The 57,671-nt window shown below is 41.4% G+C and carries 50 protein-coding genes (2 of these 50 only partly in view); 7 read left to right on the forward strand and 43 right to left on the reverse strand.

Translation table 11 applies throughout. The features are described 5' to 3' along the window. The 5 genes from DQW11_RS16415 to DQW11_RS16435 all read right to left on the reverse strand — a co-directional run. Nucleotides 1-378: the 5' portion of a DUF4402 domain-containing protein gene (locus DQW11_RS16415; RefSeq protein ID WP_113925184.1), read on the reverse strand. 150 nt of this gene lie to the left of the window's left edge; 378 of the gene's 528 nt are visible here — the first part of the coding sequence; it begins with the start codon at nt 376-378; its stop codon lies off the left edge, out of view. 178 nt (nt 379-556) lie between these two features. Further along, nucleotides 557-994 (reverse strand): hypothetical protein, encoded by a 438-nt coding sequence (locus DQW11_RS16420; protein WP_113925185.1) that lies wholly within the window; start codon nt 992-994, stop codon nt 557-559. Then, entirely contained in the window at nt 987-1,640 is a 654-nt protein-coding gene (locus tag DQW11_RS16425) for a hypothetical protein (RefSeq protein ID WP_157966133.1), read from the reverse strand. The genes DQW11_RS16420 and DQW11_RS16425 overlap by 8 nt, the downstream gene beginning before the upstream one ends. Next, nucleotides 1,621-2,133 (reverse strand): hypothetical protein, encoded by a 513-nt coding sequence (locus DQW11_RS16430; RefSeq protein ID WP_232826774.1) that lies wholly within the window; start codon nt 2,131-2,133, stop codon nt 1,621-1,623. The genes DQW11_RS16425 and DQW11_RS16430 overlap by 20 nt, the downstream gene beginning before the upstream one ends. A gap of 1 nt (nt 2,134) precedes the next feature. Beyond that, entirely contained in the window at nt 2,135-5,875 is a 3,741-nt protein-coding gene (locus DQW11_RS16435; RefSeq protein ID WP_113925187.1) for a T9SS type A sorting domain-containing protein, read from the reverse strand. A gap of 514 nt (nt 5,876-6,389) precedes the next feature. Here DQW11_RS16435 and DQW11_RS16440 point away from each other — a divergent pair. After that, the gene (locus tag DQW11_RS16440) at nt 6,390-6,614 is read left to right on the forward strand and encodes a hypothetical protein (protein WP_113925188.1); all 225 of its coding nucleotides are present in this window, start codon (nt 6,390-6,392) and stop codon (nt 6,612-6,614) included. 140 nt (nt 6,615-6,754) lie between these two features. Here the strand turns inward: DQW11_RS16440 and DQW11_RS16445 are convergent, their stop codons facing one another. The 10 genes from DQW11_RS16445 to trxA form a co-directional block, all read right to left on the reverse strand. Further along, nucleotides 6,755-7,402 carry a peroxiredoxin gene (locus DQW11_RS16445; protein ID WP_232826775.1) on the reverse strand — a complete coding sequence of 216 codons (648 nt, stop codon included), beginning with the start codon at nt 7,400-7,402 and terminating at the stop codon, nt 6,755-6,757. Nucleotides 7,403-7,535: 133 nt separating this feature from the next. Further along, nucleotides 7,536-7,871: a thioredoxin family protein gene (locus tag DQW11_RS16450; protein ID WP_113925189.1), complete on the reverse strand. Its 336-nt coding sequence runs from the start codon at nt 7,869-7,871 to the stop codon at nt 7,536-7,538. Beyond that, nucleotides 7,862-9,238, reverse strand: a complete 1,377-nt coding sequence (locus tag DQW11_RS16455) for a hypothetical protein (protein ID WP_113925190.1) — start codon at nt 9,236-9,238, stop codon at nt 7,862-7,864. Before DQW11_RS16455 ends, DQW11_RS16450 begins: the two co-directional genes overlap by 10 nt. Further along, nucleotides 9,235-10,305 carry a c-type cytochrome gene (locus DQW11_RS16460; RefSeq protein WP_113925191.1) on the reverse strand — a complete coding sequence of 357 codons (1,071 nt, stop codon included), beginning with the start codon at nt 10,303-10,305 and terminating at the stop codon, nt 9,235-9,237. The genes DQW11_RS16455 and DQW11_RS16460 overlap by 4 nt, the downstream gene beginning before the upstream one ends. Nucleotides 10,306-10,393: 88 nt before the next feature. After that, on the reverse strand, nt 10,394-11,110 hold the full coding sequence (locus DQW11_RS16465; protein WP_113925192.1) for an acyl-[acyl-carrier-protein] thioesterase: 717 nt from the start codon (nt 11,108-11,110) through the stop codon (nt 10,394-10,396). 3 nt (nt 11,111-11,113) lie between these two features. Beyond that, nucleotides 11,114-12,280, reverse strand: coding sequence for an MFS transporter (locus DQW11_RS16470; RefSeq protein ID WP_113925301.1), 1,167 nt, complete (start codon nt 12,278-12,280; stop codon nt 11,114-11,116). A gap of 312 nt (nt 12,281-12,592) precedes the next feature. Then, nucleotides 12,593-12,991 carry a DUF6691 family protein gene (locus tag DQW11_RS16475; protein WP_232826777.1) on the reverse strand — a complete coding sequence of 133 codons (399 nt, stop codon included), beginning with the start codon at nt 12,989-12,991 and terminating at the stop codon, nt 12,593-12,595. Between the two features lie 103 nt (nt 12,992-13,094). Beyond that, nucleotides 13,095-13,676: a YeeE/YedE family protein gene (locus DQW11_RS16480; protein WP_113925194.1), complete on the reverse strand. Its 582-nt coding sequence runs from the start codon at nt 13,674-13,676 to the stop codon at nt 13,095-13,097. A gap of 357 nt (nt 13,677-14,033) precedes the next feature. After that, nucleotides 14,034-15,455 (reverse strand): MBL fold metallo-hydrolase, encoded by a 1,422-nt coding sequence (locus DQW11_RS16485; RefSeq protein WP_113925195.1) that lies wholly within the window; start codon nt 15,453-15,455, stop codon nt 14,034-14,036. An 86-nt stretch (nt 15,456-15,541) separates the two neighbouring features. Beyond that, nucleotides 15,542-15,862, reverse strand: a complete 321-nt coding sequence (trxA, locus tag DQW11_RS16490) for a thioredoxin (RefSeq protein WP_113925196.1) — start codon at nt 15,860-15,862, stop codon at nt 15,542-15,544. Nucleotides 15,863-16,168: 306 nt separating this feature from the next. Between trxA and DQW11_RS16495 the strand changes: the two genes are divergently transcribed. Further along, entirely contained in the window at nt 16,169-19,156 is a 2,988-nt protein-coding gene (locus DQW11_RS16495) for a glycosyltransferase family 117 protein (RefSeq protein WP_113925197.1), read from the forward strand. Between the two features lie 1,607 nt (nt 19,157-20,763). On the opposite strand, the gene DQW11_RS16500 is transcribed toward DQW11_RS16495, so the two are convergent. Further along, on the reverse strand, nt 20,764-21,042 hold the full coding sequence (locus DQW11_RS16500; RefSeq protein ID WP_113925198.1) for a hypothetical protein: 279 nt from the start codon (nt 21,040-21,042) through the stop codon (nt 20,764-20,766). A 241-nt stretch (nt 21,043-21,283) separates the two neighbouring features. Beyond that, nucleotides 21,284-22,063 carry a class I SAM-dependent methyltransferase gene (locus tag DQW11_RS16505; RefSeq protein WP_113925199.1) on the reverse strand — a complete coding sequence of 260 codons (780 nt, stop codon included), beginning with the start codon at nt 22,061-22,063 and terminating at the stop codon, nt 21,284-21,286. A 49-nt stretch (nt 22,064-22,112) separates the two neighbouring features. Here DQW11_RS16505 and DQW11_RS16510 point away from each other — a divergent pair, with 49 nt between their 5' ends. Next, nucleotides 22,113-23,363, forward strand: coding sequence for a GWxTD domain-containing protein (locus DQW11_RS16510; protein ID WP_113925200.1), 1,251 nt, complete (start codon nt 22,113-22,115; stop codon nt 23,361-23,363). Next, on the forward strand, nt 23,336-24,112 hold the full coding sequence (gene rlmB / locus DQW11_RS16515) for a 23S rRNA (guanosine(2251)-2'-O)-methyltransferase RlmB (RefSeq protein WP_113925201.1): 777 nt from the start codon (nt 23,336-23,338) through the stop codon (nt 24,110-24,112). Before DQW11_RS16510 ends, rlmB begins: the two co-directional genes overlap by 28 nt. Before the next feature lie 9 nt (nt 24,113-24,121). On the opposite strand, the gene DQW11_RS16520 is transcribed toward rlmB, so the two are convergent. Continuing rightward, nucleotides 24,122-26,623 carry a mechanosensitive ion channel domain-containing protein gene (locus DQW11_RS16520; RefSeq protein WP_113925202.1) on the reverse strand — a complete coding sequence of 834 codons (2,502 nt, stop codon included), beginning with the start codon at nt 26,621-26,623 and terminating at the stop codon, nt 24,122-24,124. A 254-nt stretch (nt 26,624-26,877) separates the two neighbouring features. On the opposite strand from DQW11_RS16520, the gene DQW11_RS16525 reads away from it, so the two are divergent. After that, entirely contained in the window at nt 26,878-27,306 is a 429-nt protein-coding gene (locus DQW11_RS16525) for an Hsp20/alpha crystallin family protein (RefSeq protein ID WP_113925302.1), read from the forward strand. A gap of 179 nt (nt 27,307-27,485) precedes the next feature. Then, nucleotides 27,486-28,979: a trypsin-like peptidase domain-containing protein gene (locus DQW11_RS16530; RefSeq protein WP_113925203.1), complete on the forward strand. Its 1,494-nt coding sequence runs from the start codon at nt 27,486-27,488 to the stop codon at nt 28,977-28,979. A gap of 166 nt (nt 28,980-29,145) precedes the next feature. On the opposite strand, the gene DQW11_RS16535 is transcribed toward DQW11_RS16530, so the two are convergent. From DQW11_RS16535 to DQW11_RS16575, 9 genes are all read right to left on the reverse strand, one after another. Further along, entirely contained in the window at nt 29,146-29,850 is a 705-nt protein-coding gene (locus DQW11_RS16535) for a sulfite exporter TauE/SafE family protein (protein WP_113925204.1), read from the reverse strand. Beyond that, nucleotides 29,851-30,276 (reverse strand): FixH family protein, encoded by a 426-nt coding sequence (locus DQW11_RS16540; RefSeq protein WP_113925205.1) that lies wholly within the window; start codon nt 30,274-30,276, stop codon nt 29,851-29,853. It lies immediately after the preceding gene. A 150-nt stretch (nt 30,277-30,426) separates the two neighbouring features. Further along, on the reverse strand, nt 30,427-31,848 hold the full coding sequence (gene ccoG, locus DQW11_RS16545) for a cytochrome c oxidase accessory protein CcoG (protein ID WP_113925206.1): 1,422 nt from the start codon (nt 31,846-31,848) through the stop codon (nt 30,427-30,429). Nucleotides 31,849-31,936: 88 nt separating this feature from the next. Beyond that, nucleotides 31,937-32,884, reverse strand: coding sequence for a cbb3-type cytochrome c oxidase N-terminal domain-containing protein (locus DQW11_RS16550; protein WP_113925207.1), 948 nt, complete (start codon nt 32,882-32,884; stop codon nt 31,937-31,939). Beyond that, complete coding sequence (locus DQW11_RS16555; protein ID WP_113925208.1) at nt 32,871-33,062, reverse strand: cbb3-type cytochrome c oxidase subunit 3; 192 nt, start codon at nt 33,060-33,062, stop codon at nt 32,871-32,873. The genes DQW11_RS16550 and DQW11_RS16555 overlap by 14 nt, the downstream gene beginning before the upstream one ends. Before the next feature lie 12 nt (nt 33,063-33,074). After that, a complete protein-coding gene (gene ccoN / locus DQW11_RS16560; protein ID WP_113925209.1) occupies nt 33,075-35,207 on the reverse strand; it encodes a cytochrome-c oxidase, cbb3-type subunit I in 2,133 nt (710 codons plus the stop codon). A gap of 2 nt (nt 35,208-35,209) precedes the next feature. Further along, nucleotides 35,210-35,398, reverse strand: a complete 189-nt coding sequence (ccoS, locus tag DQW11_RS16565) for a cbb3-type cytochrome oxidase assembly protein CcoS (RefSeq protein WP_113925210.1) — start codon at nt 35,396-35,398, stop codon at nt 35,210-35,212. 2 nt (nt 35,399-35,400) lie between these two features. Continuing rightward, the gene (locus DQW11_RS16570) at nt 35,401-37,839 is read right to left on the reverse strand and encodes a heavy metal translocating P-type ATPase (RefSeq protein WP_113925211.1); all 2,439 of its coding nucleotides are present in this window, start codon (nt 37,837-37,839) and stop codon (nt 35,401-35,403) included. Between the two features lie 62 nt (nt 37,840-37,901). Continuing rightward, entirely contained in the window at nt 37,902-38,537 is a 636-nt protein-coding gene (locus tag DQW11_RS16575; protein WP_113925212.1) for a hypothetical protein, read from the reverse strand. Nucleotides 38,538-38,809: 272 nt separating this feature from the next. On the opposite strand from DQW11_RS16575, the gene DQW11_RS16580 reads away from it, so the two are divergent. Beyond that, nucleotides 38,810-39,481 (forward strand): 3-keto-disaccharide hydrolase, encoded by a 672-nt coding sequence (locus DQW11_RS16580; protein ID WP_113925213.1) that lies wholly within the window; start codon nt 38,810-38,812, stop codon nt 39,479-39,481. Between the two features lie 9 nt (nt 39,482-39,490). On the opposite strand, the gene DQW11_RS16585 is transcribed toward DQW11_RS16580, so the two are convergent. The 16 genes from DQW11_RS16585 to nrfD all read right to left on the reverse strand — a co-directional run. After that, nucleotides 39,491-42,979 (reverse strand): hypothetical protein, encoded by a 3,489-nt coding sequence (locus DQW11_RS16585; RefSeq protein ID WP_113925214.1) that lies wholly within the window; start codon nt 42,977-42,979, stop codon nt 39,491-39,493. A 120-nt stretch (nt 42,980-43,099) separates the two neighbouring features. Continuing rightward, on the reverse strand, nt 43,100-46,816 hold the full coding sequence (locus tag DQW11_RS16590) for an ATP-binding protein (protein ID WP_113925215.1): 3,717 nt from the start codon (nt 46,814-46,816) through the stop codon (nt 43,100-43,102). A 51-nt stretch (nt 46,817-46,867) separates the two neighbouring features. Continuing rightward, nucleotides 46,868-47,131 (reverse strand): hypothetical protein, encoded by a 264-nt coding sequence (locus tag DQW11_RS16595; RefSeq protein ID WP_113925216.1) that lies wholly within the window; start codon nt 47,129-47,131, stop codon nt 46,868-46,870. Between the two features lie 32 nt (nt 47,132-47,163). Next, nucleotides 47,164-47,712 carry a DUF420 domain-containing protein gene (locus DQW11_RS16600; protein WP_113925217.1) on the reverse strand — a complete coding sequence of 183 codons (549 nt, stop codon included), beginning with the start codon at nt 47,710-47,712 and terminating at the stop codon, nt 47,164-47,166. Further along, the gene (locus DQW11_RS16605; RefSeq protein WP_113925218.1) at nt 47,699-48,367 is read right to left on the reverse strand and encodes an SCO family protein; all 669 of its coding nucleotides are present in this window, start codon (nt 48,365-48,367) and stop codon (nt 47,699-47,701) included. Before DQW11_RS16605 ends, DQW11_RS16600 begins: the two co-directional genes overlap by 14 nt. An 80-nt stretch (nt 48,368-48,447) precedes the next feature. Further along, nucleotides 48,448-48,777, reverse strand: a complete 330-nt coding sequence (locus DQW11_RS16610; RefSeq protein ID WP_113925219.1) for a cytochrome C oxidase subunit IV family protein — start codon at nt 48,775-48,777, stop codon at nt 48,448-48,450. Between the two features lie 19 nt (nt 48,778-48,796). Beyond that, on the reverse strand, nt 48,797-49,573 hold the full coding sequence (locus DQW11_RS16615; protein ID WP_113925220.1) for a cytochrome c oxidase subunit 3: 777 nt from the start codon (nt 49,571-49,573) through the stop codon (nt 48,797-48,799). Nucleotides 49,574-49,592: 19 nt separating this feature from the next. Then, nucleotides 49,593-50,174, reverse strand: a complete 582-nt coding sequence (locus tag DQW11_RS16620; RefSeq protein WP_113925221.1) for a cytochrome c oxidase subunit 3 — start codon at nt 50,172-50,174, stop codon at nt 49,593-49,595. A gap of 3 nt (nt 50,175-50,177) precedes the next feature. Beyond that, a complete protein-coding gene (gene cyoE, locus DQW11_RS16625) occupies nt 50,178-51,080 on the reverse strand; it encodes a heme o synthase (RefSeq protein ID WP_113925222.1) in 903 nt (300 codons plus the stop codon). Next, nucleotides 51,077-52,159, reverse strand: a complete 1,083-nt coding sequence (locus tag DQW11_RS16630; RefSeq protein WP_113925223.1) for a COX15/CtaA family protein — start codon at nt 52,157-52,159, stop codon at nt 51,077-51,079. Before DQW11_RS16630 ends, cyoE begins: the two co-directional genes overlap by 4 nt. After that, on the reverse strand, nt 52,140-54,032 hold the full coding sequence (locus DQW11_RS16635; protein WP_113925224.1) for a cytochrome c oxidase subunit I: 1,893 nt from the start codon (nt 54,030-54,032) through the stop codon (nt 52,140-52,142). The genes DQW11_RS16630 and DQW11_RS16635 overlap by 20 nt, the downstream gene beginning before the upstream one ends. Nucleotides 54,033-54,048: 16 nt before the next feature. Then, nucleotides 54,049-55,083: a cytochrome c oxidase subunit II gene (locus tag DQW11_RS16640; protein WP_113925225.1), complete on the reverse strand. Its 1,035-nt coding sequence runs from the start codon at nt 55,081-55,083 to the stop codon at nt 54,049-54,051. Between the two features lie 21 nt (nt 55,084-55,104). Beyond that, the gene (locus DQW11_RS16645; protein WP_113925226.1) at nt 55,105-56,397 is read right to left on the reverse strand and encodes a quinol:cytochrome C oxidoreductase; all 1,293 of its coding nucleotides are present in this window, start codon (nt 56,395-56,397) and stop codon (nt 55,105-55,107) included. 2 nt (nt 56,398-56,399) lie between these two features. Next, the gene (locus DQW11_RS16650) at nt 56,400-57,026 is read right to left on the reverse strand and encodes a c-type cytochrome (RefSeq protein ID WP_113925227.1); all 627 of its coding nucleotides are present in this window, start codon (nt 57,024-57,026) and stop codon (nt 56,400-56,402) included. Between the two features lie 12 nt (nt 57,027-57,038). Further along, the gene (locus tag DQW11_RS16655; RefSeq protein WP_113925228.1) at nt 57,039-57,569 is read right to left on the reverse strand and encodes a DUF3341 domain-containing protein; all 531 of its coding nucleotides are present in this window, start codon (nt 57,567-57,569) and stop codon (nt 57,039-57,041) included. A gap of 3 nt (nt 57,570-57,572) precedes the next feature. Beyond that, nucleotides 57,573-57,671: the 3' portion of an NrfD/PsrC family molybdoenzyme membrane anchor subunit gene (nrfD, locus tag DQW11_RS16660; RefSeq protein WP_113925229.1), read on the reverse strand. 1,266 nt of this gene lie beyond the right edge of the window; the window shows 99 of its 1,365 coding nt (coding positions 1,267-1,365); its start codon lies off the right edge, out of view — the gene reads right to left on this strand; it ends in the stop codon at nt 57,573-57,575.

A 57,671-nucleotide genomic window follows, 5' to 3' on the forward strand; every position in this document is an offset into this window, starting at 1 on the left:
CCTGTTGGCAGCAGATGCATTTCCTACCACCTGAGTGGTTACCGTCATGTTGTCACTACCACTTGTCAATGTCACAGTAGGGTCATAGAATACTGTCACACCACCGTTAGCTCCACCAAGGTTGAATTGGGCTACATTGGTAACCGAACCTGTGTTGATGTTGTTAGCTGCATTGTTGGCACTGAGCACAATTGCTCCCGGGGTTGTAGAAGATATTCTACCAAAATTGATCGCGTTCAAAGTTCCGTCAAGGACTAAAGTCAAGTCCTGAAGGATTTCAGCAGAAGCTGGAGCAGTAGCTGCTTTTTGTGCATAAGAAGTACCTGCGAGTGCTACAAAGAAAGTAGCGATGATAAGGGATTTAAGAATTGTTTTCATTTTGTTGTTGTTTAAATAATTAAAAATTTGTTAGAGTCTATTTTACTTTTTGTTTTTGTTTTTTTACTTTTTTTATTTTTTGTTTTTTCTAAGAATGTATCCATATGTGATGGATAGGGGGATTAAGTACGATGTTACATAAGCTATTCATTTAAGAGTTTTCGAAATTTTTTAAATTTTAATGGTATTCTATTGTTGTTTTTATTCCGGGCAAAATCGGTATTCCGAGCCAAGCCCTGACCTGTTGGATATTGGGCTCGATATTCTTAATCAGCTTACCGCGGTTGTCCATTTGAAAACTTGCATTTCCCGATTCAAATTTCAGAGCACTTCCAAAATCCGAGGTTCCGTTATTGACTATATAAAGTGTCTCATTAGCATCTTTTTCCGAGGAATCCGATTTGAGATGGACCGTCACATGGATATTTTCCTGCACTACCATTTCTACCCATCTCAATCCTGTTTCCCCTTCTTTGGGCTGGGGAACGATTATCCTTGGGTTGAAATTGACACCTGCAGGAAGCACCAACCTGACGCTGACCATCTGGGCCTCGGCTGTCGTAATTTTTCCAAAAACCAACGCCGAAATGATTACTATGAGACAAAGCCTAATCATAACTTGTAAAGGAAACGTTGATGTTGATTTCTCCTTCATACCTTCCTGCGGGCACCATCCCCACGGGTCCAAAAGTTCCATACAAATAGAGGTAAGCCTTGGCCTTGGGTCTTGTAAATGCCCCATCTTCAGGTGAAGGAGGGGCAGACGGCGCCCCGGCACTCCTCCTGCTGACAGGAAAGGTGATGCTGGAAAATCCCGCCGGCAACTCCACTGAATTTAGCTTTCCGCTGATTTCATCCAAAGGTTCCATGTTATTGTAAGCTACTTTCAGCAAAAATGGAATGGACTCTGTTGGATTGTCAATCAGCGAAAATGCGTTAGGGGCGCTGATGTCTATTGTCAAATCAAATCCCTCAGGGGCTTCTATTTCATAGATTACGGCCTGATTGTCCACCAAGTCAATGGTAACAGCCTCCGAACCGGGTACCAAGGCCCGTTTCTTTTGGTTAAAATCCAAAGTCGGCAACGCTCCCTGTGGGGAAAGGATGGTGATATCATCACTTCCGGTCCAGGTATTGAAGCTGATCCTTTGGGCCATACCAGTATTGATTCCCATCAAAAGGAAGAGACCAACGCCGATTAGCATCCTGAAACCTGCAATATGTGAAAGAACTTTGACCACTTTATATGTACTCCAATTCAATGATAAATTCTGACAAATAAACTCCCGGTGTGGCCTTGGTCAAGTCGAGATTTGCACCAAGCCAGACATATAATTCTCCATCAGGACCGATGGGGAACACACCTTCTCCCACGTCAAGCAACGCACTTTGGAACTGCAGGTCATTAAATGCCGCACTCAGGACATAGTCAGCCGATACCACTCCGATTCCCTCATTTGATTCCTTGATTATCTCCCTTTGAAGATATGTAATCCTCACCCTTGACCCCGGACTTCCGATAATCTTAAACATACCTGCAAAAGGACTTGTGATAGGATTGACTACGAGAAGGCCTTCCATTACCGGAGGATTGATCAGGTCTATATTTCGGATCGTCAGCATGTTCAGGTTGTCAGTAACAGTAGCTGTTGCCCTCACATTAAATGATGCAAATCCGGAATTGGTAGATTGTCCAAAAGATGCCACACTCCCAAAGCAACCGAAAACCAGAAATAGTATATAAAGTCTAATCATCTCAGTTTTTAATCAGTTTTTGGGTAAATCGGAAATCATTGGTGGCCAATTGGATGACATACATGCCCGGTGCCAATTTATTGGCAGAGGGAATCCAATCCATTTCATGTATCCCTGTTCCATACTCCGTTGCCGGAAATCCACCTACCTGCTGGCCCATCAGGTCGTATACCAGAATTTCTGCTTTGGCCGATTCAGGCAAGAAAAACCTGATTTTGGCAGAATCCCTAAACGGATTCGGGCTTACCGGAAATAACTTCGGAAAATCAGGTAGGTATTCAATTTTGTCCTCTTTAAATGCGCCACCGATATAGATGGTAAAAGGCCTGGTCGGAGAATTTGAGTTGATTTTTGCATGGATTTCGCCTGTTGGATATGGTGATTGAAATATTATTGCTTTTGGCAATTCAAAATCATTAGTGGATATCCTTGCGTTTTTAGCAGGGAGTTCGGGAGCTTGGAAATCGAACGAATAAGCCGTTTCCTCTCTCATGTTGATGGCCTTTTCATTCAGGTGATCCATCAGAACGATACTTTTATCGGCAGGTAAATCTGCCGGCAAAGTCCAGTTCATCAGGAAAGAACCCTTGAAGGCCTTTCCGTTTTTGGAAGCTGCCAAATGCAATGGAATGACCATTTCCTGCTCGTCGATCAAAGGAAGGTTATTGATAACCAAAGGAATGCCGGTGCGGATCGACCCGTAGGAAAATAGAAATAGCCAATTGTCTCCCAAAGACTCCAGTTGAAAGGCATCTTTAGGGTCGATAGATTCTTTACCATCTCTTCCAAAGCTGATATAAGACTCTGCCTGCATTTCTTCACCCGTTACTCCGAGTCGGATCGCAAAAGGCTCTTCTTCTTCTAATTTTCTGCCGAAGAAATCCTTGGTGATGTCGGTTTTTACACCATTGTCAGTCAACTGAAGGCTGGGGTTTTCGTTGTTGGTTTTTACCCAAAATGCCTGATAGGGAGCCAAGCGGCCATTTTCCAAAGTACCGAGTGTTCCGTTGTGCGTCAAAAATGAATTGGTCGCCGGGTCCCAAACATAGATTGTGTTGTCGATATTGGTTTTGACCCAACCGGTTGGCGAAAAGAAATCGATCATACTTGCAGTCGGATTGGCGATCAGGTTGAAGCCTGCATCTGCTAAATTGACTTCGGTGAGTTCGCCTGCATCTGCCACCAGATTGGTATCCCTCGCAGTGAAAGTGACACCAAAATCAAAAATTCCGTTTGCAAGGTTCGGTTCAGTTCCGGTGGCAGCCATCGTAAGTGGCAATACATCGGAGTAGTTTCCACCGCCGGATGGTTTTTCAGCGCCATTGAATACATACAAGTAATGTCCTCTTCCCGAAGGCACTGCGTCAGAAATCTGAGCAGGCTTTCTCCAGGATTGGAGACTTGTACCTTTGTCCGTCTCATCAGACCACAATATGTTGGGTTGAAAAGCGGGGTTATTGGATCCTGGGAATCCTTGGCTTTCCACATTGGAAAGAATATCTGCATAGGTGGTACCGACAGGGGAGCCCATCATTCTCCAACCTTTGTTGCCGGTCAATTCCTGTTGCACTTCCAAAGTTGGGTTTGCTGAGCTGAAATTGAGATAAACAGCAGCAGGGTTCAAGACAACTTTTGAAGCACCTGAAGTAGTCAATGATGCGGTATTTTCTATTGTCATCAGGGCAGATGGTCTAACGGTCACAGTAAAAGGCGAGGAAATATTCACCAAGCCTTCTACCAAAAAATTCCCGTTAATTTCTATGTTTCCTGTCACTGTTTTAAGACCTGTTCCAGATACTCTGAGGCTATTGAAAGTACCGCCGGCAATGTTCACGTCCCCATTTTGATCGAATACAACCAATCCATTTCCCGGAATAAATACACCTTCGACATTCCAGTTTCCGGCAACCTGATGTGTAAAACCTCCTCCTGTGAATGTTGTTCCTGCCCCAATTCTAACATTGCCGTTGAAATTGATGCCTTCAACAGCTGTCGCCGATACTGTACTGGACATTTCAAAGTCCGAACAAAGAGTATTGGTCCCAACCTGCAAGGTTTTGGTTCCTGTACCGCTGAGTAATAATTTCCCGTAAGTCGATGGGCTATTGATGTTGGCGACAGTTTGGTTGCTTCCATAATATTCTATGGTACTGTTACAGCCAATCGCGTGGGATGTATAATTGGAAGGAAGTGTGTTGGTTCCGCCAATTCGGAGCAATGCCCCATCTGCTAAGGTTAAAGTACCGCCGCCGGAAGTCCGGTTGGCAGTAAAAGTCGACAAATCAAGTCCTCCTGCAGTTACTGAAAGGTTGGTGACAATGGCTGTATTTTGCGAAAGGCTAACAGTTTGATTTCCGATCGGGCCGGAATTTTCTATTCTCAGGCTATTGACCGTATTAGGCAGCCCGTTTCCTGAAGTTTGGTTTGCCTGACCGCTATAAATGTAATTTGCACCTGTATTGTATGATCTTGCTCCGGTCACCCTCACCATTCCGGTGGCACCGGTGGTGGTGATTCCCTGTGCTGATTTGATTCCAAGTGTTGCGCCTGTTTGAAGGGTAAAAGTACCGTCACCAAGGAACACTGTATTGGAATCAGCCGGACGGACATATGCCCCGGTCGACACGATATAGTTGATCGCATTGGTGACGGTCCCGCCAGATGTATAATTCTGGGGATTAGTGGTATTCCCATTAAAAATAATTCTACCTGAACCTGTAGCGGTTTCATTGATGGTGCCGCCTGTATGGGTGAAGTCCCTGGCAATATTTAAGGTGCCGATGGCTGTATTGCTGATGCTCATGTTTAGCAATCCGCCAGTGATCGTGGCACTTCCAAGAACTGTAATGCTCCTTTGTGCTCCTGTGGCATTGACTATCGCATATCTGCCACTCGTGAAAATAAAATTTCCTCCAACCGAAAAAGCTGTAGAGCCTTGTCTGATTTCCCCGGTAGACGAACCATTCTGTATAGTTAGGTTTCCTGCAATCCCCAAAGGTGAAAAAGTCATGTTTACTGTCATGGCCGGGGATTGAAAAATAAAGTTTCCAAAATTTTGGTTTGTACTTCCAACAGTAGTGTTTGTCACTGCCGTCAACCTAACAGTTGAAGTCAGGTTCCAGGTAGCAAAAGGAAGGGCAGACCCATTTCTGGCATGGGTATATTCACTGTTTGGTCCAAATACAATTTTAGTAGTAGCAGAACTAGTGAAACTTCCAGCTGTATTGGTGATTTTGCCATTGACGGTGACTAGAGTTCCCGCATTGGCCGTGCTGATATTCCCGTTTGTTCCCAATACCAATTCTCCATCAATTGTTGCTGTCGCACTGGCCGCAAGTGTAATCAGGAGTCTGCTTGTTCCGGTCAGGACCAGTCTTGAACCGGTACTTACAGTCCAATCTACACCTGTTCCATTGTTGAGGGTAAAGCTCTGGTTATTGACAGTAGAGGATAAAGTGATATTTGAATTGTTTGTTACGGTTAGTCTGCTGATGGTCTGAGTTGGTACACCCGTTATGGTCAGTGTCTGACCGGAGTTGAATTGGAGAATGTCAGTTGTTGCCGGTGTCGTCCTTGTTGGACTCCAATTGGTTCCTGTTGCCCAAGATCCATTATTGGCACCGATCCAGGTATAAGTGGTCTGTCCCCAAGACACCATGGGCATAAATGCAAGCAGTACCAGGCAGCAAATTTTTGCTGCCGGTACGCCTTCAAAAAACGATATGTTACTATCAGGTTGCATTTATAAAAATCAGTAAGTATTTGTTTTAATATTTTTCAGAGAATCATACTACAGTGAAACAGTCCATAGATTTCCAGGCAAAGCCTAAGGAAACAATGAAAGTTTCTTGCAATGTGGGTCGACTATCCCAAGGATAATCACAGATGAATAAAAGGGTGTTTCAGAATAAGTGGGTGATCTTTTGATCCATTCTTCCCAAATAATAATTAGGTGATTTACAATCTGGGGAAGCAATAAAGGAAACTAGGGCGTGGGGTGATCTTACCTTATTCTTTTTTCAAAACCTTTTAAGGAATCTTGTTCTTTCCTGTTCCTTAGAAGTCATTTCATTAAAATTACAAAGTCGTTTAACCGAAGAGTTTTTAAACCAAAGAGATATTCTTGCGAGATTATTTCTTGTTCTAAATGTGATGCAATATAAATACAAATATTAAAAACAAAACTTTTTATAATAAAATAAATAGAATGCTTATGATTTTGTATGTATTTTTGAATAATACCGTATTTTTAATATGTGGCAATTATTGTATTAGCAAAATACTTATCTGCATTTTGTAGTGGAATTTTGACAGATTTAACCTTTGAAAAAAATTTTATCAAAATCAGTCATTATTTGTTGTTGTTAGGAAAAAAAAATAAAATAGAGTCAAACAAACTACCGAAAAACCCGAAAATAGATCCCAAAACAGGTGATTTTTATATCAAAAATCCGAGGGAAACAAATGGATTTGATCATTGAAATCTCAATAATGTTTCAAAACATCAGATAAAAACTTAGGATCTGTCGTCGCGAAATAATCAAGTTTCATACTGATATGAAGAGAGGGAAATAAAAAAAGCTACCCTCATCAGGTAGCTTCCATATTCAAATGGATCGGTTTAGATGCTTTTTTTGGCAAGATAGAAATCAACCATTTCGTAATCGCTGGCTTCTCTTTCCTGCATTTCTGCAACGGTTTTTGGTGGCGGAACGATCACTTTTTGTCCAGGTCTCCAGTCCAAAGGCATGGCGACTTTGTATTTGTCGGCAGTCTGTAAGGCGATCAGAACACGTTTGATCTCGTCCATATTTCTGCCCACATTCAAAGGATAATACATGATCAGACGGATTTTTCCATTTGGATCGATAAAAAATACGGCCCTCACTGCAGCAGTTTCACTTTCGCCGGGCTGGAGCATGCCATACAATTTGGAAACTTTCATGTCTATATCCGCAATGATCGGAAACTCGAAGAGCACTCCGGTATTTTTGCGCACGTTATTCACCCAAGCAATGTGTGAATGGATAGAGTCAATGCTCAATCCAATAAGCTTGGTGTCATTTTCTTCGAAGAATTTCTTTTCGAGAGCAAATCCGCTCATCTCTGTGGTACATACCGGTGTAAAATCCGCGGGATGTGAAAAAAGAATCGTCCACTTCCCTTTGATATAGTCAGAAAACTTGATGGGACCTGTGGTGGTCATCGCCGCAAAATCCGGGGCCATGTCCCCAATCCTTGGCATGGAATATATTTCTTGATCGCTCATAACACTTTAAATTTATTGTTTTTGATAGATCAAATTTCCAATTATTGACAGCCAAAACATGTGATGAATGTTACCATTCGGGAAAATTATCTATTGAAAAAATCTATTGGCCATACACTTTTCCTTAGCCAAATCAACCAAACATCAAATTGTAATACCTTCCAATTTTTGTCCTCAATTCCCCCAAAGTCACCAATCCATTTGCCCTAAAAAATTCTTTTCCTTCAAAATAAACCAAGATTCCCGGGACAGCCATCATCCTCAGCTGTGCCGCCAACTCCCTGTATTGATGTGCATCTAGAACGAGTAATTCCATCTCTGGAAATTCGACCTTGACCATTTCTTGGACTTTGGGAAAAAGGCCGGTGCAGACCCCGCACTTTTCTTGGAAAAAATATACCATCAAAGCGGGTTTGGCTTTCAACAAAGACTCAAACTGTGCCACATCGACTTTTTCGCTTACTTCCATTGGATTGTGTAGTTTACTATAAAATTGACGTGCACCATATTTACCTTATTGTATATCCATTGGGGTTTCATTTCTCCGGAAAGCATGTTGATCTTACTCATCAGGATCAAATGGAAATCCAGTCCTTTTCCCCAATCTGAAGGAGCATATTTCCCTCCAAAATTAAGTTGTGCATAAGAAGGAAAGGCATATTTGTTGTATTCCACCCTCGAAGGTTCAGGAAGAAAATGAAGTCCTGCGTAACCATATACCTGAATTCCGGATTTTAGAAAATTCCGCTGGTAATATGTCGTCAGTGCATCGACCTGGTTATAACCCTCATTCCTTTCTCTGGGGATAAAGGTAAAAAATGGGTCCCTGCCCCATTCTCTGGGACTGAGAAATCTGCCCTGTCCGTCGATGCGGGTGTAGTTTGCCCACCATATCATTTTGGGATTTTTTAATCCTATCCTTCCGCTGAAAACAAAATTCAGGTCATCAGGATCTTTATATTGCTTCAAAGGATCGGGATTTCCACCCTCTCCCAACCCATGCTGCAGGATAAACTGCAGGCCTGTTACCAGCTTGTTGGAAGTCCCTGCCAAGTCCCAATCGTTGTTGGCCTGAGAAAGCAATGTGGAGGAAATATTGTCAACATAAATATGGTTTACCTGGATAAGCATGTCTTTGGTCAACCTGTGCTTCCAGTCCAATATGGTCACAAAGTCACTGCTCGTATTTCCTGTATAGCCTGAGGGTTTTCCCAAGACGCTCTGTCCTTCAGGATAAACCCCTATCGATTCTCCCACATCATACCAACCTGAAGTCGATCTCGGACTTATTTTTCCAATAAAATCTGCTGAAAACTGATTTTTCGGATCCGGCTTAAAAGCGAAGCTGATTCCTTCTACAAAAGTCGGAGACAGTCTACCGTCTTGGGGGTTGACAAAAGGTGTATTGACCGTCATTCGCCCGGCGATGGCAGAAAACTTTTTGGAATCATAGCGAAGTTGTAATTCTTCCAATTTCCCAAAAAACTTATCATTAGGGTCATTTACATCAAAAAGACCTACTTCATACCTGTTGAAATTGCCTGTTTTCGGATCGCGCTCGGTCAGTTCGGAGCTGGTCACATTGCCAAATACTGAATATCGGCCGACAAGGGAAAACCCTTTGTAAGCTTTTGTTTTCAGTTGGATAAAGGCACTTTGACCCAAAGCATAATCATCTTTGAAGTCTTCCCAATAGCTCGTCGACATCCAAAACGAACGCAAACCCACCGTTCCCTGAATGAGGGAGGGCTTTTTGGACCTGAGAGAATCCTGCTCTTGGGCGTAGCTGACCTGACTAAATGAGGATAAAAAAATCAGAAAGATGAAAGGTTTCATTTAGATGCGCTGGCTCTAGCTTCTTTGATAGGTTTGAATGGACCGAATTTGTGCTGCTCTTCTGTAAAATCATCAGAGAATGGACCAAAGGGATGGTCAATCGGCTTTTTGGAAATATCAGGCCAATCTTTTCTGAGGTCTTTTTTTGGTCTAGGCAATGAATTGACATAAGCAGCCACATCCCATGCTTCCTCATCCGTGAGCAAAGGTCTTTCAAAAGTCGCTCCGAGAGGCATGTTTGTTTTTACATATCCCGCAAATCGTGACATTCTGAACAATCCCGCCCCGTCGTTGTAGCTGTTTTCTCCCCAAAGAGGTGGGTAGATATGTCCTGATTTATCAGGTTTTGGCATGCCCTGACCATCTTCCATGTGACAGCTTTGGCACTGTTGGGCATAAACAGCCTTACCCTTGACCGGATCAGCTGCCCTGTCCAAAAACGGAACTTCATAGATTCCTGAGCCCTTTGGAGACTCCCCTTTCGGCACGTCTTTTCCAAGCCATTGCATATAGGCGACCATGGCCACCATTTCCTTGCTGTTATTTTCGAGGGCCTTGCCATTAAGGCTTCTTTCGAAGCAGTCATTGATCCTTTTCTCCACATCCTCCATCTGCCCGGATCTTGCACGGACTTTCGGATAAGTAGAAGCGACTGCGCCATAGTTGTTACCCAAAGGAGCTGTGCCTGCATTGAGGTGGCAATTCTGACAATTCATCCCGTTGGAAATTTTCTTGACTTTTCCGTTTGGCCCAAGGTAGGTAGAGGTATTGGCTATCAGCTCTTTGCCATATTTGATGTCCTCCGCATTGGGTTCCTGATCCACAGAAGTCCAATCTGGCGCCTGCCAAATCCCTTCTTTTGGGATGACACCTTTGTAAGTTTCCACTACTACTGCCGCAACGGTCTGCAGGCTGGCAGGTTGAGGTTGGTTTAAGGGAGGGAGATTTCCCCCGCTGAAAGCCATAATAATGACACCTATCAGGATAGCAGTAAGCAAGGTTACGCTCAGCAATAAACCGACCATCATGGTCAGCATTTTGAATATGGGCTGGAAAGAATCTTTCATAGGATGCTAAATATATCAATTACAAAATTGCCAACATTTCAAGGCAAAAAGATGTGATATACATCACATGACATGATTTCCTGTTAGGTTATTTGACCGATGCCAAGAAAACCTGCCTGTTCTGGCTTGTCCCAGACAATAAAAAAGTTTCGTCCTGCCTAAACAATGACAACGAAATGACTTCATGGAGCTTTGCCTCGGTGAGGTAATTGATAAGAAAATCATAGAAGACAATCCCTTCTGAAATACACAAATCCTCCACCCAACGGATGTAGCTGACGTTGTTGACATGGTTGTTCATGTCAAGATCAAAAGGCCTGACTGTCAATTCAGAACTTATTTGGAACGCGCCGGCAGAATCCAATTTGGCAGGCAATAGTCCTTTGTCAGGATTTTCAGAAAACAATTCCGGCGGCAGTACCTGATTTGGCCTTTGTGGCCTTTTTGACCTGACATCCAACAAAAGCCAGGCTGACATGGATTCTGCAATCACATTTCCCTTGTCATCCTCCACCAAAAATTCCCTCAATGCAAAAAGCTTGTCGATTCCTCTTCCGGCTGTCTTGACAATAATATGGTCTCCCCATGAGGGCATATGGTGGACTTTGATCTGCATTCTCGAAAGGACCCACATATACCCTTTATCAAAAAGTGACTGACCGAAATCTCTGCTGTCAGCATGCTTCCACGCCACTTCTTGCATCAGGTCTCCCAAAGCTGACCACCTCAATTTCCCAAAGGGATCTATCTGAAAGGATAGAACTTCAAACTTTTTTTCAAACTGAAAGGGCTCTTTTGTTGCCATGGGCTAATGTTTGGTTACCTCATCCACTGACTCGAATACATCCAACCTGATGGAGCTCAAAACCGCAATTCCCAAGCCGGCAACTGCTACAAGGGCAAACGATGCCTTCAGACTCAACAGGTCTGCGATAAATCCTATCATTGGCGGCCCGATCAAAAACCCGAAAAAAGAAATTGTCGAAACCATAGCCAAAGAAACTCCAGGGGAATACAACTTAGATCTGCCTGCAATGCTGTAAGATATGGGGATAATGGCAGCCACTCCCAAACCCACCAATAGAAATCCAATCGTAGCAACTACAGGAATGGGGAAAATCACCGACAGCATCAATCCACTGAAAATCAAAATACCGCTCATCCTCAAAATCAATACCCGACCAAACTTATTGTTCATTCTGTCCGAAATAAACCTTCCGGAAGCCATGGCCCCCATAAATGAAACGTAGCCCAAGGCCACCAAGCCGGGTTCTATTTCTACGACTTTTTTGAAATATACCCCACTCCAATCAAACATACAGCCTTCGCAAAGCATGCCTAGAAAAGCAATCCCTGCAATTCTCAAAAGTAGGTCATCTGGTTTTCTGATGACCAAACCACCTCCCCCATCAGCAGGTTTTTTTTCACTGACCAAATACCCCTGCGCCATCAGCAAGACCACCAAGACCACCGAAGAAATGATCAGATAATGGGTTTTGGGTAGAATATCTAGGTAAATCATGACTGCCCCGATTCCAGCACCGCTAAACCCCGCCAAACTCCAAAAACCATGAAAGGAGGCCAAAATGCTTCGCCCATAGGTGTCCTCTAAAGCCAATGCTTGGGTATTCAAAGAAATATTCATCATGTTTCCGATCATCCCAAAAACCACTACAACAGGTACCAACATCCAAAGGGAATTGCTAAATCCTATCAAGGGAAGAAAGGTCATATACCCAGTCACGCTTATTAAACCCACAATCTTGCTTCCAAAATGATGCACTGCCCAGCCTGCAACCGGCAAGGCCACCAAAGAACCTATCGGCAATCCCAAAAGGAGCGTTCCCAATTGGGATTCTGAAAGCGAAAATTTCATCTGGATATCGGGAATCCTTGCCGCCCAGGAAGAAAAACAAAGTCCTGCAATAAAAAATAAACTTCCGAGGGCAATCCTCCTTTTTTGAAGCAAAGTCATGAATTTCAACAGGGTTAGGTTCTTGGCTGCAAAGTAAAGGACTTTGGGAAAATTAATTTTGGTTTTGGGGAAATTAAATGGCATTTCTATAAACCATCCTATAAAATGAAGGTTAATCAAAAAATGTGATGCTATGGAATTTATAATTGTGGGGTCAATTATTCTGGTGATAATTTTGATGATCCGGTTTATCATCAAAAGGGTTTTTGATGGGCAATAAAAAAGCCGCTTCTTTAAGGAAGCGGCTAAGTGTTTAAGTTCAATTTTGGATTTGAATAGCAAATATGATTCGAATAAATTAATTCTACAACCTTAGTTAGGAAATTTATCTGAAAACCTTCCATAAACCCATGTTCCGGCTACGGCACTTATCAAAGTCACCAAAATCACCGTAAATCCACTTCCTATCTGTGCAAACAAAGGTCCCGGACATGCACCAGTCAACGCCCAACCCAAACCGAATATGAAACCGCCGATGATCTGTCCTTTGCGGAATTCCTTGTCTGTGATGATGATTTTATCGCCTTTGATGGTTTTGATATTGAACCATTTGATAACCTGAATCGAAAGCGCACCTACCACAATGGCTGATCCGATTACTCCATACATAAAGAAGGACTGTAACCTGAACATCTCTTGGATCCTAAACCAGGATACAATTTCAGCTTTTATGAAAATAATACCGAAACCCACGCCGATGATCAAGTACATCAATAATTCCAATGGACCATCGCCTTTTTGTTCTTTATTTGGAGTTGTTCCGACATTCGGTTTTTCTCCCTTTTTTACTGCAGTTCCCATTTTTTTCTAAAGATTAAAAGCCTACTAATTTCATCAAAGGACCAAGAAAGACATGTGTCATCAGAAATCCACCTGCCATAAAGAAAATCGTAGCGACGACTGACGGCCACTGTAACGAACTGATGCCCATGATCGCGTGTCCTGAAGTGCATCCTCCGGCGTATCTGGTTCCGAATCCCACCAAGAATCCGCCAATTACAAAGAAAAGCAAGCCTTTTGCAGTGAATAAATTCTCCCAAGTGAAAATCTCGTGAGGCATGATACTCCTGTAATCCGTGATACCAAGAGCAGCCAAATCGCGCTGTGTGGACTCGGCAACTTCTATCATTTCCGGATTTGCCAGTAAGTTATGGCCAATAAAGCCCCCAATGGCGACACCTATTACAAATGCGATGTTCCACAATTCCTTTTTCCAATCATAAGTGAAAAAAGGGATGTTGGCCGGCACACACATGGCACAAACGTGCCTCAATGAGGAAGATATTCCGAAGGCTTTTCCCCCTGCGATCAACAACGTGGGGACGACAAGACCGATCATCGGACCTGCGATCCACCAAGGCCAAGGCTGCTTAATCCATTCAATAAACTGTTCCATTTTAATTGTCTGTTAAATTTTTTAAATCTTTAATTTTTCATTTTTGAATTCCGGTACAATTTCCGCTTTGTCAATCCTGAACTTAGACAGTGATCAAAATGAATCCAAGGCTGTTTTTGTGTCTGGATTCATTAGGTTCCCAATTTTTGAATGCCATTGGGGTAGATTTTCTGTGAATTAGAATGGGGCTAAAACCCTCCAAACCTACACCAGATTCTTGCAATGCATAATATCCAAAATTGTTCAAAATTCCATTCGAAACCAGTGACTATTATCACTTTGTTTGATTCGAAATGAAAATGGCAAGACCGAAATCTTGCCATGTGGGGTAAAACACAACTTTTCTGATATTAATTCCTAAAGCAAAGTAGTAGGACATACATAGTCACTTACTTTGAACAAAGCGGAATCCTTGATGGCGTCAAATCCACCTTTTACATCAACTAAGTTATCAAATCCTCTTGCTTTCAAGATAGAATTGAATACCATAGATCTGTATCCACCTGCACAATGCACATAGTATGTTTTGTCTTTATTGATCTGGGCCATGCTGTCATTGATATAATCCAAAGGTGCATTTTCAGCATCGATCACATGTTCGCTAAGGTATTCACTGTTCTTTCTGACATCCAGGATGTTGACTCCACCTTCTTTTTCGATCAGGTGAGCAAGTTCCTCTGTGGTGACAGATTTGATGTTGTCCACTTCTCTGCCATCGGCTTTCCAAGCTTCAAAACTTCCTTTGAGGTATCCAATACAGAAGTCATATCCGACTCTAGCCAATCTTGTGATGACTTCTTCCTCTCTTCCCTCGTCAGCTACGATCAGGATTTCCTGCTTGAGGTCAGGAACCAATGCTCCTACCCATACCGCAAAACTCCCATCGATACCGATGTTGATTGAGTTGGGGATAAAACCTTTTGCAAAAACCTGTGCGTCTCTTGTGTCAATAACAACCGCACCTGTTTCGTTGGCTGCAGCTTCAAATGCCGCAGGACTCAGTGGATTGAATCCTCTGTTCAACACTGTATCAATAGACTCATATCCCTGGATATTCATCATGACATTTTGAGGGAAATAAGCAGGAGGAGGAGTAAGACCGGTTAGCACCTCTTTCATAAATTCCTCTTTGGTCATCTTTTGAAGCGCATAATTGGTCTTCTTCTGATTGCCCAAAGTATCGGTAGTCTCTTTGCTCATGTTTTTGCCACATGCACTTCCCGCACCGTGTGCAGGATAGACGATGATATCATCAGCCAAAGGCATGATTTTGTCTCTCAAAGAATCATAGAGATGGGCTGCAAGTTTGTCTTGGGTCAAGTCAGCAATGACTTTCTGCGCAAGGTCAGGTCTTCCCACATCTCCGATAAACAAGGTGTCCCCGGTAAACAAAGCTTCCTCTTTTCCTTCTTCATTGATCAAAAGGTAACAGGTACTTTCCATGGTGTGTCCGGGGGTATGGATTACCCTGATTTTTGCTTTGCCAAGCGGAAATTCCTGACCGTCTTTGGCAACAATAGCATCAAATCCCATTTTCATCCCGGTAGGTCCAAATACAATCGGAGCGCCAGTTTTGATTGATAAATCCTTGTGACCTGAAACAAAGTCAGCATGGAAGTGGGTTTCAAACACATACTTGATGGTATCTCCCCTTCTTTCTGCCTTTTCTATATATGGCTGTACCTCTCTCAAAGGGTCAATGACAGCAGCTTCGCCGTCTGACTCAATATAGTAGGCTCCCTGAGCCAAACATCCGGTATAGATCTGTTCAATTGTCATATGCTTTTTTATTTTTTTCAGTTGAATGATATGTAAAATTATCTTTCTGTGGTTTTCTTTAAAATGACTTTTGTCACATTTTCAAATTAGACTTTCTGGCTCAGGTTGTCCTTTATCACTTTGACCAATTGGTTGGCCGGAACGACACCTGATTGCCTCCAAAGTGGCTTTCCATTTTGGAACAAAATCAAAGTCGGAACGCCTCTTACCTTATATGCACTGGCGGCATAGGGGTTTTTATCCACATCCACTTTGATGATTTTGACTTTATCACCCACCTGACGGGCTGTGTCTTCTAATATGGGTTGCATCATCTTGCAGGGACCGCACCAGGTGGCAAAGAAATCCACCAATACAGGTTGGTCGCCTGAAATCAATTCGCTGAATGTTTTTGGTTGTGCACTCATGGTTGTTATTTTTAGTGGTTATCCTCAATTTTGCCATTAACCCAATTTAAAATTCAAACAGGACGGAAGACCGAAGTCGGAAGACCGAGGTTTCGGACATTTCAGTTTTATGCCAGAATTTTTATTGAGATACAATTTTTACAGGCACCATTGAGGAAATGAATTTTAATTTTTAAGACTTCACAAAACTACTACCGTGGCATCTGGGGAACAGTAATTTTTATCACAATACCTTAAATGCTGTTAAAAAACAGATGGATTAGGATTTATTGATTATTTTCGCCCGAAACTATTATTTCAAAAACAATGCTTGACTATCAAAAGGCCAATAACCTCACAGGATGGCTGGTTTTTCTTCTATCAACTACCGTCTTTATATTGACAGTGGAACAGACCGCCAGTTTTTGGGATCCGGGAGAATTCATCGCTGTATCCTACAAACTGCAGGTGCCACATCCGCCGGGAGCGCCGTTTTTCCTGTTGATTTATAGGATGTTCGGATTTCTGGCATTCGGAGACGGATTGTCTGTAGCTTATTGGATGAATGTCGGAAGTGCCGTTTTCTCAGGATTTACAGTGCTTTTTCTGTTTTGGACCATTACCTTATTCGGTCGTAGACTTTTCCAGATTCAAAAAGGAACTGAAACCAAAGGCCAAATCATCACCCTGATGGGTGCAGGTGTGGTGGGTTCTCTCATCTATACTTTTACAGATAGCTTTTGGTTCTCTGCCGTGGAAGCAGAAGTGTATGCCATGTCCTCTTTCTTTACAGCGATAGTCATTTGGGCATTTTTGAAGTGGGATGTGATCGAAGACCAAAGAGAAGAAAACAGATGGATGATATTTATCGCCTATTTGGTGGGTTTATCGATTGGTGTCCACTTGCTGAACCTTGTTACTTTGCCTGCTTTGGCTTTGGTGGTGTATTTCAAAAAATACCCTAATCCAAATCTCAAAGGAGGTATCATTGCCCTTTTATTGGGAGGCGTAGCATTGATTATCATCAATAATTTGATCATCCCCGGGCTTCCAAGTCTGGCAGGTTCGATGGAGATTTTCTTTGTCAACAGCATTGGGTTGCCATTTGGATCTGGAATAGTTGTCTTTTCCGCTTTGTTTTTGGGTTCCCTGATTTATGGAATTCTCTATTCCATCAAGAAAGGAAAAGTCATCCTCAATACAGTTTTGGTTTCATTGGTATTTATCTTAATTGGATATGGTTCGTATGCGCTCATCGTCATCCGTGCCAACCAAGATCCTGTCATCAATGAAAATGCGCCAAAGGATATCATCAGCTATGTTTCTTACTTGAAAAGGGAGCAATATGGTTATCGTCCTTTGATCCATGGTCAGTATTTTGATGCCGAATTGGTTGATCAAAAAGAGGGTGCCCCGATTTATATGAAGGGAACAGACAGGTATGAAATCGTGGATTATTCAACCGTCAATGAATATGATCCTGCGAGGACAACCATCCTACCAAGGATTTATTCCACTCAAGACCGCCACAAACAAATCTACCAATCGAAGCTTGGATTGAGAGAAGGTCAAAAACCAACTTTCGGAGACAACCTCTATTTTATGTTTACCCATCAGCTTGGGCATATGTATTGGAGGTATTTTATGTGGAATTTTTCAGGAAGGGAAAGTGATTTTGCAGATGCCCCTTGGATGGGAATCACAGATTTTTTCTCAGATATCTATCCTGATTATATCAAAGAAAACAAAGCGCATAACAACTACCTGATGCTGCCTTTGATTTTGGGTTTGATAGGGTTGGTCTTTCAGGCAAAAAAAGACAACAAGTCTTTCTTTATCTCTGCCATGCTGTTTCTGATGATGGGTGTTGTATTGGTATTATACCTCAATTCTCCGCCTGTTGAGCCCCGCGAAAGGGATTATATCTATGTGGGTTCTTTCTATGCTTTTGCGATTTGGATAGGATTGGGCGTGATGGCTTTGGCATACTATATTGAAAGATTAAACAAGAATCTCGTCGTGGCAGGTATCATCGCCTCACTCGCTACTGTACCGGTGGCGGTATTGATGGCAAGCCAAAATTGGGACGACCACAACAGACAGGGAAGGTTTTTCTCTGTTGATTCTGCCAGAAACTTTCTTGCTTCTTGTGCGCCAAATGCGATTTTGTTTACCGGTGGTGACAATGACACTTTCCCGCTGTGGTATGTTCAGGAGGTCGAAGGCTTCAGAACTGACGTGAGGGTGGTGGTATTGAGTTACTTTGATACGGATTGGTATGTTGAGCAGATGGCCCGTCCGGTCAATGAATCGGCTGCTTTGCCATTTTCTTTGGATCCAAAAAATTATAAAAAAGGCACCAATGATGTCCTTTATGTGATGGAAAGAGAGAACCTTCAAGCCATCTCAGCTTCAGAATATCTCAAACTCCTAAACAACGGAAGTGATCTTTTGAAATTGGCAGCATCGGGAAGCAAAAATACCTACAACATGGTCCCTTCGAGGAACCTGATCTTAGATGTCGACCTGGAAAATGTCTATAACCAAGGCCTAATCCCCGAGTCGATGGAAGGTCTGATGACCGAGCAAATCAACCTTAGGATCAAAGGGAATTACCTCACAAAAGGTAACCTGATGCTGATCGACCTGATTACGAGCAACAATTGGGAAAGGCCTATTTACTTTAACAATACTTCATTGGCTACCATCACACTCGATATCGAAGACTATGTGGTGATGGAAGGCATGACTTACAGGTTGCTTCCTGTGAGAAAACCTGAGGGTATGAGAACCGAATTGGTGAATACCGACCTGGCATACACCAATATGATGGAGAAGTTTGCTTTCAGGGGAATGGACAATCCTGATAACTATTTCGATGATGAATTCAGGAGATTTACCTCCAATCACCGCTCTGCGGTAAACAGTATTGCCATTGCGTTGTTAGACGAAGAGGATATGGACAGGGCTGCGGAAATTCTGAAGTTCAGCATGAAGGTCATGCCTCACGAGGCTGTTGCCTATGATTTGGCTAGCGGACAATCGGTGCCTTTGTTGTTTGAGGTTGGGGAAGATGACCTTGCTTTGGATGTGGTGGATAAAATTTCCCATAAGTCTATTCAGATGCTGAAATTTTACCAAAAGACAGGTCGGGATTATGACCGTGAAGCCCTGATTTCGATCGAAATGTTGAAGTTTTTTATCCCGTTGTTGGATGAAAGGGGATATTCTGAAGTCTCCGGAAATCTCAAAGCAGAATTGGAAAAAATCCTAGGTGCCGGTGCTGCCGGAGAAAGCCTGTTGGATAGAAGATAATTTGTTTGGTTTTTTGAATCCAAAATCCGGGTCCTGCTAAGGACTCGGATTTTTTTGTTTCTAAATTATCTATTGTAGAATACTTATAATCTCAATCGACCTGGTTTTGAAGGATTTTAAAAATGATTCTCTATTCTCAATTAAACCATATCCCATTTTTCTTTGGGTTTATTTCTCGTGTCACTTTTTGTCTTACCACAAAAAGTAACCAAAAAAGGCAAGAAATTTTAATCCTCCCCCACACGGTGCCACGCCGGCCCGGAAAAATTTCTTCCTCCCCACGGGTGTTTCATTGGAGAATTTTTTCTGAAGTAGAAGATTTCAAACATAGTACTCATCTTGATTTCACAACCTAATCCCACTTCGACAAACAGCCCCGAAGTTGCTGAATAACAATAGCCCCGTGCAAGGTGCTTTTCTGATTCTCATATTTCCACCAATCTCCCTGCACCGCCGCTCGGGGTTATGGAAATGCGATGTTGCCAGTTTTTGGAAGCAAAAAAGTTAAGTGTGGAATTGGGTTTTAACCAAAAACAGGGAAGGCTGATTCTTTAATTTAGATTTCTTTCCTTAAGTATTTTTCTTTACGTCTCTTCCTTCGGTCACTTTTTGTCTTGAAACAAAAAGTAACCAAAAAGTTCAAGTCGGCGGAATCCTATCCACCCTCTATCCCACCGCCGGCCCGGTCCGCCGACCTCCTCCCCACAGGCGTTCCAAATTAGGATTTCCCTGAAGTATAAATTTTCAACCAAAACCAACCCCAACTAACAGCCCCGAAGCGGGCGAAATAACAATAACCCCGAGCAAGGTGCTTATCTGATTCTCATACTTTCACCAATCTTCAAGCACCGCCGCTCGGGGTTATGGAAATGCGGGGTCTTTGGTTTTTGGGAGCAAAAGGGTAAAGAAAGGAATTGGGTTTACACCAAAAACAGGTAAGATTGATTGATCAATTTATTTCTATTCTTTCCTTAAGTCTTTTCTTTACGTCTCTTCCTCGTGTCACTTTTTGTCTTGAAACAAAAAGTAACCAAAAAGTTCAAGCGCAATAATCCTTCCACACACAAGGCCTCCGCCGGCCCGGAATTGCGCTTCCTCCCCACTAGTTTTCCAATATAGAATTTCTTCTAAAGTATTGGATTCCTGAATCGAGATCATCTCTATTTCTAATTCCAGTCTTTGACAAACAGTCCGCCGAGACGGAGCAAAATACTATTAGCCCCCTCCAAGGCGCTTCTCTGATCCATATACTTCCACCAATCTCCCTGCACCGCCGCTCGGGGTAAAGAAATTGTACCTGGTACACTAGGACTAATAGCCCCGAAGCGGGCGAAATAATAATAGCCCCGTGCAAGGTGCTTCTCTGATCCTTATACTTCTTCCAATCTCCAAGCACCGCCGCTCGGGGTTATGGAAATGGGAAATAGTTGGTTTTTGGGAGCAAAAAGGTAGAGTAAGGAATAGGGTTTACACCAAAAACAGTGATGGGTTGAGAAATATCTATCATTTTTCAATAGTTAAAAAAATGTCAGAAAAGAACATATGTTAACGATATTATTGAATTACCTCTTGTCATCTTTAATGATAAAGTTGAAAGGCTTTAGTTATCATTTAGAAGAAAAACCTGACTCTTTCATCCAATTTAATAAATCTTCAATTTTTACTTTATAACTATCACTTCTCCTAATTTCATCCACCATAAAATCTATAAATTCTAATTCAGATTCAAACTTCATTAGCTTTTCTCGTAAGACACTTAAACTTGATTCATTTATTGAATAAATTATTGATTCAATAGACGAGTGGAATTCATTAACTCCATATTGGTCTTTGATAAATTTATCAATTGATGAATTCAATCTGTTTATCGGCTCAAAATCTATCATCGGATCATTTCTATTTCAATGTTGACTTGTTTTTCCAAAAACAATACAATCATCCTATTTTTAGTCATCTTTTTGAATTCATATCCAAATTAAAAATAACAACTAAAATTAACTTTTCCAATGTCTGATGGTACCACCCGAAATAATCCGAATTTCAACTCTTTTTTCATTTGATAATTGCAATTGGACTATTCATCCAATCGACCCAACCGAAATATAAATTTTTACTTGAAAACTCGACCTAATCTTTCTTATACAACACATAAAACAAATCCAATCCCTTATCAGGATGGTCGACAAGGAGATAATCTTCGTGGCTGATGTCGGTGACGGAAGCGCCCTGCTGTTGGTGAAGTTTGTTGCGGTTCATCCTGTTCAGGATTTCATATGGCCATCGCAACACAAAAGCCGGAAGCCTGTATTGCAGATCCAAAATATCAAAACGCATGATTTTGCGGACTGAGGCCCTGTTGGCTTCATGGTAATTCCATACTTTTTCATTCCCCCCGATTCCCATAGATTCCACTTTATCAAAAATCCCCTTGCACAGATCTGTCAGTTGCGTTCCGGTATATTCCCTAATATGCCAAGGGTTTCGCGAAAGGGTATGCTTGATATTAGGTGTTGAAATAATCGCTTTGCCGCCGGGCTTCAGCACACGGTATATTTCCTGCAAAAAAAGCCTGTCATTTTGGATATGCTCGATGACCTGAAAGCTGACCACGGTATCATAGGTATTGTCCTTCAATCCGGAAAATGGAGGAATCACGGCCTGTTCAAATTGGATACCGGGAAATTTGACTTTCAGGTTATCGATCACCTCATGGATTTTGTCGATCCCAAGGTAGCTGTCTACATTTTCCAACAAAACCTCTACCCCTCTTCCCTCACCGCAGCCCACTTCAAGCAGTTTCCCACTGACCAAAGGTTTGGCAGCAATGTATGCTTTGAGCAGACGCTGATGGATGGGATTGTCACTCACCAACTTATCCGAAGCGATTTCCGTTGTATAGGTAGCCATTCAAATTTTCATTAATTTGGGCAAAAATAAGGTTAATTTTTAATACAAGATGATAGGACAAAAAATCAGCAACAAAATAAAGCCAATTTCAGGTTTTGTGTTATTTCTCTTTTGCATTCCGTTATTCACTTTTGCCCAACAAAATCTCGAAAATACCAATCAGGCCCTGAGGTATTCGCGGTACTCGAGACTTTCTCTCAAAATCATTCCCATCGAAGAACCAAACAGGACTTTCCTCCTTCAGATGCCCGTCGAAAAGATCGAGGAAGAGATAGAATTTGACAACTACGCATTTTCATATGGGGTATTGTCGGGTTTCCAGGAACCCATCACTGACCAAAATCTCATCAAGCTGACCAAAGAAGACATTATCCGTGAAACGGAGTACCACTATTATTTTGAGAAAAGAGTTACCATCCCTGAAGGCCAACAGACCGCCATTGCGTTGCTCAAAGCGGTAGACACCCGTCAGGGAGATGAATATTACTACCATATGGACCTCATCAGTCCCTTTATTTTTGGGCATTCCAATTTTGGGCTTTATTACGCGGACAGGGTGCCATTTGACCAGACCTTTTTGATCCAAAATGAACCTGTGGAATTCAAAGGAAGAGGCGTAGTCAATCTCCATACTTTCTTCTATCCTGCCACATTTGATGTTCCGATGCCTCCGATGGAAATCCGGCCTGCGCCTGTACCAAGAGAGGTAAAGGTGGAATACCAAGGGAGTTTTCTAGCCAATATACCAAAAACATTTTCAGGAATCGGCTACTATTTTATCCAGGCAGACACCAATTCCACGCAGGGGGCATTGTTGAAAACCGTACATAACATCTTCCCAAGGGTTAAGGATTATGAGGAGATGGTAGAGATGGTAACCTATATTTCCACCAGAAGGGAACATGAACTGCTCAAAGAGGCCGCGGATAAAAAGCTGGCCTTGGACCAATATTGGTACACTTTGACCAAAGACACTGTCGCCGCCAAAAAACTCATCAAGGAATATTTCAAGCAGATTGAATTTGCCAATATCCTATTTACGGATTTCAAAGAAGGATGGAAAACTGACCGGGGGATGGTGTATGTTGTGATGGGCCCTCCAAATGAGGTTTATTTCCGCCTAGATGGCGAGACTTGGTCATATGGAACACCTGAGTCAATTTCAAAAATAACCTTTACCTTTGCGCGGGTCAAAAATATTCTGACGCCAAGTTTTTATACACTCAACAGGTCAAGGGCCTTACAGCCCGAATGGTTTAAAAGCATCACATTATGGAGAAACGCGCAGATGGATTTCTGATCAATAAAGGCGAACAGGACAAAGATTTCATATTCGGTACAAGGGCAGTCATGGAAGCAATTCTTGCCCATAAGGAAATAGACAAGATTTTGATTGACAAAGAGGTCAACAATGAACTTGTCAAAGAACTCCTCAAACTGGCAAAAGACGAGAAAATCCCCGTTGTCCGTGTCCCTGATGCCAAGCTGAACAGGATCACCAGAAAAAACCATCAGGGTGTAGTAGCCCATATGTCCTCCATTGAATATGCTTCCTTGGACAATGTCATTGAAGAATGTTTTTCAAAAGGAATTTCCCCGTTGATTTTGGTTTTGGATAGAATCACCGATGTGAGAAACTTCGGCGCAATAGCCCGGACAGCTGATTGTGCCGGCGTACATGCGATCGTAATTCCTGAAAAAGGCGCAGCCCAAATCAACTCTGATGCTGTCAAAACCTCCGCAGGGGCATTGAATCACCTCCCCATCTGCAGGGTCAAAAATTTATATTACACCGTCAAGGATCTCAAAAAAATGGGGCTCCATGTCATTTCGGTCAGCGAAAAAACCGAGAGGTTGATGTATGAAGCCGATTTTTCTATCCCCATCGCTCTGATTTTGGGTTCTGAAGAAGACGGGATCTCTCCCGAGCTTGTGGGGCTTAGCGATGAGTTTGTCAAAATCCCCATGTCGGGAAACATCGGAAGTCTCAATGTCTCCGTCTCAGCAGGCGTTGTGATCTATGAAGCTATCAGGCAACGGTCAAAATAGGCGCTAAGCCTATTTTGGATCAGAATCAGGTTTCACTTTTGGTTTTTCTTCAGGACTTATTTCCCCAGGTTTTATGACTTTTTCACCGATCAGCCCCGGGAAACTTTTGACGTGAAGGTCTCTTTGTGGAAATGGAATTTCGATGCCATTTTCTTTAAAAGATTTGAAAATACCACGCATGACCTGATCTCTGATTGTTATCCAAATGTCCACATCATTTACCCAAAAGAGCACCCTGAAATTGACTGAATTTTCGCCAAAAGTCTGCAAAAACACTTTCGGTGCGGGTAATTTCATGATCTCATCCGTACCCAATTCCTTTTGGATCAGTTCTGTCACCAAATCCATGTCAGATACATACGCAACGCCAATGGTCAATTCTACTCTTCGGGTTTTATCAGAAAGGGTCCAATTGGTCAGGTGATGCGCCAAAAGGTCGCCGTTTGGAATAATCACTTCAGCGCCGTCCCAATTTTTGATTTTGCTTGCCCGTATTCCGATATCTTTAACAACACCCTCGACAGTGCCTACCTGTATCGTATCTCCGATCTGAATGGGTCTTTCAAATGCAAGAATTATCCCTGAAACAAGGTTGTTGACAATAGTCTGCAATCCAAAACCTATACCAACAGAGAGGGCGCCGAGAATAATGGTGATTTTATCAATAGGAATACCCGAGGCTGCAATTGCAATTAAAAAACCCAATGTAAAGATGGCCAACCTGATCAGAAGAATAGACGAGCCTAGCCGTTTACTTCTCTCCGCACCTTGCTGTTCATCTTTGAGAGAAGCGATATATCCGATCGTATTTGCCAGAAATGAAGACAGGTAAATGATCAAAATAAAGACAGCGATCTGAGAATAATTAAAAGAGGCATTTAGGATTTGTCGTGGCTTGTCCAGAAAATTAAAGACCGCCTCCAAAAAGGTATCCAATAAATGAAGGCTTTCGAGGAAATAGTATCCCCAAATAATTATGGCGAGGTAGGTAAAAAACTTATTTACCCTTTTTTGAATATCATAAAATGCCACTGCAGAGGTAAATCCATCGCCGTTCTTTTTGCTGACCTCAATCTGGATATAAATTATTTCCTTTATAATAATCACAAAAATTATCAAACTCACTGCATGCAAAAGGCTTATGGAACCCACGATTCCAATCATTTTTGACAAACTAAACCTTCCAAAAATATTTGTCAAAAAGGAGACAGTTTCAAAAATCATGTAAATGATCACAATGGTTTTTATATAAGTAGGCAGATTTTCCTCCTTTTTTTCTTGATACTTGATCATTTTCCAACCAAGAAAAATCCCTAAAAAATTGAATACTATCAGATGCCATCTTTCCTGATAAGCGACCTCCCAATACAGGTTGCTCAAAACACTGATGAAAAACAGGAAATAAACCAAAAGCCAAAGCCTGAAAGCCTTTGAAGACAACCGGGTCCTCAAAAGCAATGTGGTTACAGTAACCAAAATAAATAATAGCAGAGCAAAAAAAACTGCAGGTGGATAGGGAAAAAAGAATGGTGAAATCGCCAGAATTACCAGTAGGGCGGAAAGAAACGGGTGCTTGTGCAGGTACTTTAGCCTACCAAAAATGATGGCCGAAAACTCTTTTTCGAGCCTGATTTTTTTGATATTTAAATTGATGTAATAAAAAAGCAAAAACACCGTACCCACCAAAAACAAGGATAAAGGGATGTTTCTGGATAAATAATTCCCAATAATCCACCTATTGATCCTCATCGCTTCAAAAAAAATGTCAACCAGCCTGTCGGTATTCGGGAAATCTCTTGGCTCCCAGATATAATTGTTCTCTTTATCAAAAAGTGTTCTCTCCAATTGAATCCTGGCCTGCCTCAAATCCTCCACCCTCAAATCTATGTCGTTCAAAATAGTGGAAACCCTAGATTGAATGACAGCTGTCAAAATCCTTTGGCTGTTAAGAATGCTGTCTGTCTCATGGACTTTGGCCTTCAATGACTTGATCGAAACCTGGTATTCGACCAGCATGGTGGTATCCCGAAAGCTGTACTTAAGCAGGTCATCATTCTGGATACTGTCCAGTTTTTCTTTGATTACCACAAGTTCCTCAATCCTGTCAAAAACCCCCTCATCCATATCTTTCATTCTCCTCTCAGTATATGCCAAAAGGTTTTCCAGCGCTGTGAGATACCGGAGGTTGATTTTGGTATTCTCCGGGGAAAGTGTCTCAGAAATCCTGTCCAATACCCTTTGGGCATCCGGTACGGCCTGCATGATATCCGTGGTATCAAGTTCCTTTTTCAAAACCTGATTCATGCCATTTAGCGTCGTGGCAAACTGTTGGACCTTTTTGATACTTCCTTCCAAAGAGGGTTTTTTGTCCACAACAACTTCCTTCAACTCTTCTTCTATACTCAGTTCGAGGAGACTGTCTATAGAGCTTACCGGAGGAGTTTCCTGAGCAAATCCAAAATGAGAGGCAATCAAAAGAAAAACAAAAAGAAAAATGGTTTTATGGCCCATAGGTACATTTTTTCAGCCTAAATGTAAGGAGTTTAAGGAACTCAGCCAACATGCTGTCCTTTTTCAATCCTTGTATTTTCAGGTTCCCTCTTACAAAAAGAAATCCTGAAAAAGTAACAAATTGCGCCATTTTGACTGAATAATAAGGGGAAATAGAGAAATTAATGTCAAAATGGCTTGATTTATCAGTTGGTACAAAATTTAATAAATGTAACGGTGTAGATAAAATTGATTTAACCAAAAAATATCAAACCATGAAACTCGTAAAATACAACCAACTTGACCCGGCTTATCCGGCTACCTTCAGCACCCTTTTGGATAGATTCTTCAATGACTCTATCGGACAAAACCTCAAACAGTTTACTCCTGCGGTAGACATCTCTGAAGATGAAAGCAAATATGAGCTCCATGTTTCTGTCCCCGGAATGAAAAAAACAGATTTCAACCTTGATTTGACTGAGGGAAGACTTACTGTATCAGGAGAGAGGAAGATGGAAGAGAAGAAAGAAGGGAAAAATTACCACTCACTTGAGACTCACTACGGCTCTTTCAGCAGGTCATTCTATTTGCCGGATGATGTCAGTTCTGACAGCATAAAGGCTGTATATGAAGATGGGCTGCTCAAAATCAACTTGCCAAAAGCAGAGAAAAAAGTCCACAAAGCAAAAATTGAAGTAAAATAAGGCAAGTGGGGAAACCCACTTCCTTTTTTTTTGTTGTACAAATGTGGAATCGATCCACAAAATGAAATCTACTGTTAATCCTTGTTAAAAACTTAAGCCGATCCCATAAATAAGCTTGGCAATTGATAACAGGACTATGTAAATTTCGTGTACAAACCAGAACTTAAACCATTAAAAAAATGAATAAAAAGCAGTTTTTCCTGGGAATCTTCCTTGCTTCCCTCATAGGTGGAGTAATTGCTCTTGCAGGGGCAAGCTACCTCGCCAGGCAGAATTCAGCCTCTAACTTTACCGACAAACAAGATACAAGTTTGGTAAACATGCTGTCGGACGATAAATTCACAGTGCCTGACGGAATCAATTTCGTGGCTTCAGCAGCAGCTGTGACTCCGGCTGTTGTTCACGTAAAAAGCAGTGTCACCATCTCTCAAAGTGAAAGAGGTTCAGACCCGTTCGAGGAGTTTTTTGGCTTTCGCAATCCTGAAAGGGACATGCAGCCACGAGAAGGGATGAGCTCAGGTTCGGGCGTAATCATATCGGAAGATGGCTATATCGTGACCAACAACCACGTCATCGAAAATGCCACAAAGATCGATATCTCCTTGGAGGACAATACAAGATATACCGCCCGTGTCGTAGGAACAGACCCTACCACAGATTTGGCTTTGATTAAAATTGAAGCTAAAGGGTTGCGATTTGTGAAATTTGGTGATTCCGATAAAATGAAAGTAGGCGAATGGGTTTTGGCTGTAGGCAATCCTTTTGACCTGACTTCAACTGTAACAGCGGGCATCATCAGTGCCAAAGCAAGAAATATAGGTATTCTAAGGGATTTGGAAAACAACCTTCAGATCGAATCTTTCCTCCAGACAGATGCTGTAGTCAATCCCGGCAACTCAGGTGGCGCTTTGGTTAATCTTGCCGGTGAACTGATAGGGATCAATACTGCAATAGCTTCTAGAACAGGAACTTTTAACGGATATGCCTTTGCGGTTCCAAGTTCAATTGTCAAAAAAGTAATGGATGACCTCTTGGAATATGGGACAGTTCAGCGGGGATTGCTTGGGGTACAAATTCAGGACATTTCTAGATTAGACGAAAGTCTTTCAGGAGGACTGACCACTTCCAGAGGTGTTTATGTAGTAGATGTCAATAAAGGTGGTGGCGGCGAAGATGCCGGATTAAAATCAGGTGATGTTATTATCGGGATAGATGGTGTAGAGACCAACAATGTTGCAAAACTCCAAGAGATGGTCGCAAGAAAGCGTCCGGGAGATAAAGTGGAGATCAAATACCTGCGAAACGGAAAAGAAGCCAAAGCAACGGCCATGCTCAAAAATATCTCCGGCGACACCAATATCGTAAAAGTAATTCCTCCAAAAATCGTAAGCTTCAACGGAGTGACTTTTGAAGATATCAAGCCTGCTATGAAAGAAAGACTTGGAATAGAAGGCGGTTCCGGCATTACTTCTGTAGAAGATGACAATTGGAGGAAATCAGGTGCCAAGCCAGGCTTCATCATCACCTCGGTGATTGGTTCAGATGGCAGGTACAAAATCGATAATTCAGAACAATTGGTAGAAATACTTAAAGACAATATTGGCGAAGAGGTAGTGATATTGGGACTATATCCAAATGGTCAGGAGTACTATTTTGAAATTAAAGTAGAGTAAGGTTAAATGTTGATTTGATTGCCAAAGCCGGTCTGAAATTCAGGCCGGCTTTTATTTTGCCCAACAGAACAAAAATGCCATTCTAGGAAGTCTTAGGATTAATTTTTGAAACCAAAAAATTGAAGCGAAAGGCCTGGTAAAACAATAGACTATATAATACAAAAAATCAATGGCAAACCGTGATTTCGGTAGTCAGGTTTCCTTCACTGTATACAGGAAGCTTTGGACTGATGTAATTGATTCCCAAGCCCAATCCTCTTACGATGAATAATATCCCGATAAACATTGCGAAATAAGGAAGTGCATTGGTCAATTTGGTTCGGATAGAAAGCGAAAGGATTTTTCCTGAAATCATGACCATCACCAGCATTGGGGTTGTTCCCAATCCAAAGAAAAACATATACATCGCCCCTTCTAGTGGGCTTTGGAGTGCAAGAGAAGCGATCAAAGCAATATATACCATGCCGCAGGGAAGCAATCCATTCAGTAATCCTGATGCAAAAAATGCCGGAGTTCCGCCTTTTTTGAGAAAATATCCCAAGGAAGATTTCAATTTGTTTACCCCACCATATAAGCCGGATTGGGTGATTAGTCTCTCAGAACTTTTGTAAAAAAATGCCATCAATAAAATAAGCGCACCCATCGCGATGGAAATCCACTGCTGAATGCCCGCCAAAGCGAGGGAGAACCCGACCAATCCAATCAGCGCACCCAAAATGGAGTAGGTGACAGTTCGGCCAAGGTTATAGATGATTTTATTGCGGAGAAATCGGGAATTGTCCTTGGCAGATACCGCCAAAGCAATGGGTCCACACATGCCCAAGCAGTGAAAAGAACCCAAAAATCCCAATAAAAACGCTGTCCAAATCATTTAGATATTGATTTTTTCTTCATGAAAATAATCCACCCCATTTTCAGACCAAGTCAACTTCAACTTCCAATAGCCCGGCTTCAGACTCTTCAGGTCAAAAGCATTGGCATTCGGGTTGGTCACATCAAAATCAATCTTCTGATCCAATCTCGCATCGGATGGCCTGAAAAGATGCATCGTACCTTTGGAACCGACAGGAAGACGCAGATCCACTTTTTTGAGTTGGTTGTCATAAATCAAAACCTTGTAATCAAGAGAATTTGCATTGATCATCTTTTCTATCTGATCTTGGTATTTGATCTCTTCCTCATAATAATTTTGGGTCACAAGATGGATATCATCCTGCTTCACACAGATCGTCACCAATCCTACCATCAAGCTGATGAAGACAATCAATGTGATTACTATTCCTTTTCCCCAGTCCATATTTTTGATTATTTGATTAATTGGTTATTAAGTTTCAAAGTTGAAATGTTGGAAGGTTATTCGGTTATTTGGTTATTTGGTTAACTGAAACCTTTCACTGTAAACTGATCACTGAATACTGACTACTGTAAACTGACCACTGACCACTGATCACTGATTACTAAAAACCGGTCCAACAAAGCTCGTACTGATTCGATCAATGACTTCCCCGTTTTGCATCAACAGTAAGGTAACATCTTCCTGATTGACCTCCATGTCTTTTTGATCTTTTACCAAAAAGAACCTTCCGTCAAATTTTGCCTGACCATCCAAGGTCCAATTTTGGTCCCCGACCACTTCTACCGAGTATTTATCGTTTTCTGCCACCAGGGCTACCTGTTGGGCATCAAATGTCTTATTGATAAAACTTACTTCGTAAAGGTTACTGATCTGACCGGTATCCCTAGCCTGATAAGTCATTCCCCTAAACCTCGTAACCGTAGCAGCCAAATCTTCCCTCGTGGCTATCAATGCGATAAATGCCCCCATCAAAATCACCAACATTGCTGAATAGACTTTCACCCTTGTTGTAATCAGTTTTTGGGTGCGGTGCATCACACTGTTGTCGGAAGCATACCTGATCAAACCTTCCGGCCTGTCAACTTTCACCATCACTTCATCACATACATCAATACAGGCTGTACAGTTGACGCACTCCATCTGCACGCCGTTGCGTATGTCAATCCCTGTGGGACAAACCTGAACACAAAGTCCACAGTCGATACAATCACCTTTTGGTTCCTCTTCAATCTTGTTTTTGCGGATCGGTCCCCGAGGCTCACCCCTGACATGGTCATAGGTGACATTGATGGAATTTGCATCAAGCAAAACCCCCTGCAGCCTACCATATGGGCAAACCACGATACATGCCTGCTCCCGAAACCATGAAAACACAAAAAGGAAAATCCCGGTAAACGCCATCAGACCTATAAACCCGGACATGTGTGCAGATGGTGGCTGACTGATGATTTCCATCACTTGGTCGACACCTATCAGGTAGGCCATCACCAAATGTGAAATCAAAAGTGAGATCACCACAAAGATGGTCATCTTCAAACCTTTCTTCCAGATTTTCTCACTGTTCCAAGGCATGTCATTGAGCTTCCTCTGTTGGTTGGCATCGCCTTCAATGGCGTACTCTATTTTTCGAAAAACCATTTCCAAAAACAAAGTCTGGGGACAAGCCCAACCACAAAATATCCTGCCAAATACTGCTGTGAAAAGAATGATAAAAACAAAGAATATCAACAACAGAAAAATCAGCAAATGGGTGTCCTGAGGCCAAAATGCAGCCCCAAAAATGATGAACTTTCTCTCGAAGATGTTAAAGAGCATGTAAGGTCTTCCACCGACTTGTATAAATGGACCCGCAAACAAAATGGCAAGAAGCACCCATGAAAGGTAAGTCCTCCACTTATAAAATTTGCCGGATACCTTTTTCGGATAGATCCAGTTCCGTTTTCCCTCCGAACTTACCGAAGCCAGTGAATCACGAAAATGTTCCGGATCTAAATTTGGATTAATCTTACTCATAGACTTCGAATTGAAAATTTAAATTACCCTAACTGTGGTTTGGTAATTTTAACCCCTGAGCAGAAATTCTACTCAGGGGAATTATTTTTTAATTGGTTGCAGCAACCGCCTCGACCACAACAGGCGCTGCTACAGAATCTGTTTTGGCAGGTTCCGGAGCTCCCGCAGGGACATACTTTTCTCCTTCTGCCGCCTTAGGGTTGGCAGGCGTGGTTCCTTGAAGTGTCTTGATGAAGCTGGCGACTTGTTGCATTTGTTCTGGACTTAACTGGTCTTGCCACGGAATCATTCCTTTTTCCGGCACACCGTATTTGATCACCTTGAAGATGTCATTGATCGATCCGCCGTGTTTCCAATATTCATCCGTAAGGTTAGATCCTACACCACCTCCACCGTCTTGTGCATGACATGCCACGCAGTTGGTGCTATATATACTCTGTCCTGCCGCAATGGCAGCGGGAGTCTCATCAAATACCACTGAAGTTTCATCAATGCTGCTGACCGCAAGGGCTTTGTACTCTTCTATCTGTATGGCTGCAATTCTCTGTTCTTCTGCATATTCTTCAAGTTGGGTTTTGCCCAAGCCCAAAACAGTAAAGTAGGTGAAATAAATCACAGCAAAGCCTATGGTAAGATAGAACACGTTGACTAACCATGGTGGCATGTGGTTGTCAAGTTCCACAATACCGTCAAAACTGTGTTCCTTCATGAGTGCTTTCTCTTCTTTACTTCCCACAGGCTTCATTTTTCCTGTGACGTATTTGATTTTAAACTCATCCCACCAAGAAGGCTGATTTGCCATTTCGGGATTCTCTTTTCTGAATACCGCACTCATAAACGTCATCAGATAAATCATTAAAACCAGCAACAAAACAATGACCCCTAGTACAACTCCCAGGATCACCAGGAGCGTCAGTTGGGTACTGTCCATATTTTGAAGATTGGCAAACCATGTAGATTCGCTTGTCTGTGCGAATGTAGGAAGTGCTGAAAACATCCCTACCAATAGTAGAAATAAGGATTTAAACTTTTTCATAGCCTTCGATATTTTGTGGTTCGTCATTGAAAGGCATTTCCTTCATGTGGTTGATGTATTTTTTGTCCACACTGATCACCCAGATAAACATTCCTATAAAGAAAATCACGAAGATCAACAAGGAGATGATGGGATAGATTTCTATGTTCTCGATGGAACTTAATATGTCCTTTTTCATAGTTCCTGATATTTATGGGTTAGAGGCTGTAGTTTTTTTGATATCTGTTCCCAATCTCTGCAGATAAGCGATCAATGCGACCATTTCAGATTCAGGCATTACTTCGACGCCCGCAGTCTTAAGGTTGGCGGCTATCTTGTTGGCCTGCAAAGTCAGGTCTGCGTTTGCCTGTGCATCATAACCTTCTGGATAGGGCACTCCCAATTTTTGAAGGGTTCGGATTTTTGCGGGCACATCAGCATGGTCCATGATATTGGTAGCCAACCATGGATAAGGCGGCATCAATGATCCCGGTGACATGGATGTAGGATCTACCATGTGGTGATAATGCCAGCTATCAGGATATTTCCCTCCTTCTCTATGTAAGTCCGGACCAGTTCGCTTGGAACCCCAAAGGAATGGTCTGTCATAAACAAACTCTCCTGCTTTGGAATATTCTCCATACCGCTCTGTCTCAGAACGGAATGGCCTGATCATCTGTGAGTGACAACCCACACAACCATGAGATATATACAAATCCCTTCCCTGAAGTTCAAGCGGGGTATAAGGAGTTACACTTGAAATCGTCGGCACATTTGATTTTACCAAGATTGTAGGAATGATCTCTATGGCTCCTCCTATCAAGATGGCAATGGTAGCCAAAACAGTAAAGAAAACAGGCTTTCTCTCCCATGCCCTGTGCCAGTATTCTCCCGGTTCAGCAACATATGGTTTCAAAGCTGGTGCTTCATCAGCCTCTTCAGCCATGAATTTACCCTGCTGTGCTGTTTTCACCATATTGTATACCAACAAGAATGCTCCCGCCAAATACAATAGGCCTCCAAAAGCCCTCAATATATACATAGGTTTGATTTGGATGACTGTTTCCAAGAAATTTGGATAAGCCAATCTACCGGCTTCGGTAAATTCTTTCCACATCAATGACTGGGTCAAAGCCGCGACATACATAGGCAGCGCATAGAAAATAATCCCTATTGTACCCATCCAGAAGTGGGTCGTGGCAAGTTTGGTAGAATAAAGGTTTGTCTTCCACATTTTTGGCCATAACCAATACAGCATGGCAAAAGTAAAGAAGCCGTTCCATCCCAAACCTCCGATGTGCACATGTGCCACTATCCAGTCAGTATAGTGGGCAATGGCATTTACGTTTTTCAATGAAAGCAAAGGTCCTTCAAAAGTGGACATACCGTAAGCTGTAACGGCTACAACCATGAATTTCAAAACAGGATCAACCCTTACCTTATCCCAAGCTCCTCTCAAAGTCAAAAGGCCATTGACCATACCTCCCCAAGAAGGCGCAATCAACATCACTGAGAAAACAGTACCCAATACCTGTGCCCATTCCGGCAAAGCGGTGTATAGAAGATGGTGAGGACCTGCCCAGATATACAAGAAAATCAATGACCAAAAGTGGATAATGGAAAGCTTGTAAGAATAAACAGGTCTATTGGCCGCTTTTGGCAAATAGTAATACATCAATCCCAAGAATGGCGTAGTAAGGAAGAATGCAACTGCATTGTGTCCATACCACCACTGAACCAAAGCATCCTGAACACCCGCATATGCTGAGTAACTTTTCAAAAAAGATACCGGCAATGCAAGGGAATTGAAGATGTGGAGAACTGCGACAGTAACGAATGAAGCCAAATAGAACCAAATGGCGACGTACATGTGCTTTTCTCTTCTTTTGATCAGGGCACCGATCATATTGGCACCAAAAGCAACCCATACTATGGCTATCAAAATGTCAATCGGCCATTCTAATTCTGCATATTCCTTGGAGGTGGTCAAACCTAAAGGAAGGGTGATGGCAGCCAATAGAATGATCAATTGCCAACCCCAAAAGTGGAACCAGCTGAGGGCTTTGTTCCACATGGGCGTTTTCAATAGTCTAGGCATGGAGTAATAAATCCCTGCGAAAATCGCGTTCCCCACAAAGGCGAAAATCACCGCATTGGTATGTAGCGGTCTGATTCTTCCGAATGTGGTGTAGGGATTTCCCAAATTGGCCTCGGGCAAAAACAGCTGGGTGGCTGCAATGACCCCGACCAGCATTCCGACAAGGCCCCAAGCTATGGTGGCGACGCCGAAGTACTTTACGATCTTATTGTCGTAACTGAACTGTTCAAGTGTTGTTCCTGGCATACTTACTTAGATTTTGTTGATGGTGATGGTTCTTTTTTATCTTTGGTTTTTGGTTCATTTTCAAACAGGATCCGGATAGCCGGGGTATGGTTGTCATCAAACTGTCCTCCTTTCATCGCCCTGAAAAACAGGAAAAGAAAAGATCCGGCGAGAATGAGACTGATTGCGATCAATACAAATATTACTTCCATGATTACCAGATTTTGTCTTTTAAGCCCCTTCTGTAGGCGAGATAGTTGGTGGTCAGCGTGGTAAACACCACTACCGAAATACTACTGATCGGCATCAGGATGGCGCAGAATACAGGACTCACCAGTCCCTGTACTGCAAAGTACACCCCGACTAAATTGTAAGTAAAGCTCAATCCAAAACTGGCTTTGATAATTTTTCTACTGGTTTTTGTAAAATCCAAAAAGGCAGGAAGCTTTTGGATCATTGCTGCATCCATGATGGCATCTGAAGCGGGTGAAAAATTGGTGATTTTGTCCGTCAGCGCTATACCGACCTGACTTTCCCTCAAAGCGCCCGCATCATTGAGTCCATCCCCAATCATGAGGGTATGGGCACCGTTTTGGTTCAGGTTTTTGATGTAAGCAAGTTTGTCGCTTGGCCCCTGATTGAAGTTCATCAAAATATGATTTCCAAAAACTTTGGTCAGATTCACACGCTCATGGTCCTGATCTCCAGAAAGAAAGTGAACAGGCAACTTCACTTTGATTTCCGAAACCACATTTTCTATCCCTTTGCGAAGTCCGCTTTGGATGAAAAAATAGCCCAATAAAGTGTCCTCAACCGCAAAAAAAACAAGGTTCCCGCCCTCAGGCAAACCTTCTGTCTTTGCTCCCACAAAGTCTGCTGAGCCCAACCTTATTTCTTGTGATTTGTAAATTGTCCTGAGACCTTTTCCTGAAATTTCCTCCACTTCCTCAAGTTTGATGGCTTTGACACCATCAAGCCATGAATTGACCCTGTTGCTGAGTGCATGGGTGGATTGGCTAACCAGGGATTTGATGATGGATTTGGATTCAGCCGAAAGCGGCTCTCCAAAATATCTGACAGAAGCCTCAGTAGTGGATGTCAAAGTTCCGGTCTTGTCAAATACAACAGTATCGATTTTGGCAAGCTTCTCGATAACATGGGAGTTTTTAAGGAAGAATTTGCCCTGTCCAAATACCCGCAGCGTATTGCCAAGAGTAAAAGGTGTAGACATAGCCAATGCACAGGGACAGGTAATGATCAATATCGAAGTGAATGCCAACACGCCCATGGAAAGCTGACCTGAAAATCCCCAATACAACAAGGCGCCCAGTGCTATTGCCAGGACTGTGAAAGTAAACTTACCCGAAATCCTGTTTGCCAAAGATTCAAGGCTGTTGACCTTTTCTTTTTCGAAAGAATCATTGTTCCACAAATCTGTCAAATAGCCCTGAGATGGCGATTTTTGTACGGTCAAGGTCAATGCTTTTCCCTTTTGTCGTCCACCTGCATAGATCAACTCTCCTTTTCTTTTGGCAACAGGAACTTCCTCTCCAGTCACAAAACTGTAATCTATAAATGCTTCTCCTTCTAATAATATGCTGTCAGCGGGAATCAATTCCTCATTTCTGACTTTGATGATATCGCCAACGTTTAGCTTGATCAAAGGAATAACCTCTTCCTCATCCCGGACCAATTTGGTGACGGCAACAGGAAAATAGGATTTGTAATCCCTGTCAAATGAAAGCGTATCGTAAGTTTTCTGTTGGTAAAATTTGCCGATCAAAAGGAAAAAAAGCAAGCCGCCCAAAGTGTCCATGTAGCCTTCGTTTCCCAAAATGAAAATATCGAAAAGGCTGTAGGTAAATAGAGTGACTATCCCAATAGCAATCGGCACATCCATATTTACTGCCTTATTGCGGATGGAAAGCCAGGCCGAGCGGTAGTAATCCGTAGCGGCATAAAAAAACACCGGCAAGGAAAGCATGACATTCAGGTAATTGAAGGTTTTTTTGAACCCTTCGCCAAGAAGTTCGGCTTCTGCAAAATACTCCGGCAAGCTGAAGAGCATCATATTGCCAAAGCAAAATCCGGCCACAGCAAGTTTGTAAATCAGTTTTTTATCGGTGACTTCAACAGTCTTTTTGTCGGCATCTGCCAAGTTGATGGTGGGCTCATACCCAATGCGGGAAAGCAGCCTGACCACTTCTTTGAGGCTTATTTTATCGTGGAGGTACTTGACCTGGACTTTCTTTTTGATGAATTCGACCCTTCCGGAAATTATGGCTGGGTGAAGTTTATGGAGGTTTTCAAGAAGCCAGATACAGGAAGCGCAATGGATCAGTGGAATGGAAAATGTTATATGGGTTTCATCGCTGTTTTGGAAATCAACCAACTTCCTGACAATATCCTTGTCGTCAAGGTAATCAAACCTGTTGTCCCTCCCGGAAACTGACTTTTGGCTCAGCCCTGGCTTGTCGGCTATTTCGTAATAAGTACAAAGGTCACTTTCACTCAGGACTTCGTAAACGAGTTTACATCCGGTACAGCAAAAATCTTTTTCTCCGATATGAAGAATTTCATCTTTGCATTCCTCCCCGCAGTGGTAGCAAGTGGAAGTTTCCCGTCTGATGGATGTATTGACCTGATTTGACATTTGGTACAATTTAGCTAGATAAAACCCTTAAAAACATGACAAAAATCATCTAATTCAATGATTTAAAAGGCCAGATAAAAGGACAAGCGATCGTACCACATACCGCCTTTATAAAAATGAAAAAGGACTTTGGCTAAATCTGACTGATAATTTTTTGTAGTCACCAATAGGGTGCAATGGTGTTTGACAGCATAGGACCAAAAGTCACCGATCCTGTTGAAATTAAATTTGATAAAAGAAGTTTCAGCAGTCGAACCTGTCACGAGTTGCACGATTTCTTGTTCTTCCCTCATTTTTGACTTGGGAATAAAGCTGGGCGAAATGATGGTTGCTTTGCTGTTTTTGATATTATCCTGAAAAAGTTCTATGAAGTTTTTGATTAATCTTGCAGATGCAGGAGTCCCATCATAATGAAAAAGCAGGTTTTCAGTGGACATTTCTTTGTCATAAAGAAGAACAGGGATTCCGCAGGGTTCATTCTCTAATGCTTTTGGTTTTTCAAGTCCGTGAAGCCAATCGAGTACTTCAGGCAGGTGGGCGGTATAAAGTGTCGGACCCTCTTCAGGATTGCACATTATAGTCTTTCCTCCTTTTGTAAGGTTTCTTGGGAATCCGGAAGGCAACCGGTCACAGTAATGTGACTTAATCATTGCTTCAGGAACCGCAAAATTTACCGGGTTGTCAACTTTCGAAACCATAATGTTTGAATCATTAGGCACAAATCTAAATTATTGCAGAATTTTGCGGGGTGACATAAAGTAGCTACAAACATGATTAATGTCATGTTTTCTGGTAAATAGTGATTTTTAGAATTGTTTCATTTAGTATAGAAATTGAAGTGAAAAGTCAGCAACACTTTTTTATTTGATTGAAATACAATTACTTCATGTTCCGGTCAGACTTAATTTTTGACCAAAAAAGAGTAATCTTGGATTGATTTCTCCAACATTAATATCTCAAAATTAAAGCCATGAAACATCTCCTGATAATCCCATTTCTGTTCCTCACCTTCAGTCTTTATTCTCAGTCAATTCCATTGTTTGATGGAAAATCTCTGGATGGATGGCATATGGATGTCCCTGACTTGGAAAAAGACAGCAGCATCAGAAAACCCTTCTTGGTCAGAGAAGGCCTGCTCGTGAGCCTGGGGACGCCCAATGGGCATTTGCTTACCGACCGGGAATATGAAAATTACAGGTTGGAAGTTGAATACAGATTTGCAGGCGAGCCCGGTAACTGTGGGGTTTTGGTACATGCCTCGGGATCAAGAAATCTCTACAAGATGTTTCCCAAATCAATCGAGGTGCAGATGATGCATGAAAATGCAGGGGATTTTTGGTGTATTGTGGAAGATATCAAAGTTCCGGATATGGAAGCACGGCGTGGTCCAAAGGAAAACTGGGGAATCACCGAAGGCAAAGGAAGGCGGATTCTCAACCTGACTGATAATTCCGAAAAACCTTTGGGAGAATGGAATCATATGGTCATAGAATGCCGAGCCGACACCATTACAGTTTGGCTCAATGGTGACCTGGTCAACAAAGGCTATGAAGCTACCGCTACCAAAGGAAAAATAGCGCTACAAGCTGAAGGGGCTGAAGTGGAATTTAGAAAGGTATTATTGACTCCTTTGAAAAAATAACTCTTGTAATCAAAACAAAGCAGTAACCTGCATCCTACCGATGTGAACCAACCGGTCCAATCCCTGAGAATTCCTGCCTTCATAGACCACGTTCATCTGAAGCCCTTCTCCGATTTTTTGTAGCCAGTTGAATGTCCAAGTCAGGTTGTTGCCGGGGGTCAGGGCCTGAAGCATTTCATATCCTGCGGGTGAATTTGGCTGCCCGTTGTATTCGATAAAGGTGTACTTGAAATTGGCATTAATCGTGGTTTTGATTGCCTTTGCAAACCGGAAATCAAGGCCCATTTGATGGATGTTTGATCGCTCGTTGATCTCTTGGTTGGCAAGGTTATGCTTATCCATATATTGATAGATCAAAGTGGACCGGAAAAGGCTGCTAGGCTGCCATGCAAGTTCGGGACCGATTCCATATTGGTCAATGAAATAGTTTCTGTTGCTGAGAAAATCCGAACTGGCAATCCTTTTCCCGGTTTGTGCCAATATCCTGAGGTTCAGAACCGGACTGAAATTATAGCGTGTATTCAGTCTCCAGTCCTTTTGGATAATATCATCAAATCCCCCTGAAAGCAATTGTTTGTTTTGGTTGTCAAAAAGGGACAAATCAAACCCATACTTGGCCGAGGATCGGTTGAAGAAAAAAGAGGAACGGATGACCTGCCTGACAGAAATCAAATCCTCCGGCGCAAAACCTCCTACAAAAGGGTTGACCCGATCCCAAAATTCATTGGAAGTGATTTTCTTTTCTATGCTTAAGCTTGTGGTATTTGAAAATTTTTGCAGGAATTGGAGCAATCCGCCTGAAGTCCTCCAAGTATCCGGAAACTTAGCATTGAGGCGGTAGTTGAAAATCGTCGTATAAGCCTGCACAAACTCGGTTGTCGGTACAAAGACTTTGATGAAACTCTTTTCCTCAGGATTGACTGCTATGTAGAATTCATTTAACTGTTGGATTCCGTCATTGTTGTCATCCCTCCATGCATGGGTGCCCTCCCCTGTCGGTACAGGAAGAAATACAAATTCCCGTCTAAACTCCCGTCCATTTCCGATAGCATAACTCAGTTCGTTCCTCACATTTCCTTTTGCCAATGTTCCCATGTAATCGAGTTTACTAAGGACCGTAGTCTCTTTTTCCTGATCTAACCTGAGGAATTCCAATTCCCGATAAGTAAAAGTTGCTGTAAGGTCATGGACACCAAATCTTCTTTTCAACCCAAACATCGTCTGAAAAGCTTCCGTGTCAGGTGTAATGATTCCGTCGACAGGGAATTTGTCTTCCCGGATAGAGGCATTGAGAAAAAAGGAGAAAGGTAGGGTATCGTTGGATTTCAGGTAAACAAGATGTTCTAAAAAATTCATCGCCGTACTCACCACTGAGTCTTTTTCGATGTCAAGGACTGCATTCCTGTCCACCATAATCCTATACCCGGGAACCAAAACTTTGGAGCGGTATTGGACATCACCGGTATATCGAAGCCATTCGGAATTGAGATCCCTGACATTGGAATTCAACAGGAAAAAATTGTTTTTGACAAAAAAGCGCTTTCCTAACTGTTGGTCCCATCTGGCAAGGTGCTGTGTTCCGTTCAGGATCTGACCTCGGTTTCTAAAGTTGAACCGATAGCTGAAGGCATTATTGATATCCTTATTCATCTCAATTTGGGTGTTGAAAATCCGCTCATGCCCTGCCTCAAGTACATCTTCAGGTTTCAAACTCCAATCCCTGTCAAATTCTATATACCTCAACCGGTCAATGAAACTGAAATTGGCTGAGTTATATTCGTATTCTGCCAATGCCCGGAACCTATATCCTTTAAAACCTTCCAAAATCCTGTTTTCTGAGGCTATTCCGGATTTGACACCGAAACCTCTGTTGGTCTCATTGTCGATGTCTGAAAAGAGATTTTGATCTGAATTTGAGAAGGCTACCTCCGTATAGACTTGCTCGTAAGCATTCAGTTTCACCTTTGTTCCGGTGGTGAACATCTGCTTTTTATTGGGTGCGGGAAGCTGCGAAAATATAGAAAAATTCCCTTGTGATATTCCGCCAACTTTTGGGACAAAAGCAAAAACAGGTCCATTGGACAATTGGCTTTGCCTGATATAGTCTCCATCACCTTGATTGACTTCTGTAAATGACACAGCATAAAATGCAAGTTCAGGATCATTGGAGTATTCAAAATATTCTATTGGATTGCCTTGGTCATCTATGTCAAGTACTTTTTTGTACAAAATCCTATTGGGATCAAAGGCCACACTGTCCACCATTGGAACTGAAGCTGACTCGAGGTCATTGCCTACAGAAGCCAGCAGTACCTTTTCTTCATCTGACAATTCGAAAAAAAGCGGCCTGTTACGATTGTCTTGCTCCCTGTATAGATTCATGTAAAATGAAACCCGGTCCGATTCCTGGATATGGTTTGCCGTCAAGATGGATCGGGAATAATTGCGCTCAGCGTATTCGAAGTCTATCCTGATTCTTGTGTATTGGGTGATCAGTACTTTTGGTGTAAAAGTGATTTCGCCCTGATTGTAATCGATGACATAATCATAATTGAATCCCCTTTGGAGCTGCACTCCATCCAAAAAAACCCTTTCTGAATTGGCCATGATGATGACAAATTTTTCATTCTGAGGACCGGGAATACGGTAAGGCCCGAGAGTTCCTTCTGAAACTTCCAAAAGGATGGATGCAAATTTCCCTTTGGCAACCGAAGCTGCTGCTTGGGTTGACGCAACCCACTTGTCCCCTAACCTGTAATTGGTCGTGAATTGGGCTCCCTGCACGTTCTTATAATACCTCAAAAACTCAGATTTCCGCTGCTGCAATACCACGTCGCCCGCCGACAAGCTGAACTTGTCATTGTACAGCTCGACAAGGATATTGTCAAAATCCTGAACCTGTTGGGTATTTCCTTCAGGTTGAAAAGGTACATTTTGATCGGTAATACTTGCCCTGATATTCAGGTTTTCCGTCAGCTGTCCGGTCATCTGAAGATTCAATGAAGAATTGACAAAGAGGTTTTGTGTATTGCCAAAAGAAATCCCACGGGTAAGGTTTCCGGATTTGTTGAGGTTGGTACTTGGGAATAATTCCTCCCGAAAATCAAAAGTTGGTGCTGCCTGGACTCGGTTGTTTCGGAACATGGCAGTCGAATCATAGTCAGCGAGGAGGGTTCTTTTGGCTGAGGTCTGGTTCAAAGCGTAAGGAAATGTCCTGTAACAAACCAAAAGAGAATCGGCTTTATCTTCAGGTTGGAACTGGATTTTCAGGTTTCCGGTATTGAGGTCATATGTGAATGGATAAAGTTTGTCCGCATTGTCCTTAACAGTGATACTCTCTTCCAAAACGCTTAAAGAATCAAGCAAAAAAGGCTTAGTCGCTTGTTCAGCAGGTATCCATTTGCAGACAGATTTTTGGGCAAAAACGTTGGTACAAAATCCTAAATTCAAAATTAGAATTAAGACAAAATACCCTACCCGAATCTTACTGTTATGCATATATCCTTGCTAAGGTAATATTTTCAACAAAAACATGGATAACTCTCAGATTAAAAGCATTTTCTAAGATTCAAAAACAAAAAATCCAACTAAAAGCGGAAATGAAACAATGGAATGTACTTATACTACGGGTATTTCTTCTACCAAATCAAAGGAGAGAAAAAAGGAAGTTCCTTTACCTTCTTCAGTTTCAAACCAGATTTTCCCACCTTCTGTTTCCACCCCCCTTTTGGCAATCGCAAGGCCCAACCCTGACCCTTCGGATTTGGTACTAAAGTTTGGCATAAAAATTTTGTCCCGCAATTCTTTAGGAATTCCTTTGCCGTTATCCTTTATTTCCAAAACCACTTGGTGTTCAATTACCCTGAGAAAAACGAGGATGATGGATTTCCTTTGGGGTTCAGTGGCCTGAAATCCGTTGATGATCAAATTGGCAATAATCCTTCCAAAAAGCTGCTTATCGCCGAGCACCGTAAGGTGACCTTCATCGGTTAAGTCTCCAAATATAATTTTTTCTTTTTCCCTGTTTTTAAACAACTCCAAAGTACCCAAGACCACTTTTTTGAAATCCATAAGTTCCTTCTTTGGCTTCGGCATTTTGGCAAAACTCGAAAAAGAAGTCGCAATATCACTCAGGGTATCTACCTGATGGATCAAGGTCTCCAATGGTTGTTTGAGTTTTTTGGGATCGTCGAGCTTTCCTTCAGACTGCAACCTCAGCAGGTGCTGTAAGGTAAGTTTCATTGGAGTAAGCGGGTTTTTGATTTCGTGGGCCACCTGTTTGGCCATTTCTCTCCAGGCGGATTCCTTCTCAGAATTGGCAAGATCTTTCTTACTTGCCTCCAATTTGAAGAGCATGTTATTGTATTCGTTTACAAGTAAGCCGATCTCGTCATTGGTCGGCCAATACATGGGCTCATTATTTTCCAGGCCTGTCACCTTCAGCTTTTGGGTGAGGAGTTTGAAAGGAAAAGTAAGGTTTTTGGAAACAAAATAGGAAATGAAAAGAAACATCACGAACACCAAAACGAAGATGTTGATGATATTGCTCAATACATCCGCGATCAATAAATCCAACTCGGTCTCGGACTCAAAAAATGGAACCGCCACTATGGCTTGGACTTCTTGCCCGTCTTTGGATCTGATGGCAGAATACACGGATTTGAAAGTAAGGTTACCAATCTTTTCTTCCAACAAGACAAGGTTATTCTGCCCTTCCACCAATTCTACAATGGCATTGGGATTGATATAATTGGTCAGTACTTTTTTGTCAAAAATATTTGGTTGAGAGGTACTCACCAAGATCCCTTCCTTGCTGTAAAGGTTGATGTCGGTATTGGCATTTCCCGAAAGGTTATTCATCGTCTCCAGAAGTTCATCCTTTTCCAGAATCCCGCTATTTCTTTTTTCAATTATCGGAGAAAGGTTGTCGGTTACCAAAGAGGTTTTTTGCAGGTATTGTCTGTGAAGCTCTTCCTGGTAGGAACTAGTGAACAATCCGATGATGATAAGGCTGATAATGAGAATGGGAAAGAAAAAAGCAAAATTAAGGTAAAGCTGAAGTTTGGTGGCATAATTGAATCTAAATGACCCAATCCTTTTTGAAAAGGCCCCAAGGACCAAAGCCAAAAGTGTAAACATGATGAAGCCCAAAAAAAACAAAGAAATATCCGCGAGAATATAGTAAATCGGATAGACAGGGGAAGAAACCACGATCACCTTGTCCTGTTCTTTGACTCCTACGTGGTGAAATTTTCCTTTATAAATCCCAGAGGTAAATAAAATATTCTGATTTAGAAGCTCTTCAATACCGGCAGCCCGATAATTGAAAAGACCAACGCCATATTTCAACTTCCCTTCCTCATAAACAGCATAGTCAAACTTTTTGTCGTTCATACCTGCCATAAATTTCTCATCAATAAGCAACTTAGGAAACACTGAACCGGGTACTATCCTCAGTTGCCGAAGTTCTAAAAAAACGGTTCCTATCAAAGCATCCTCTTTGTACATCGGGATAAAAGCAAAGTATTGGTTTCCGTCACCTTCAGTTCCTTTATGGATAAAATAAAGATCCCTGACAGAAGTTGAATAGTCACTTTTCACAAATTCCATTTCAATTTCAGAAAGGGTTTGCGAATTATATCTGTCCAAAATATTCTCTCCGAAATAATTGAAAACTTTTACTTTGAGGACATATTGGTCAAAGTAATTGTTCATGTGGATTTTTCTGATCTTTTGTTCGATCGGTTCCTTCCTCATCAAAGGATCAATCATGGAATTTTTGATGAAAAAATCATTACTGATTCTCTCCATGATGTCAGATAGAAAAAACTCTGCAAGGATGTCATTTTCCACCTGCATTTCGGTCCCAAAACTCGCTTTTGATTTAAAATTCCGGTCCAGGTACACCTGGTGAGAAGCAACACCGGTAATGATAGCTGCAATCAAACATCCAAAGAAAAAGGTCAGGAATGTATTCAATCCAATGGTGAAAATGTATTTGTATAAATTGAAGTTGATAACCGCTATCAAAAAGAGAAAGTGAGCCAAAAAAGCCACCATCCATATCCAGTTAACATAAGCTAAAACAGCCACGATAGGAATGGAAAAATAAATGATTAGGGAAATCGCCTTTGAATTGCTCAAAGAGCTTCTGTAAAATACCAACTCCAGAGCCAATACAGTAAACAAAAAATATACAGCGCCGCCAAGAAACACAATCGACAAACTGACGATCTTGAACCAATCCAAAGAAGGAAGACTCAAAATATTGAGGTCCCATTGGGAATTGCTCAAAATATCAATGTACAGCGCATAAAAAAGCACCAAAAAAACAGTTGAAAACAAATACGCTACTATGAGGAAAACCTTGGTGTTTTGTTTTATTCTCCTTTTGCTAAGCCAATTTTTGAATTCCTTACTTGCAATTATCCTGAGAACCATTCCCAACAGAACTGCCATACAGATGATATTGAGGAAAAGATCCCCCAGACTTGGGTTGAACCAGGAAGATGCATACCCAGACGGGTCAAAAAGTCTGTAATCGAAATAATCCTTTGGAAATCTGAATACCAACATTAATGCCCTGATAGTAATCAAAACCGCGGAAGCAGAAATGAGGGCTTTCACAAGTTTCCCTTTTGTCCACAAACCCAAAATAAGGTTTCTTGTCATCAACAAGACCAAAAAGAAAAGAGAGAAAAAGAAAATCATCAGCGCCAAACGGCTGGAAGGTTCTATCGGTATCTGTTCAGGGTCGAAATAGACGGAAAACAAAAACTCTCCTTTGGCCCCTTTGACTTCCAAAAGACCTTCTTCCTGTTCGGATGATATACTTTGTGGGTCATTAGAGAAAATTTTGGAATTGAAACCGGATTCGAGGTATTGGTTTTGAAAGTCTCTTTTGAAATAAAGCGGATACAGCTGTATCATCCAATAGCCTTGATTATTGCGGGAGAATCTCCGGACTTTAGAGTAAAAAATCCCTCTCTTATCTTCAAGGATTCTTTGATTGGTTTTTGAATTGATCCAATCAAAATCGGGCATAAAGGAAAAATCAGACCAATACACCAGCTTTCCTGATTCGCTGAAAAGGTAATAGGAATGAAAAGAATCTATCGTAAGGTTTGTGAATGAAAACTCCTCATCCGGTCTGTTTTTCAATAAGAGTTGGAGAAAATCTTCATCAAACTCCCTTTCAATTCTTTGGATTTGCTTGGAAACGGGCTTAACCAATCTCTCCTCATCATCTTTATCTACCAAAAAAAAATTCGCTACCAATAAGACCCCCAAACTTAGCAGGGCAATAAAAAATAAGAACCTACGAGTATTTCGCATAACCATAAGTTAAGCAAACAGCAAAATCTGTACCCAGATCCCACCCATTCATTAATATTTTTCGCCATGAAAGAGGAATTTCCCCTTCCTTTTTTTTGCATTCCTATACCATAAATATCCCAATACCAAAGCCAACAAATACGGCATACTTAAAAGGTAAAGAATTCCCATGTTTAGGCCTGCACCGATGGTTGTCTCTCCGTTGCTGACATTATTTTCAATCCCGGCCCTGCACATTGCACACTGTGCGATAGCTGACATCTGGTTGGAAAGTAGTAAAACAAAAACGAGAATTGATATATAAATTGATTTCATATACTTGCAAACGCCGGGGTAAATCAATTGGTTTAGAAACTGTAATAAGGACTGATCATCAAATAGACTATAACTCCTGTAACGGTAACATACAGCCAGATCGGGAATGCAAATTTAACAACTTTTTTATGTTTTACTCTTTGATCAGTATAACCGTAATAATAAGCCAATAAAATAGGGAACAACGCCACAGCCGCAAATACAATATGGGTAATCAAAATGAAATAATAAACGGGCCTTATCCAGCCTTCCCCACCAAAAGTAGTACTTTCAGCAGTAGCGTGATAGACCACATATGACACCAAAAATACAGCACCCAATCCAAAAGCTGCAGTCATCGCTGCTTTGTGATAGTCAATATTTCCTTTTTTAATGAACATTACTCCTGCTATCAAAGCTACTGTCGCTGCAGAATTGATGACGGCATTCAGATGGGGGAGAAAATAAACCCAATCACTTGCAACATTTATTTTGGACGGCATAAACAATAGAACCGCCACCAAAACGGGTACTATGACTGCAATTATCCAAATCCATCTAATTATTCCTTTTTCTGAGCTTACTAAATTACTTTGTTCCATGTAATAAAATTTTTGTTTCTAAAATCAATTTGTCAACATCCTCCCTGTTTGTCCCGCTGTAAAAACCCCTGATTCGACCTTCGCCATCTATCAAAGCGAACTTATCACTATGGACAAATTCCTCTGGCATTCCTTTTCCATCTATAGTAGGGAGAATAAAACCACAGCGGGCAAGATCATAAATCAGTGATTTATCGCCAGTGAGGAAAAACCACTTTCCCGGGGTTGCCATATGAAGTTTGGCGTATTTGGAAAGGACTTCAGGAGTATCGTATTCAGGATCTATGGATATGGAATAAATCTGGATTTCATCATCATTTCTGAAGGCATCATCTACTCTTTCAAGTTCCGTCGACATGACAGGACAGATACTTGGGCAGGAAGTAAAGAAAAAATCAACTATGGTAATTTTTCCTACCATCCCACTTTTTCCCCGAATTATGCCATCTTGGTCAGTAAGGGTAAAATCCGGAATATAATGCTGACCTGAATCTACCATGTTGCAATCGTTGAGCGGGTCTTCGACTCCATTTTGAAAAAGAACAGGAATATCGTATTGGTTATTCCCAAAAGTTCTCAAAAACAAAAATATCACTACCGGAACCAAGAGAATACAAACCAAAACCAATCCCTGTAGAATCCTCAAACTTTTCATTGCTCTTTTTTTACATAAACAAAAAAAGAGGTTGAAGTTTCCACTCCAACCTTCTTTTTTTTAATAATTCAATAAATATTTTACCATCTCATAAGGAAAATATCAGAACCTTCTCTTATCAAAGCAATTACCAGCCAAACAAGAAAAATCAATGGAACAATGATAGAGTAGAACAGAGGTTTTGCCTCTTCCCCTAAGTGCATAAATTCCATCATAATGTATTTTGCTTTCCAGATCGTCAGTGCAATGAATATTGCATAGAGAAGCAAACCTCTTGGAAGGGTAAAGGCAAAAACGAATTCCACAAGGGTCAATAACAAAAGAATCCCGGCAGTTTTCCAGATTTTCTTAATTTTGGCCTCATCGCGAGGCAATACTTCGAGCGCGGATTTATGTTGATGCGAAGCCATATGGTAAGAATTTAAAATTTTAAATCAGATAGAATAAGGTAAAAACAAATACCCAGACAAGGTCAACAAAGTGCCAATAAAGGCCGATTTTTTCAACCATTTCATAGTGGCCTCTTTCTTCATAAACCCCAACTGCCGCTTGGTAAAACGCCAAGAATAAAAGGAAAACTCCCAAGGTAACGTGGAAACCATGGAAACCTGTAATGAAGAAAAACAACTGCGCAAAATTAGCAGGTCCGTATTCATTTACAGAGAGGTTGGCCCCAAAAACTGTTTCAGTAACTGTTTGCCCAAAATTATTGACATAAGTAATAAGGGAACCATTCGGTGTTCCGTGAATAAAGTGAGTCCATTCCCAAGCCTGACAGCTTAAGAAAGTAATACCTCCAAGCAAGGTCCAAAGCAACCATTTCACAACATCTTTTCTATCATTTCTATGTCCTGCTTCTACCGCCAATACCATGGTTACAGAGCTTAGAATCAATATGAAGGTCATTAATCCGACAAAAGCCAAAGGAATATGAAATCCATGGACAAAGGGTATGGCGTCAAATACAAGTTCAGGAACCGGCCAATATTCATTTGATCCCACAAAAGTATCAACAGGGCCTCCATAAGCTGGGAAACTGACTCTGAGGGAAATGTAGGTGATCAATAAGGCGGCAAATGTAAAAATATCAGATAGCAGGAAAAACCACATCATGAGTTTTCCATAACTGGCCTTTAGTGGCTCATTTCCGCCACCCCAAACTCCTCTTTTGGGACTTACCCCAATTGCAGTTGCAGTTGTTGACATAAATTTTATTGTTTACTTTTTAATGATTCAATAACAAAAACATGAACAGATATAGCCAAAGACCACCCAGGAAATGCCAATACGTAACACACATTTCCATGGTATCAAGGTTTTTGGAATGGACTTTATACCTGAAGGACGAAATTAATACAATAATTAGAAATATCACACCGCTGATTAAGTGTAATGCATGTAATCCTGTGAAAACATAAAGAAATGATCCTGCAGGATTTCCTACGAAAAAGACATCCCTGTCAACCAAAGCAATCCAACTATACCATTGACCTACAAGAAATACAAATCCCAGAATAGAAGTGATAACCATTCCGATTCTGAGTGAGGCCAAATCGTCTTTTTTTGCAGATAAATATGCCCAATGTAAAGATATACTACTCAGGACTATAATTCCTGAGGTATACCAAAAAATGGAAGGTAGATCAAATTCAAGCCAATTGCCTTCTGATTGTCTTACTATATACGCACTTGTGAGGGAAGCGAAAATCATCACGACTGTGACTATAAAAAGCCACAATGCGAATTTCTTCGGATGCATCGCAATGGGTTGCTCTGCGTTTTCAATATATTCAAAATTTTCTTCCATCGATTAAACCTTATCTAATAAATACGCTATTTGCACAATCGGCAAATAGAGAAAGGAGCCAAACATAATTTTAAGTGCTGATTTTCGGGAACAATCTTTCATCAATAAGAAAGTCTGTGCCAAAAACAACACCCCACAGATTGTTGCGACAATTCCTGAATTGATACCTGTCAGACCAAAATAGGTGGGCAAAAGACCCAAAGGCAACAAAAACAGGGTGTAAATCATTATTTGGATTGCAGTGTTCAGGTCTTTTTGACCTCCACTTGGCAGAAGCTTAAAACCCGCTCTTTTATAATCCTCATCGCTTACCCATGCAATCGCCCAAAAATGTGGAAATTGCCAAATAAACTGTATCCCAAAGATGATGAGCGCTTCATGGGAAATAGCACCTGTAGCTGCAGTCCAACCCAACAATGGAGGCATGGCACCCGGGATAGCACCTACAAAAACAGCAATCGGGCCAACTCTTTTCAGAGGAGTATAAACAAAAACATATAAAACCATACTTAAAACTCCAAGCACGGTTGTTAAAGGGTTTGTGAAAATCCATAGTATTGCTATCCCTAGCAATGCAATAATTGAGGTAAACCAATATGCCTCTTTTAAAGAAATAAGGTTCAGAGGAAGAGGACGGTTTTCCGTTCTTTTCATCAATTTGTCAATGTCTCTTTCCCATATCTCATTTGCGGCACCGGAGGCACCACTAATCAGAAAACCACCGACCATAAGGGCAAAGAATTTAACCCATGAAAAGACAACACCAGAATCACCAAGGATAAATCCAAAGACTGCTGAGAAGGTAACAAGTGCAGATAACCTGAATTTTATCAAATCCTTATATGCCCCTATTCTTAAAATAAGGAAATCGGATATAGAATTTTCAGAAATATTTATAGTTCTCATGAACCCGGGTTTTCTATTTTTAATTTTCTTTGAGAATCAAGTTGTAATAAAATGACAAATTGAATCCCGATAATCATTGTTCCCAATAAGAGATGAACAGGCTGTAAAAAGGCCGGTACTCCAAAATAGGCCATTCCTACTCCGGTAAGTATTTCCAAGAAAATCACAAAGACAAGTCCTTGGGACCATTTAAAGATACTTACATGCCTCAATGTATATTTGTAAACTTTATAAAAGAACAGAAGATGAACAGCAAATAAGAGAATTGAATATGACCTATGGACAAGGAATACCAATCCAAGATGTTCGATCCACTCTCCTCTCAAGAGATTGCCAAATTCAAATGCCACAACATCCATTTCTTCTCTGACCTGCGTCCCAAATACAATTTGAATCAACATCAATACAAGTCCAACCACCAAAATCCCAAAGAGTGTAATTGGTTTTTCAGTAGTGGCTTTTGAAGGGTAGATTAATTTATAAGATTGGAAATGAACATAAAGCAGGATACAAACTATCAACAAAGCCAACATCATGTGCAGTGTGATCATCCAAGGCAATAGGTTTGTTGACACAACTATTGAACCAATCCAAGCCTGAAACAAAACCAAAAACAGGTTTAGCACAGACAAGACAGTAATGGGTTTGCTAAGGGACCAGAGTGGAAAAGATCTGTAGACAGTAAGAAGAACCAATAATCCAATAACAGCTCCAATTAGCCTATTCACATATTCGATCCAAGTTTTAACAGGATTAAACTCCTGCTCCACTAAAATCGATTTGTCATTTTTAATTTGATCAGCTTTTTCTTGGAATCCTAATTTCTCGAGTTGGGCGACAAATTTATTATTCTTTTCTACTCTCTTGGCGGAGTATATTTCCTGATAATTACTTGGGAGCTGGTCCACACTTGTTGGCGGAACCCAGCTCCCAAAGCATTTTGGCCAATCGGGACATCCCATACCGGATCCGGTACTTCTGACAATCCCACCGACTAATATCAGAAAATAAACAGCTATCACAGAGATCAAACTGATTCTGCGAAAGCTGTAAATTTGATTAAGATTCTTTTGATTCATTAGCTACAAGAACTTCCTCTTCGTCTGCAATAATTGCTTTCTCCAATTTAACCAATTCCTGTTCATGAGGAAGGTTTGATTCAGGAGTAGCAGACAACGGAACAGTCTGAGGGATAAAATCCTCAGCAGCACCCGGCTTCGAGTAGTCATAAGGCCATCTGTATACAGTTGGTATTTCACCTGGCCAGTTGCCATGCTTAGGATGAAGAGGAGTAGTCCACTCAAGTGTATTGGACCTCCAAGGATTCAAGGAAGCAACTCTTCCTCTGTACATAGAGTAGAAGAAATTGAACAGGAAGATCAGCTGAGCTCCAAATGTAATAATGGCAGCTACTGATACAAACATATTGAGATCAGTATACATATTGGAGAACTCAAAGTTTGTCCAGCTGTAATATCTTCTTGGGAAACCAGCTATACCAATATAGTGCATCGGGAAGAACACCATGTAGACTCCGATAAAAGTCAACCAGAAATGGATATATCCTAACCTTGCGTCCATCATTCTACCAAACATCTTAGGGAACCAATGGTAAACCCCTGCCATCAATCCAAAGAAAGATGCAGAACCCATTACCAAGTGGAAGTGAGCTACTACGAAATAAGTATCGTGCAATTGAATATCAATGGCTGAGTTACCGAGGAAGATACCTGTCAAACCCCCAGAGATAAAGAATGAAACCAATCCTATCGAGAATAACATCCCTGGAGTGAAAATCAGATTACCTCTCCACAACGTAGTGAGATAGTTAAATACTTTTACAGCTGATGGGATAGCAATGATCAAGGTAAGGAACATGAAGATGGAACCCAAGAAAGGATTCATCCCTGACACAAACATGTGGTGAGCCCAAACGATAAATGACAGGATGGTAATTCCAAGCATTGAAATAATCATTGCTTTATATCCGAAAATCGGCTTTCTGGAATTCACAGATATAATTTCTGAGGTTATACCAAGCGCTGGCAACAAAACGATATATACTTCAGGGTGGCCAAGGAACCAGAATAAATGCTGGTATAGAACAGGGCTACCGCCGGTATTTGGCAATGCTTCACCTCCAATATAAATATCGGAAAGATAGAAACTAGTACCAAAACTCCTATCAAACACTAGCAGCAATGCAGCTGAAAACAATACAGGGAATGAAAGTAATCCAATAACCGCAGTAAGGAAGAAAGCCCAGATGGTCAGAGGAAGTCTTGAAAAGGACATCCCTTTGGTTCTCAAGTTGATTACTGTAGTGATATAATTGATACCCCCCAATAAAGAAGATGCAATAAAGCACGTCATCGCAATCAACCACAATGTCATACCCAAACCTGAACCAGGCATAGCCTGTTCAAGTGCTGATAAGGGCGGATAGACTACCCATCCACCGGATGCAGGACCCGTTTCGATAAACAAGGAAATGAACATGATCACGCCTGAGAGGAAAAAGAACCAATAGGAAAGCATGTTCATAAAACCTGAAGCCATATCTCTTGCTCCAATCTGTAAAGGGATAAGGAAATTGGAGAAAGTACCACTCAGACCGGCAGTCAATACAAAGAACACCATAATGGTACCATGCATGGTAACAAGAGCCAGATAGAAGTTTGGATCCAATTTACCTGCATCATCTATCCATCCTCCAAGTATTGGTTTAAGCCAATACAATTCCATGTCTGGGAAACCTAATTGCAATCTGAAAATGATGGATAATAAACCACCGATAATTGCCCAGAATATACCTGTCACCAAGAATTGCTTACCGATCATCTTGTGATCAGTGGTGAAAATATATTTGGTTATAAAATTATCGTGATGCTCATGGTCATCGTGGTGATCATGTGCACTAGCACTGTGAGTAGCTGTATGAGCTGTTGCCATATTTTTGATAATTTAATTACTTATGTTCGCTGATAGTTATTTCAGCCAATTCTTTCATTTCAGGAGATAAATTCTCAACAAGCGCAGGGTTATTGACAATATATGGTTTTTGTTCAGCCAACCATTTTCTGTACTCTGCAGGCTCCACCACGTTGATTACCCTTCTCATAGAAAAGTGACCCTTACCGCAAACCTCGGTACATGCAATCTCATATTCGAATTCAGGATCGTTCAATTCAGCTCTCATTTCTTCTGTAGTCTTTGTAGCTACAAACCAGAACTTGGTTGGCATCCCCGGAACTGCATCCATTTTCAATCTCATATGTGGGGCAAAAACTGAATGAAGGACGTCCCTTGCTCTAATCTTAAATAAAACTGGCTCACCCTTAGGGATCACAACAACTGGTGAATTGAAATCATCATGGGCGTTTTTGTCTGAGAAATCGACTCCGGAAACATTCGAAGCATTGGTTAGCCTATAATCATTGGCCCCAAGTACATTGTCCATTCCGGGATATCTAACTTCCCAAGCAAATTGATATCCTAACAATTCTACCACATGTGCATTTTCAGGTGCAGGTTTGGTAATGTCAGACCATGCTTTCCATCCTCCGATTACCAAAAGTGCCAACACTATGGCGGGAACCACCGTCCAGATTACTTCAAGTTTATTGTTATCAGGATAAAAGGCTGCTTTTCTATCCTCCTTATATTGGTATTTGTATGGGAACCAGAAAAGTAGAACGTGAGTAATAATAAATATTACACCAGTAACAGCCATGGTAATCCAGAACAACTGATCGGTAACGGCACCGTGTTCAGAGGCTAAGGGAGGATTGTAATTATCAAACTCTTTAATTGAGTACCAAAACATCAATACACCTGATCCAACAAGGAAGAGAACAAACATCATTGCATTCACCTTATTGCTTCCTGAAGCAACTTTTTTGTCACTACCCTTCACCACTGAGACAAGGGTCTGTATTCTATATACCATCCATATTATGGATATGAGTAATAAAATACCAACTGCGATTAGAAATCCGTACATAATTATAAGTTTATCGGATAATTAAATATGATGATGATAACTTTCTTCCAACATTGGATGATTCTTGGCTATAAGGTTTCGTTTAGATAGATTGTTTAAAACAACATATGTAACCAAAGAACCAAACACCAAAAACATCCCTACTTCCATCAAACCAAAGCCCCCATTGTGACCTAGGGTACCAGGCTGAACCATCAAGAAGAAGTCAAACCAGTGTCCAATGATAATCAGGGAGCAAATAAGCTTGAGAAATATTCCATGCCTTTTTGCATCTCTAGTCATTAGAACAAGGAATGGAAGGAAGAAGTTTAGCGCTAGATTTACAAAAATGAACGGGCTATACACATCACTTTCCAGTCTCTCTATGAAGTAAACTGATTCTTCAGGTATATTGGCATAATAGATCAACAAGAACTGCGAAAACCAGATATAGGTCCAGAAAATCGAGAAAGCAAAAACAAATTTTCCAAGATCATGGATATGGTTTTCATTTACCATTTCAAGATATCCTCTTTCTTTTAGAAATACCGTTACCAAAGTCATCGCAGACAATCCTGCTACAAACCATGAAGCAAAAACATACCATCCAAACATGGTTGAAAACCAGTGTGTATCGATAGACATTACCCAGTCCCAAGCTGAAATTGAAGAAGAAACCGCAAAGAAAACAAGGAACAAAGCAGACCATTTCCTGATCTTATACCAAGTTTGATTTCCAGGATTTAAGTCTTCCTGATAGGATAAATTTTTCAATTTGTTGAAGAACAAAACCCATGCTCCAAAGAATAAAACCATTCTGATAATGAAGAAAGCAGGGAAAGTTCCCTTTTCAAGTGGCCAAAAGAAAAAAGCAGCTTTACCATCAATGATTTTATCGTAATCAGGGCTGTTTATATCAAATAAGGTTTTGTGAGTCCAGTGGAAAATATCGTGGCCTACAATGAAATAACTCACAATCATTATTATTCCTGCAAAAGGCAGCCAATATCCGAAAGAAAGAAATATCCTTAACAATGGTGCTGACCATCCTGCTTGGGCAGCATATTGGATAGCAAAAAAGAATACCCCAATAACCGCAATACCTGTAAAGTAGACATTATTGATCCAAAGATTGGCATATAGTCTTTGATACCAATGGAAAGCATGGCCTCCTTCAGCATGGGCTTCATCATGACCTCCGCCTAAAGCAGCCATCAAAATCCCTGCAGTAAGAATTACTGCGCCAAAGATCAAAACAGTAAATATTGTTTTCTTCAGCCCTGCCGAGAAATCAAATTTCTGATCCAAATTATAATTTGTAGTACTGTGACCCATGATTATTGCTTCTGAATTTCTTGTTTAACATAGTGAACAATTTTCCAAATTCTTTCCTGAGGAATCTGAGAACCATGTGCCCCCATTCTACCTTTTCCTTTCATGACTACATGGAAAATATGGCCTTCAGGTAGGTTGATATAGGCGCCGCCTTTTAGATTGGCCACACCACCGATTACCTCTCCGGCTTTTCCGTCTCCCTCACCGCCTTGTCCATGGCAAGCAGAACAATATTGTGTGTACAATACTTTTCCTTCCGCCAAAACCTGAGGAGTCAAAGCAACAGGGTTTACATTCAATGCTGCAGCTTCTAATTCAAACTGCTTCAACCTATAAGGAAGAGAACCGTCTTTAGACCTTGGAACAGTGTTGGCTACCGGTTCACGCATATTCATGCGGTTAGGGTTATTGATGTTACTGTTGAAAAATTCCCCTTTTCCGTCTTCTCTTGAGGATAACCATGCACCCTCATCTTCATTCACTATTTGTGAAAGAGGTTCATATGCAATTGAATTATACATTTGCGGTGCATATTCATATCCAGGATCCTCACCGGAAGCACCACAGGAAGCCAAGCCAAAAGCTGCTCCTAGAAATGCTAAAGTGTATATAGAATGTGTGATTTTCATATATCTATTTACCTATTCAAAACTTTTAAAATTTACCTCTGAAGCTCCTGAGTTTTTCAAGACATCAGTTAATTGACTTTCTCCCATAGAAGAGTTTACTGCCAAATCAATTGCCATAACATGCTTGTCATCTGTGATTCGGATGTCAAAAATCCGCGGCTGACCCCAAGGCTTCAGGTTACTTGCAATCATGAAAACACCTACCATACCGAACGCCGCCAATAAAACAGTCAGTTCGAAAGTAACAGGTACAAAATCAGGAACAGCAGCGTGGTCTTTACCTCCGATTATCATCGGCCAATCAATCTTCATCATATAAAACTGCATGGTGAGTGCAAGAATAGTACCCAACATCCCAAATAGGAAAGCTGCTATTGGAAGTTTGCTTCTTTTATATCCCAAAACATCATCTATTCCATGAACCGGAAACGGCGAATAGACCTCATGAATTTTTACGCCTGTTCCTCTTACCTTAGATATTGCATCCAACAAGACATCCTCATCGTCATATACGCCCAGGATGAAATTTTTATCTCTTTCCATGCTTTATTTAGTTACTTTTTCTGAGGTTGATTTCACAATAGATTTAATTTCAGCCATGTTGACTACCGGGAAGAACTTCGCAAACAGGAAAAACAATGTGAA

Origin of the sequence: Cognataquiflexum aquatile (assembly GCF_003316845.1) — a bacterium.
Classification (GTDB): domain Bacteria; phylum Bacteroidota; class Bacteroidia; order Cytophagales; family Cyclobacteriaceae; genus Cognataquiflexum; species Cognataquiflexum aquatile.

Coding starts and splice junctions, on each gene's coding strand:
- DQW11_RS16430 (WP_232826774.1), bottom strand. CDS start 2,133: ATGATTAGACTTTATATACTATTTCTGGTTTTCGGTTGCTTTGGGAGT.
- DQW11_RS16420 (WP_113925185.1), bottom strand. CDS start 994: ATGATTAGGCTTTGTCTCATAGTAATCATTTCGGCGTTGGTTTTTGGA.
- DQW11_RS16485 (WP_113925195.1), bottom strand. CDS start 15,455: ATGACAATTGAACAGATCTATACCGGATGTTTGGCTCAGGGAGCCTAC.
- DQW11_RS16650 (WP_113925227.1), bottom strand. CDS start 57,026: ATGAAAATCACACATTCTATATACACTTTAGCATTTCTAGGAGCAGCT.
- DQW11_RS16550 (WP_113925207.1), bottom strand. CDS start 32,884: ATGAAAAAGTTTAAATCCTTATTTCTACTATTGGTAGGGATGTTTTCA.
- DQW11_RS16580 (WP_113925213.1), top strand. CDS start 38,810: ATGAAACATCTCCTGATAATCCCATTTCTGTTCCTCACCTTCAGTCTT.
- DQW11_RS16510 (WP_113925200.1), top strand. CDS start 22,113: ATGATAGGACAAAAAATCAGCAACAAAATAAAGCCAATTTCAGGTTTT.
- DQW11_RS16630 (WP_113925223.1), bottom strand. CDS start 52,159: ATGAATCAAAAGAATCTTAATCAAATTTACAGCTTTCGCAGAATCAGT.
- DQW11_RS16520 (WP_113925202.1), bottom strand. CDS start 26,623: ATGGGCCATAAAACCATTTTTCTTTTTGTTTTTCTTTTGATTGCCTCT.
- DQW11_RS16655 (WP_113925228.1), bottom strand. CDS start 57,569: ATGGAAAGAGATAAAAATTTCATCCTGGGCGTATATGACGATGAGGAT.
- DQW11_RS16475 (WP_232826777.1), bottom strand. CDS start 12,991: ATGTACTTGATCATCGGCGTGGGTTTCGGTATTATTTTCATAAAAGCT.
- DQW11_RS16525 (WP_113925302.1), top strand. CDS start 26,878: ATGAAACTCGTAAAATACAACCAACTTGACCCGGCTTATCCGGCTACC.
- ccoG (WP_113925206.1), bottom strand. CDS start 31,848: ATGAGTAAGATTAATCCAAATTTAGATCCGGAACATTTTCGTGATTCA.
- DQW11_RS16455 (WP_113925190.1), bottom strand. CDS start 9,238: ATGAAACCTTTCATCTTTCTGATTTTTTTATCCTCATTTAGTCAGGTC.
- DQW11_RS16595 (WP_113925216.1), bottom strand. CDS start 47,131: ATGAAATCAATTTATATATCAATTCTCGTTTTTGTTTTACTACTTTCC.
- DQW11_RS16460 (WP_113925191.1), bottom strand. CDS start 10,305: ATGAAAGATTCTTTCCAGCCCATATTCAAAATGCTGACCATGATGGTC.
- DQW11_RS16640 (WP_113925225.1), bottom strand. CDS start 55,083: ATGTACGGATTTCTAATCGCAGTTGGTATTTTATTACTCATATCCATA.
- DQW11_RS16605 (WP_113925218.1), bottom strand. CDS start 48,367: ATGAAAAGTTTGAGGATTCTACAGGGATTGGTTTTGGTTTGTATTCTC.
- DQW11_RS16600 (WP_113925217.1), bottom strand. CDS start 47,712: ATGGAACAAAGTAATTTAGTAAGCTCAGAAAAAGGAATAATTAGATGG.
- DQW11_RS16570 (WP_113925211.1), bottom strand. CDS start 37,839: ATGTCAAATCAGGTCAATACATCCATCAGACGGGAAACTTCCACTTGC.
- DQW11_RS16590 (WP_113925215.1), bottom strand. CDS start 46,816: ATGCGAAATACTCGTAGGTTCTTATTTTTTATTGCCCTGCTAAGTTTG.
- DQW11_RS16465 (WP_113925192.1), bottom strand. CDS start 11,110: ATGGCAACAAAAGAGCCCTTTCAGTTTGAAAAAAAGTTTGAAGTTCTA.
- DQW11_RS16635 (WP_113925224.1), bottom strand. CDS start 54,032: ATGGCAACAGCTCATACAGCTACTCACAGTGCTAGTGCACATGATCAC.
- DQW11_RS16620 (WP_113925221.1), bottom strand. CDS start 50,174: ATGGAAGAAAATTTTGAATATATTGAAAACGCAGAGCAACCCATTGCG.
- DQW11_RS16555 (WP_113925208.1), bottom strand. CDS start 33,062: ATGAAAAAGGACATATTAAGTTCCATCGAGAACATAGAAATCTATCCC.
- cyoE (WP_113925222.1), bottom strand. CDS start 51,080: ATGAGAACTATAAATATTTCTGAAAATTCTATATCCGATTTCCTTATT.
- DQW11_RS16480 (WP_113925194.1), bottom strand. CDS start 13,676: ATGGAACAGTTTATTGAATGGATTAAGCAGCCTTGGCCTTGGTGGATC.
- DQW11_RS16615 (WP_113925220.1), bottom strand. CDS start 49,573: ATGTCAACAACTGCAACTGCAATTGGGGTAAGTCCCAAAAGAGGAGTT.
- rlmB (WP_113925201.1), top strand. CDS start 23,336: ATGGAGAAACGCGCAGATGGATTTCTGATCAATAAAGGCGAACAGGAC.
- DQW11_RS16450 (WP_113925189.1), bottom strand. CDS start 7,871: ATGGAAGTAAGCGAAAAAGTCGATGTGGCACAGTTTGAGTCTTTGTTG.
- DQW11_RS16645 (WP_113925226.1), bottom strand. CDS start 56,397: ATGGGTCACAGTACTACAAATTATAATTTGGATCAGAAATTTGATTTC.
- DQW11_RS16495 (WP_113925197.1), top strand. CDS start 16,169: ATGCTTGACTATCAAAAGGCCAATAACCTCACAGGATGGCTGGTTTTT.
- ccoN (WP_113925209.1), bottom strand. CDS start 35,207: ATGCCAGGAACAACACTTGAACAGTTCAGTTACGACAATAAGATCGTA.
- DQW11_RS16575 (WP_113925212.1), bottom strand. CDS start 38,537: ATGGTTTCGAAAGTTGACAACCCGGTAAATTTTGCGGTTCCTGAAGCA.
- DQW11_RS16500 (WP_113925198.1), bottom strand. CDS start 21,042: ATGATAGATTTTGAGCCGATAAACAGATTGAATTCATCAATTGATAAA.
- DQW11_RS16610 (WP_113925219.1), bottom strand. CDS start 48,777: ATGGCTTCGCATCAACATAAATCCGCGCTCGAAGTATTGCCTCGCGAT.
- ccoS (WP_113925210.1), bottom strand. CDS start 35,398: ATGGAAGTAATATTTGTATTGATCGCAATCAGTCTCATTCTCGCCGGA.
- DQW11_RS16470 (WP_113925301.1), bottom strand. CDS start 12,280: ATGACTTTGCTTCAAAAAAGGAGGATTGCCCTCGGAAGTTTATTTTTT.
- DQW11_RS16540 (WP_113925205.1), bottom strand. CDS start 30,276: ATGGACTGGGGAAAAGGAATAGTAATCACATTGATTGTCTTCATCAGC.
- trxA (WP_113925196.1), bottom strand. CDS start 15,862: ATGAGTGCACAACCAAAAACATTCAGCGAATTGATTTCAGGCGACCAA.
- DQW11_RS16445 (WP_232826775.1), bottom strand. CDS start 7,402: ATGAGCGATCAAGAAATATATTCCATGCCAAGGATTGGGGACATGGCC.
- DQW11_RS16535 (WP_113925204.1), bottom strand. CDS start 29,850: ATGATTTGGACAGCGTTTTTATTGGGATTTTTGGGTTCTTTTCACTGC.
- DQW11_RS16585 (WP_113925214.1), bottom strand. CDS start 42,979: ATGCATAACAGTAAGATTCGGGTAGGGTATTTTGTCTTAATTCTAATT.
- DQW11_RS16530 (WP_113925203.1), top strand. CDS start 27,486: ATGAATAAAAAGCAGTTTTTCCTGGGAATCTTCCTTGCTTCCCTCATA.
- DQW11_RS16435 (WP_113925187.1), bottom strand. CDS start 5,875: ATGCAACCTGATAGTAACATATCGTTTTTTGAAGGCGTACCGGCAGCA.
- DQW11_RS16505 (WP_113925199.1), bottom strand. CDS start 22,063: ATGGCTACCTATACAACGGAAATCGCTTCGGATAAGTTGGTGAGTGAC.